This window comes from Pararobbsia alpina (genome assembly GCF_902859895.1).
Classification (GTDB): Bacteria; Pseudomonadota; Gammaproteobacteria; order Burkholderiales; family Burkholderiaceae; genus Pararobbsia; species Pararobbsia alpina.
Genome location: NZ_CADIKM010000001.1, coordinates 55,944 through 113,614, shown reverse-complemented (window position 1 = coordinate 113,614; position 57,671 = coordinate 55,944). Strand labels below are relative to the sequence as shown.

Sequence of the window (57,671 nt, the reverse complement as noted above, 5' to 3'; positions counted from 1 at the left end):
GGCCGCGGGTTTCTGAGGCGGGCTTGAATCGAAGGGAGAATTTACGTGCAGCTGATGACCGCCCGCCGTGCTTGTCTGATCTGGGCCTCGCTCGCCGCGCTCGCGGCGATCGTGCTCGTGGCGTCCATCGGTATTGGCAGTGTGGGGATCGGACCGCATGCGCTCGACGATGCGCTCGCGCGGCAGATCGTCTTCTCGCTGCGCTTGCCACGCGCGCTTGCCGGCTTTGCCTGCGGCGCCTTGCTCTCGCTGGCCGGTGCGCTATTGCAGGTGCTGCTGCGCAATCCGCTCGCCGATCCCTATGTGCTGGGCGTCTCCGGCGGTGCCGCGGTGTTCGCACTGCCCGCGATGTTGATGATGTGGCCGTGGTGGGGTGTCGATGCGGCCGCATTCGGTGGCGCGCTCGTCTCGATCGCGCTGGTTCTCGCGCTTACGCGAGGCGATCTTTGGCGCGCCGAGCCTCGCGATGTGTCACCGCGGCTGTTGCTGACCGGCGCCGTGCTCGCGGCGGGCTGGGGCGCGCTGATCACGCTGATGCTGAGCCTTGCACCCGATGGCCGTCTGCGCGGCATGGTGTTCTGGCTGTCGGGCGACCTCGACGGCGTGGAGCGTGCGTGGCCCGCGTGGCTTGCGTTGCTGGTCGCGATGGCGTCGACCGTGCCGCTCGCTCCGAAGCTCAACGCCCTGCTGCGCGGCGCCGCGTTTGCACATGCGGTCGGTGTCGACGTGCCGCCGTTGCGTCGGAGAATCTATCTGATCGCCTCGCTCGCCACGGCGGTTGCCGTGACGTCGGCAGGCACGATCGGCTTCGTCGGCCTGATCGTTCCGCATACCTTGCGACTTGCGTTCGGCAATGACCAGCGGATGTTGCTGCCAGCCGCCGCGCTCGCGGGCGGTACGCTCGTGATGATCGCCGACCTTGCCGCACGGACCGTCGTGGCCCCGACGCAATTGCCGGTGGGTGTCATCACCGCGCTGATTGGCGCGCCGGCCTTCCTTTACATTCTGCTTGGACGCAAGCGATGAACGATCGTCTCGAACTGGCCGATGTGCGCCTGACGGCCGGCACGCGTGTGCTGGTCGACAACTTCAGCCATCGCTTCGGCGGTGGCGAACTCTGGTGCATTGCCGGTCCCAACGGAGCAGGCAAGACGACACTGATCGAGGTGATCGCAGGTTTGCAAAAGCCCGCGGCGGGGCAGGTCGGGATCGACGCGCGCACACTGGGCGAATGGCCGGTCGAAGCGCTCGCACGGCGCCGTGCGCTGATGCCACAGGTTTCCCACGATGCATTCGGGGCGACCGTGCTCGAGACGGTGCTGGTCGCGCGCCATCCCTATCTGTCCGGCTGGGGGTGGGAAAACGAGGCCGATACGGCAGCCGCGTACGCGGCGCTCGACGCGCTCGACATGGCAACGTTCGCGATGCGCGATGTGACCTCGCTGTCCGGTGGCGAGCGGCAGCGTGTCGCGCTCGCCGCTGCGCTTTGCCAACAGGCGCCGCTGCTGTTGCTGGACGAACCCCTCGCGCATCTCGACTTGCGTCACCAGGTCGAATGCCTGGAAGTCTTGCGGGCCTGGGTCGCGGCGCGGCCCGAGGAACGGACGGTGCTGCTCTCGTGTCACGATCTGAATCTCGCGCGGCGCTTCGCGACCCATGCCTTGCTGCTTGACGGCGCGGGCAGGGTGATCGCCGGCAAGGTTGCCGATGTCCTGTCTGCCGAACACGCGAGCCGGGCGTTCGGTTTCGCGTTGGTGTTGCTGCGCGACGGGGAACACGAGGTGCTCGTGCCGCGTTTGTCGGCCGGCCCTGGTCCGGGGAACTTATCGACTTGATGCGCCCGATTTACTAACCGCAACCGCAACCGCAACCGCAACCGCAACCGCAACCGCAACCGCAACCGCTACCGCAACCGCAACCGCAACCGCAACCGCAACCGTCAATTCCTATTTCAGCCAAATCCATGTCGACTCCTCACCCGTCTCTCGCGCCGTACACCGTTCCCTCCCTCTCGTCGCTGGGGGGCGCTGAAGACGAGGCGCTGATCGCGCGCTTACGGCATGCCATCGATACCAAGACCAAGCCATTGGGCAGCCTGGGGATGCTCGAGGACATCGCCTTGCGCGTCGGCCTGATCCAGCAATCATTGCGGCCCGTGGTACGGCGGCCCGTCATCATTGTCTTCGCGGGCGATCACGGCATTGCCGCGCAGGGCGTGAGCCCTTTCCCGCAGGCCGTGACGACACAGATGGTCATGAATTTCCTCGCGGGGGGCGCGGCCATCAATGCGCTGTCGCGCGCCGGCGACATCGAACTCGAAATCGTCGACGCGGGGATCGCGACGCCGCTGGCGCAGGCGTCCGGCCTGGTTGACTGTTCCGTCGGCCCCGGCACCCGCGATTTTTCGCTCGAACCGGCGATGGATGCCGTCCAGCTTGCGCAAGCGATGGCCGCGGGCGCGCAGCGCGTCGCCTACCACGCGGCGCTGGGCACCAATACCATCGGTTTCGGGGAGATGGGCATCGCGAACACGTCCGCGGCGGCGTGCCTGATGAGCCGCCTGTGCAACTTGCCGATCGATTCGTGCGTTGGCCGGGGCACGGGTCTCGACGATGCGGGCCTTGCGCACAAGCAGGCGGTGCTCGGCGCGGCGCTCGCGCGTCATCCGGTGTCGGGCGATCCCCTGACGACGCTCGCGACATTCGGCGGCTTCGAAATTGCGATGATGACGGGGGCTTATCTCGCCGCCGCGCAGGCACGCATGACGATCGTGGTCGATGGCTTTATCGCGACTGCGGCACTGCTCGCCGCCCATGCGCTGGTTCCTCAGGTACTCGACTATTGCGTGTTCGCCCACGCGTCGGGCGAGACAGGGCACCGGCTCATGCTTGATCGGCTCGGCGCACGGCCCCTGCTCGGCTTGGGTCTCAGGCTCGGCGAAGGCACCGGCACCGCTCTTGCGATTCCGCTGGTGCGCGCGGCAGCGGCTTTTTTGAGCGAAATGGCGAGCTTCGAATCGGCGGGTGTCAGCGAACGCACGGAAGCCGACAATCATGCCGGCTAAAGCCGACCCCCGTTCGCTCGCGCACCGCGTGCTGGACGAGGTGCGCTATCTGCTGACTGCGCTCGGCTATTTCACGCGTGTGCCCGTGCCCCGCTGGGTCGGCTTCGAACCCCACTACCTGCCGGCGGCCGCGCGATGGTTTGCCCTGGTCGGCGTGCTGGTCGGAACAGTCGCGGCGCTCGTGTTCGCGATTGCGATCCGCGTGTTCCCGCAGCCGGTCGCGGTGCTGCTTTCGATGGCCGCAACCCTGCTGTTGACCGGTGCGTTTCACGAAGACGGCCTCGCCGACAGTTGCGATGCATTCGGCGGCGCCTACGCGCGCGAAGACGTGCTGCGGATCATGCACGACTCGCGCATTGGGGTCTTCGGTGCGATCGGCCTGGTGGTCGCGCTGCTGCTGAAGTGGCAAACCCTCGCCGCGCTGTCACCGATGCGGGTCGTGTGGGTATCGATCGCTGCGCATGCGGCGAGCCGTGCGGTTGCGATCAGCTTCCTTGCGACTCACGAGTATGTGCGCTCAGAAGGCAAGGCGAAGGCCGTGGCGCGCAGGCTCGGCCGTCCCGCCCTGGTGTGGGTCGCACTGACCGGCTTGCCCTGGTTGTTCTTGCCCGACTGGCGGCTCGGACTGGCGACGCTCGGTGTACTGGCTGTGCTGAGGTTCGGCCTGGGCCGCTGGTTCAAGCGGCGCATCGGCGGATATACGGGCGATTGCCTTGGCTTCGCCCAACAGGTTTTCGAGGTCGCGATTTATCTATGCGCGCTCGCGTCGCAGGCTGTCTGAAATGGAGTTGATCCTGGTTCGTCATCCGGCCGTCGCGATTGAGCCAGGCATCTGCTATGGGCAGAGCGATGTGCCGCTTGCCGCGCCTGCCGAGGCGTTTGCAGCCGATCTCGCGCGGCGTCTCGAACATTTGACGGCCGTCAGACCGCATCGGATCGATACCAGTCCGCTCAGCCGCTGCGCATCGGTCGCCACGCTGCTCGCGGGCCGCTATCGCCTGTCCGTGCGCGAGGACGCCGATTTGATGGAGCTCGACTACGGAGCCTGGGAACTGGCGCACTGGGATGCGGTCGAGCGCGCTCAGCTCGATGCATGGGCGGCCAATCTCGAACACGGCAGGCCACATGGCGGAGAAAGTGCGGCCATGCTGGCGGCCCGGGTCGATCGATGGCTGGAGCGTGCGAAAGCGGTGTGTCCACTGTCCTCTTCGGTACTCGCCGTGACCCATGCGGGCGTGATTCGCATGCTTGCGTCATGTCTGATTGGTGAACCCATTGCCGTCAGTCTTCGTCGGCCGCTTGCCTACGGGGCGATATGCCGTTTTGTTCGCGTGCCTGGGCACGGCGCCGAACTCGTCGGTTGGAAACTCGAGGACTGGGACGCTTAGTGATTTTTGTGTCCGACCCGTGCGCTTCCGACGCTCGCTCAACGGCCCAGGTGCTCGCGAGCCGTTTGAAGCGCTTCGCACAGCTGTGCCGCGCCGTCGGCAAGGCGGGGCGCCGGGCGGTCGAGCCAGTCGGCATTGACCGCGAACAGATTGCGATGCGACACCGCGGTCAATTCAGTCCACGATTTCCAGCGATCGAGACTCTTGGGCAAGGCGGCGGGGTCCGCATCGCCATAACGCCCGGTCACGATCGCATCGGGGTTTGCGGCGACCACGGCTTCCGTCGAGACGGTCGGCGCGACCGGCGTGAGCGAGGCGAAGACATTGCGGCCGCCGCATAGTCGCATCACGTCGCTGACCATATGGTCGCCATTGAGCGTCATCAGCGGTGTTTCCCAAACCTGGTAAAACACGCTGACAACGGGCCGCCGCGCATACTGTCCACGCAAGCGCGCGATCTTCGCGCTGAAGTCCTGCGCGGCCTTGTCGGCGGTGGGCACGGTTCCCATCAGCTCGCCGAGCTTGTGCAGGTTCGCGGCGATATCGGGCAACTGCTTCGGCTCGCTGAAGAACATGGGAATGCCGAGCGCGCGCAGCGCGCCGATCTGGCGCTGGGCGTTGCCGTGCCGCCAGACGATGAGCAGGTCGGGCTTGAACGCGGCGATTTTCTCGAGGTCGAGCGCCTGATTGTCGCCGACACGCGGCAACTGGCGCGCGGCCGGCGGATAGTCGCTGTAGTTCACCGCGCCGACGATCAAGTCGGCTCCGCCGGCCGCGTAGACGAGTTCGGTCGTATGCGGTGCCAGGCTCACGATCCGGTGCGCTGGCGCGTCGAGTGTGACCGTCGCGCCGCTGTCGTCGACGACGCTGATCGCAGCGGCCGAAGCCGCGCGAACAAGCGCGAGCGAGGCCGCGAGTGTCATGAGCAGGGAGAGCAGCGATTTTCGCGGCGAGACCCGCAATGCGATCCACCGCGAGACCGATCGCGGAGCCGGCGCCAGCATTTGCATCAGGGTGCGTTTCAAGGCTTCACACTCATCGGGATTCCCGCGACCATCATCACGACTTCGTCGCAGCGCGCGGCGATGCGCTGGTTCAGGCGGCCCAGTTCATCGACGAACTGGCGCGTCTGCGCACCCATGGGAACGACGCCGAGCCCGATCTCGTTGCTGACCACGATCACCCGCGAGCCGCTCGATGCGAGCGCCTCATCGAATGCGTCGATGCGTGCGGCCCAGTCGGCGCAGGGTCCGTCTTTGCCATCCGAGTAGAACAGGGCGGTCAACCAGAGCGTCAGGCAGTCGACGAGGATGCAGCCGCCAACGGCCGGTATGGGAACTTTGGCCTCGTGTTTGGCCTCGGCCTTGGCATAGGCCTGGGCTTCGGCTTGAGCCTCACATTGAGCCTGAGCCAGAGCTTCAGCTTCAGCTTGAATCTCGAGCTGCGCCCGGTTCAACGCGCCGGCAAGGTCGATACCGGTCTCAATGGTGCGCCAGTGGGCGGGGCGGCGCGCACGGTGCACGGCGATGCGTTTCGCAAATTCGGCATCGACAGGCGTGCCGTCAAGCTGGGGTGAAGCTGCCGTCGCGAGATAACTGACGGGCAGGCCGCTCGCCGCCGCAAGCCGCTCGGCATAGGCGCTCTTGCCCGAGCGTGCCCCGCCGAGCACGAAGGTCGTGCGAGCGGGTGCCCATTCGGAATCACGCTGTGACATAAGGGTCATGGCCAGTTGGGAAGGACTCGTAGGGGACAATGCACCGTCCGCTGACGGTTTGGTCGATAATAACTGCACGGAGCCGGGCTGCGATCACCGATGGCGTAAGTCGGAGGGTGCGAGCCGCTCGTCAATCAGGCAGTGCATCAGGTGTGCAATCGAGGCTGATACGAAGCCGATCGCGCAAGGTGGGCACCCCGGTACCGATATTCACCCATTCGCAGTAGAGACTACAACCTCGCTTCGGGAGACCCTATGGCGGTGATCGTTGTCGCGAATCCGAAAGGCGGCGTGGGCAAGAGCACGTTATCGACCAATCTGGCCGGACTTTATGCCTCGCGCGGCGAGTGGGTCGCACTGGCCGACCTCGACCGCCAGCAATCGGCGCATGACTGGCTGGATATCCGACCCGCTGGCCTGCCTCCGATCGAATCCTGGAAGATCGATCTCGAACAGCCGCAAAAGCCGCCCAAGGGCCTCGAGCAGATCGTCATCGATACCCCGGCCGGGATTCACGGCAACCGGCTCGACATCGCGCTGAACCTTGCCGAGCGCGTGATCGTGCCGCTCCAGCCTTCGATCTTCGACATCCTCGCGACGCGCGACTTTCTCGCGCGGCTTGCCAAGGAAAAGGTCGTCCGCAAGGGCGGCATCAAGATCGGCATCGTCGGCATGCGCGTCGATGCGCGAACCAAGTCGGCCGACCAGCTTCATCGCTTTGTCGAGGGCCTCGGATTGCCCGTGCTCGGCTATGTGCGCGACACGCAGAACTACGTCCAGCTCGCGGCCCAGGGACTCACGCTCTGGGACGTCACGGCCAGTCGCGTCGCCAAGGACCTCGAGCAATGGGAACCCATCATCGCCTGGCTCGACGGCGCCTAGATCGTCTCGAATGCCTGCGTCGGGACGTGATCGCGTGTGCCCTTGATGCGGTTCGATGCATCGACGAACACGAGATCGGGCTTGACCCTGCCCGCGCGGACTTCGGCATCCTCGACCAGCGCGAAGGCCGCGATGATCACGAGGTCGCCCAGCTGGGCGCGGCGGGCGGCTGAGCCGTTCAGCGAAATGATGCCGGAGCCGCGTTCGCCGCGAATCGCATACGTCGTGAAGCGTTCGCCGTTATTGATGTTCCAGATGTCGATCTGTTCGTTCTCGGCGATATTGGCCGCCTCGAGCAGGTCTTCGTCGATCGCGCATGAACCCTCGTAGTGGAGTTCGCAATGCGTCACCGTCGCGCGGTGGATCTTCGATTTCAGCATGATGCGTTGCATGGAGGGTTCCGTCAGATTCAGATTTCGAGGTTGTCGATCAGCCGCGTCTGGCCGAGCTTGGCTGCCGCGAGCACGACCAGCGGCGCATCCGCTTCGCCTTCGCCCGGCGCCTTGAGATTGGCCTGCTTGCGGATCGACACGTAGTCGGGCTTCCAGCCGCGCTGAGCCAGATGGGTGAGCGCCTCGCGTTCGAGTTCGACGAGATCGCGCCGGCCACCCCGGACCTGATTCCGCACATCGTCGAGCAAGGCCTTGAGCGCGGGCGCCTCGGCGCGTTCCTCGGGCGACAGATAGCGATTGCGCGACGACAGAGCGAGCCCGTCTTCAGCGCGCACGGTTTCGGCCGCGATGACTTCCGTCGGCAACGCGAACTGCTGGGCCATGCGCCGGACGATCATCAGCTGCTGGTAGTCCTTCTTGCCGAACACGGCCACACGGGGCTGCACGCATGAGAACAGCTTGGTGACGACGGTGCACACACCCTGGAAGAAGCCCGGCCGGAATTCCCCTTCGAGGATATCGCCCAGATCCGCCGGCGGATGGACCCGGTATTCCTGCGGTTCCGGATAGAGATCGCGCTCGGTCGGCGCGAAGAGGACATAGACGTTCTCGGCCTGGAGCTTCTCGATATCCGCTTCCATCGTGCGCGGATACTTGTCGAAATCCTCGTTCGGCCCGAACTGGAGCCGGTTCACGAAGATGCTTGCGACGACCGGGTCGCCATGCTGGCGCGCGAGCCGCATCAAGGACAGATGTCCGTCGTGCAGATTGCCCATGGTCGGCACGAAGGCCACGCGGTTCTGGCCGCGCAGCTGGTCACGCAGTTCGTGAATCGAGCTGATCACTTTCATCGGGTCAGATGTCCTTCGGAGGTTCGGTAGTAGAGGGGGCTGGCCACGGCACACGCGGTATCGGCGCGCGCGCCGATGGCGCTCGGGACGGTGTCCGACGCCTCGGCCCGCCGCCGTGGCAGAGGCTCGAAGAAGCGCTCACGTAGGCGAGTAGGCCAGCCGCACGTAAATCGGTGCAAAGGGTTCCGCCTGCGTTATCTCGATCAGTGACTCGCGCGAGAGTTCGAGCATCGCGATGAAGTTGACGACGAGCACCCGCACACCGCGCGTCACATCGAACAGATCGGCGAATTCGATAAAACGTGCATTCTGGAGCTTGCGCAGAATCACGCTCATATGCTCGCGGACCGAGAGCTCCTCACGGCTGATCTTGTGGTGGGCGACGAGCTTCGCGCGCTTGAGCACGTCGGCCCATGCGAGGCGCAGTTCGTCGAGTTCGACATCCGCGAAGCGTGGCGCGAGGGCTTGTTCGATATAGACCTCGGCGCGCAGGAAATCGCGGCCGAGCTGCGGCAACTGGTCGAGCTTCTGGGCGGCAAGCTTGATCTGCTCATACTCGATCAGCCGGCGCACGAGTTCGGCACGCGGGTCTTCGACCTCGTCGCCGGTGTCGGCCTTTTTGACCGGCAGCAGCATGCGCGACTTGATCTCGATCAGCATGGCGGCCATCAGCAGATATTCCGACGCGAGTTCAAGATTGCTCCCGCGGATCTGTTCAACATAACCGAGGTACTGCGTGGTCACCTCAGCCATCGGGATGTCGAGGACGTTGAAGTTCTGCTTGCGGATCAGGTAGAGCAGCAGGTCGAGCGGACCTTCGAAAGTCTCGAGAAAGACCTCGAGCGCCTCAGGCGGGATATAGAGATCCTGCGGAAGCTTGAACAACGGTTCGCCATAGAGACGCGCAAAAGCCACCCCGTCAACGACATCCGGGGTGGAGTCGGCCGCCGGCTTTTCCAGCGCGTCGGCACTCAGGCGCGTCTCTGCTTGGCTCACGCGTGCGCGTTCAGAAGTTCTGGTAGTAGGAATAAGGCGTCTGCGCAACGCGCGATGCCCTTTGTTCGGCGCGCTCCTCGAGGTCGATCGGTTGCTTGTCCCACAGCAGCGCACGGCCCTTGCGCTGTTCTTCTTCGAGCGAGGGCTTGTCCGCTTTGAGCTTGTTGAGGAATTGGGTAATGTCCGACTGGTACATGGCTGGGCGGAGCACGGTTATCGTCTAAGCGCGGGAATGCGCGCTACCGATTTTACCGCATTGCCCATCCGCACCGCAGTCTCTTTCCGTGGTGAAATAACGGCGGCCGGCACTTGTCGGCTTCAACCACTAGATGGAGAAGCCTGTTTGCCGGATCGCGTCCCCGAAATCCGCTTCCGTTCGCGCAGTCCGCAGCAGGGCGACCGGCTGTCCGGACTGCCGGCGGTCCGGCTGCGGGCGATCCCGATAATCGGGTTGATCGGTTTGCTGGGACTGGCGTTCGCGCCGATGTCCGCCTACGCGAAATATGAAGTCAGGATCGAGGCGCCACGCGAATTGCGCAAGCTGCTCGAGGCCCACCTCGATCTCGCCCGTTTTGCCGATCGCGACGATTTGAGCGACGACGAATTCCGTTTCCTGGTCTCGGCCGTGCCACGCCAGGTCACGGATCTGCTGGAAACCCAAGGTTATTTCACGCCGGCGGTAACGACCGATGAGCGCGTCGTCGACGGCAAGCCGCATATCGATATCACGGTGACCCCCGGGCCAATAACCGAAGTGAGCGCGCTGAGCCTCAGTTTCAAGGGCGCAGTCCTGACCGAAGCGCCGGCCCGCGAGACGGCCACGCGCGAGGCATGGACCCTGCGCGAAGGCGACCCCTTCAGCCAGCAGGCCTGGGATGCCGCGAAGGATGCCGCGCTCAAAACCCTGCAAGCCGAACGATATCTCGGCGCCAGGATCACGCGTTCCGAGGCGCGCATCAACCCCGTCACGCACAAGGCCGCACTGCTCGTCGACTTCGACAGCGGTCCGACTTTCACGCTCGGCGAGCTGCAAATCGACGGTACGCGCCGCTATCCGGCCTGGATCATTTCGAATATCAATCCGCTCAATGTCGGAGAAATCTATTCGACCGCCCGGATTGATGAACTTCAAAAACAGATTCAAGCGACGCCTTACTTCGCGAGTGTCGCGCTTAATGTGGGAAATGATCCCGCAAATCCTGAGCTAACGCCGATTCGGCTGAAGGTCAGTGAGTATCCCTATCAGTCCATGCGCACGAGCGTGGGTTTCAGCTCCGATACGGGGCCGTATATTGCGGGTAGCTATTCGTTTTTCAATCTGGCCAACCGCGCCTGGGTGTTCAATGTGACGGGCCGTCTCGAACGAGACCAGGAGGTCGGCGCGATCCAGATCTCGATGCCGCCAGGCCGTAAAGGCTGGGTCAATAGTGTGCTCGCTTCCTATACGCGCACCGACATCGAAGACACCGTCATCAACAGCCTGCGTGCCGGTGTCCAGCGAGTGCGCGTCTCGCAACTCTACGACTACACGTATTCGCTGCTTTTCTACAACGACCGGCTTTCGCAGAATGTCGGGCCGCCGACCACCAGTCACGCCCTCGTGCCCAACTGGACCTGGACGCGCCGCGACGTCGACGATCTCGTGTTCCCGCGTTCAGGCAATCTCGTTACCGTGTCAGCGGGCTTTGCGGTCAAGCATGTATTGAGTGAACAAACCTTCGCGCGCCTGTATGCGACCGGACGCCAGTATTTCCCGATTGGCCAGGCGGATCTGCTGCTGCTGCGTCTGGAGATGGGCGGCGTGTTCACTTCGGGCAGTACCAATGAGGTACCGGCCTCGTTGCTGTTCCGGGCGGGCGGTGCGAATTCGGTGCGAGGCTATAGTTACAACAGCATTGGCAACACCGTTTCGGGTTCGGTCCTTCCGACCAAATACATGGTCACGGCATCGAGCGAATACCAGCACTGGTTTACGCGCGAGTGGGGCAGCGCGGTGTTTTACGATATGGGAACCGCGACCGATACTTGGCCGGAACGCAGGCTCTATTCCGGCGTGGGTGTGGGTGCGCGATGGCGCAGCCCGGTCGGGCCGGTCAACCTCGATGTGGCCTACGGCATCCAGAATCGCTCATGGCGCCCGTATCTGACGCTGGGTATCGCGTTCTAAAGTGAACTGATGAACCACGAGCCCCTTTCGGAAGACGAGCAGGCAAACGACGCCGGTCGCGGCGGTGGCCGTGGCGTTGGCGTTGGTAGCGGTGGTGGTGGTGACGACGGCGGTGGTGGTGGTGGCGACGGTGGTGGTGGCGTTGGCGACGGTGGCGGTAGCGGTAGCGGTGGCGGTAGCGGTAGCGGTAGCGGTAGCGGTGGCGGTGGCGGGGGCCCCAGCGGCAGCGGTAGTGATGGCGGCAATGGCGGCGGCGACAAGACAGCCGAAGCCGCAGAAGCGTTGCGCCGCGCCCGACGCCGCCGCCGGAGCCGCTGGCTGCGCGCGGCCGTCTGGCCGCTCGTCGCGCTTGCCGCATTGATTGCGATCGCGCTCGGCGGCCTGTTCGCGGCGCTCCAGACCGAGAGCGGCACGCGCTACGTCTGGCAGGCAGCGGTCGAACTGCTCGGGGGGCGGCTCTCGGGAACGCTCGACGGCGGCGAACTCGCGACCGGCGTGCGTTTCACGAACCTGCGCTGGCACGACGCCGGCACCGATATCCGGATCGACCATGTCGAAGGGCAATGGCGGCTCCAGAGCACGCCGTTGAAATTCACCATCGATTTCATTCACGCACAAACCGTCGACGTGCGCCTCGCCGCGTCCACGACGCCGAGCAGCAAGCTCACCTTGCCCAAGGATCTGCGTTTGCCCTTGCAACTCGTCATCGGCGATGTGCGCGTCGCGCAGATCCTGATTCACGATGGCGCGTCGACGACCGAATTCTCGCGGCTCGCACTGCATGGCAGTACGGACGGTCGTCATCACGAGCTGGGACTCGACCGGCTCACCACGCCTTTCGGCGATGTGAACGCGGCGCTCGCGCTCGATGGCGTGCGGCCGTTCGCCCTGAAGGGCGATGCGGGTTTCTCGGGGCAGGTGGCCGACCAGGCGGTGCGACTCGGCGCCCGCCTGGGTGGCTCGCTTGAACAATTGAATGCCGATGTCGACGCGACCGGCATGAAACTCACGGGCCATGCGCAGGTTGTAGCGATGCCGTTCGGCGAGGTCCCGCTCAAGACGCTCGCGCTTCGGTTCGAGCATGTCGATCCGCGCAGCTTCAGCGCCGGCGCCCCCCAGGCCGACTTGCTCGTGCAGGCCGAGGTCCATCCCGTGCCGGCCCCGTCGGGCAGCAGTGCGCTCGTGGTCGCGGGGACCGCCTCGATCGTCAACGCGATACCGGGCCGGCTCGACGAAGGCAAGGTGCCACTGATCGACGCACGGGCAAACGTTAACCTCAATGAACGCGAGCAGGCGATCGACGGTTTGCAGATCCGGGTGGTCAAGGATGCGACCGTGACGGGCAGCGGCCGCCTCAAGGACGGCCTCGGCCAGTTCGACCTTAAGGTCGCAAACTTCGATCTGCGCACGCTGACGCCGGCTGTCCGCACGACGCATGTGAGCGGCCCCGTGCGCATCGTGCTGCAAGACGGCAGCCAGCACATCGACGCCCAGCTCGCCGACCCGGCGCTGGCCCTGCGAGCGCAGGCCGCAGTCAATCTGACACCGGCGCAGACGCGGATCGAGTCCTTGAAACTCCAGCTGGGTAAAGGCCGTGTCGACGCATCGGGGGTGCTCAAGCACGACCTTGCGTCTGCGTTTACGGTGAAGGGGACCCTCACGGATTTCAACCCTTTCCCGTTGCTGGCCGCCGAATCGGCCAGCAAAGCGCCCACCAAGGCGCCGCATGCCCCCGCACCGGTCTCCTCGACCAAGCATGCGAGCACAAGCACCCCCCCCAACGCGAGCACGCGGCCGCCTGCGTCCGGTACCCAAAGCAAAGACGCAGCCGTCGGCGGCGATGTGCATGACGTCCGGATCACCGGCACGTTGAGCGCGGACGGCGCACTTGCGCCGCAGCGCTCGGTCAAGGCCCGCTTTACGCTGCACGACGCCGTTTATGCAGACTTGCCGATGACGGGCGAAGGCACGATCCAGCTGGCCGGTTCGCGCCTGCTGCCGAGTTCGGTCCAACTGTCGGTCGCTGGCAATCAGGTCGATGCAAAGGGCAGCTTCGGCACGCCGCGCGACCGCCTGCAGGTGCACGTCGACGCCCCCGTGCTCGAGGGGCTGGGCTTCGGCGTGGCCGGTGTGCTCAAGCTCGACGGCGATCTCACGGGCACGCTCGCCCATCCGAACGCGGTCGCGAGCTACGAAGCCGATCATGTCGTGTTCGGCGAGAACCGCGTTGGCCACGCCCAGGGGCGTGCCGAACTGCGTGACGGCGCGCAGGGAGCGATGACCTTCAGCCTCGATGCAAAGGAGGTCGCGGTCCCGGGTGTCGATCTCGCCGCGGTATCCGCACACCTGAGTGGCACGCGTGCCGCTCACCAGTTCGATGCAAGCGCGGTGGGCAAGGTCGAGGGCCGACCGCTCGACGTGACGCTTGCGGGGCGCGGCGCGCTAAGCGAGACTCGAGCCGGCATGGCCTGGAGCGGCACGGTCTCGAAACTCGAAAACCGGGGTGCCTTGGCGATCGCCTTGCGCTCGCCCGTGCAGATCGCCGTGGCGGACCAGAAGGTATCGCTCGGGGCCGCCCAGTTGTCCGTTGACACGGCGGTGCTCGCGTTGCGGGGCTTCGAGTTCGACCACGGCCGGATCAGTTCGAGCGGTTCGCTGACCGATGTCGGGCTCGCCCGCTCGCTCGCGCTCGAAGCTCGGCTCACGGGTGCACCGCCGCCGACACTCAAGACCGATCTCGTGTTCGACGGCGCCTGGGATTTCACCTTGTCCAATACCGCTTCGGGATATGTGCAGATCAAGCGGCGCAGCGGCGACCTCCAGATCGACGCGGGTCGTGGACTCGTCCCGCTCGGGCTCAAGCGGCTCGAGGCGCGCGTCGATTTCGAGAACGGCAATCGCGCGCGTCTGAGCGCCGGCGCGGATGCAAGCCGCCTCGGCTCCGCGAATGCGGATCTCTCGACGGGACTCGTCGCGCGCGACGGCATGCTCACGATCTCCACCGAAGCCCCCGTCAGCGGCAAGATATCGGCCGACGTGCCGGCGCTCAAGACGACTGGCGAACTGCTCGGCCCGGCCTATATCGTTGCCGGCCGTGCCGCGCTGCAGCTCACCGTCGGTGGTCTGCTGGGCAGGCCGAAGCTCACCGGCACGCTGACCGGCGACGATCTCGCAGCCACGATGGTCGACCAGGGCATCACGCTGAAGAACGGCGTCGTCCGGATCGCACTCGACGAGAACCGCGTCGAACTGCGCCAGGTTGAGTTCCATGGTGCCGACGGCCTGCTCAAGGCCACGGGGCAGATTCAGCTCGATCGCGACGACCCCGAGATTTCAGCACAGATCGTCGCCGACAAGCTCCAGCTTTTTGCCTCGCCGGAGCGTCAACTGTCGCTGTCGGGCAGTGCCGAGCTCAAGCATTCGGGGCCGGCCGGGGGGCTTGCGATCAACGGCAAGTTCACCGTGGATCATGCTTTGTTCGATATGCCCGAAAGTGCGGCGCCGAGCCTCGGCGACGATGTGAAGATCGTACGCACCGACGGCGAACTCGTGCAGGCCGAAACCGAGACCGTCCCCGGCGGCCATGAATCGATCGGGCCGTTCGCTCCGCGCGCGAACATCGCGATCGACCTCGGCCGCGATTTCCGTTTCAAGGGCAGTGGTGCAAACCTTTCGCTGCGCGGCACGCTGAACCTGATCAGCGCGCCGAACCAGCCTTTGCACGGCGAAGGCAATATCCGCGTCGAACCAGGCTCGACCTATGAGGCGTTCGGACGCAAGCTCGATATCGAGAACGGCTACTTCACCTTCAACGGACCGGTCGACAATCCGGGGATCAATATTCGTGCGATGCGGCGCAATCAGGAATACGAGGCCGGCGTGCAGGTGACCGGCACATTGCGCTCACCGATCGCGAAACTCGTCTCGGTACCCGATCTTCCGGATTCCGAGAAGCTGTCATGGCTGCTGTTCGGCCATGGCACCGATACGGGCAATAATCTCGGCCAGCAGAACACGATGTCGTCCGCGCTTGGCTTGCTGGGCGGAGTGGGCGGCAAGCGTATCGCGCAAACATTTGGCCTCGACGAATTCTCGATCGGCCAGAGCGAAAATGGCCTGACCGATCCGCAGGTCGTGCAGATCGCCAAGGCCATCAACGAGCGTTTTACGTTCGGCTATGAGCAAGGGCTCCAGACCGCGCAGAATCTGTTCAAGGTCACCTGGACCCTGTCGCGCAACTGGTCGCTCGCGGTCCACAGCGGGACCCTGAACGGCGTGGACGTGACGTTCAACCGGCGCTTTGACTGAGCGGTGGCCGGGGATTGACCCCGGCGCCCGCAAATGTCCGGCGCGTTTCTCAGCGGATTCTCATGCCGGGCTTCGCGCCGTTGTGCGGCTCCAGCAGATAGAGGCCTGGCTGCACCTTCTCATCGCCTGCGGCGGACAGCACCATTCCCTCGGAAATGCCGAACTTCATCTTGCGCGGCGCGAGGTTGGCGACCACCACGGTCAGTTTGCCGACCAGCTGTTCGGGCTGGTAGGCCGACTTGATCCCCGAGAAGACGTTGCGGGTCTTCTCTTCGCCGACGTCGAGCGTGAGCTGGAGCAGCTTGTCCGAGCCTTCGACGGCCTTGCAATCGACGATCAGGGCAATGCGCAGGTCGATTTTCGAAAAATCGTCAATCGAGATCGTTACATCGCCCTCGTCGCCCGAGCCGGCCGCGCCGGCGGTCTTGGCGGCTTTGCCCGCTTTGGCCGCCTTGTCGGCTCCGGCGCTCTTGGCCGCACCGGTCGCATTTTCGCCACCCGCTTCACTCGTCCCCGGCGTCGCCTGGAGCGACTCTCGGTTGGCGGCGACCAGCGCCTCGACTTGCTTCAGATCAACCCGCGTCATCAGGTGCTGGTATGCATTGACCGGTTGCCGCGACGACAGCGCCGTCGTCGCGTCCGACCATTTGAGCGGTGCGATCGCGAGGAAGCGCTCGACCGAAGCGGCGAGCGAGGGCAGCACAGGCTTGAGCATCAGCGTCAGCAGCCGGAATGCTTCGAGCGACACGCTGCAGGCTTCATGCAGGGCCGCGCCACGTGCCGGGTCCTTCGCGAGTTCCCACGGCTTGACCGTATCGACATAGCTGTTGACTACGTCAGCGAGTTCCATCGTCTGGCGCAACGCCTTGCTGTAGTCGCGCTGTTCGTAGAGACCGGCCACCACCGGCGCGGCTTGGCGCAACTGGACGAGCAACGGATGCGCCATGGCCGCGTCGTCGATCCGGCCCTCGAAGCGCTTGACGAGAAAGCCCGCCGCCCGGCTCGCGATATTGACGTACTTGCCAACCAGGTCGCTGTTCACGCGCGCAATGAAGTCGCCGAAGTTCAGATCGATGTCCTCCATCGAGCCATTGAGCTTCGCGGCGAAGTAGTAGCGCAGCCACTCGGGATTCAGTCCGGTGTCGATAAAGCTTTGCGCGGTAATGAACGTCCCGCGCGACTTCGACATCTTCTGGCCGTCGACGGTCAGGAAGCCGTGGGCGAACACATTGGTCGGCGTGCGATGGCCGGAGAACTCGAGCATCGCCGGCCAGAACAGTGTATGGAAATACAGAATGTCCTTGCCGATGAAGTGGTATTGCTCGGTGTCCGAACCCGGTCGGACCCACTCTTCGAAGTCGAGCCCGCGCGTGTCGCAGAGGTTCTTGAAACTCGCGTAGTAGCCGACCGGCGCATCGAGCCAGACGTAGAAATATTTGCCGGGCGCGCCGGGAATCTCGAAGCCGAAATAGGGCGCGTCGCGCGAGATGTCCCAGTCGGAGAGCTGTGCATCGCCCGCATCGCCGAGCCATTCGCGCATCTTGTTGGTCGCCTCGGGTTGGGCGAGCTTCGCCACCCAGTCGCGCAGGAAAGCCTCGCAGCGCGGGTCGGACAGCTTGAAGAAATGGTGAGTCGACGTGCGCCGCACGGGCGTCGCGCCCGAGACGACCGAATACGGGTTGATGAGGTCGGTCGGCGCATAGGTCGAGCCGCACACCTCGCATGAGTCGCCGTATTGGTCCTTGGCACCGCATTTCGGGCACTCGCCCTTGACGAACCGGTCGGGGAGGAACATTTCGCGCACAGGATCGTAAGCCTGCTCGACGTCACGTTCGACGATCAGGCCGGCTTGCTTGAGCGCGAGATAGAACTGTTCGGAGAGCACGCGGTTCTCGTCCGAATCGGTTGAATAGTAGTTGTCGAACGAGATCCCGAACGAGTCGAAATCACGCTTGTGTTCCTGCCAGACGCGCTCGATCAGCTGGCGCGGGGTAATGCCTTCCTTCTCCGCACGTAGCATGATCGGCGTGCCGTGGGTGTCGTCGGCGCCGACGTAGTGGACTTCATGCCCGTGCATGCGCAGCGCCCGCACCCAGACATCGGTCTGGATATATTCGACCAGATGGCCGATATGGATTTGCCCATTCGCGTAGGGTAGGGCGGACGTGACGAGGATGCGGCGCGGGGCTGTGGAGGGCATAGGGCGTGGCAGGTCTGCGATGGTTGAACTTGCGGTGACGCGGGATAGAGGCGCCATGGAACTGGCACCAAGAAAGCGATTTTAGCAGTGCGGGGAAGCAGTCTGCTCTATGTGGCGGCGTTGTCAGCCAATGCAAGCGAGGGCGCACAAGGGCGTCGTGCGGTGCATGCCACGGCACGTGCGCCCAGGAATGCCAAAACGCAGGCAAAAAAACCGGGGCGGTGAGCCCCGGAGCAACAACGACAAGAGGAGAATGGTGCCGCGCCTAGGTCACCAAGCGCGTACCGTATGTAGAGACAGCAATGCACCGGCCGAGTTCGCAGAATTTCGAAATGTTTTCAGCGAACCCGTCCTGAGACGCACAATGATCGCTGGCGCGTTTCGCGGATCTCCGCACAGCCCTCGCGCAACCTCCCCGCGAGCCCTTGCACGGGGTTTCGCTCAACGCTGCACTGGCCGGAGGTAAATTTCGACACGGCGGTTCTGAGCGCGTCCCGCTTCGGTCGCATTGTCCGCGATCGGCTGGCTCTGGCCCCGGCCGATCGCGTTGAGCCGCGTCTGATTGACGCTGCGCCCGATCAGGAAATTGACCACGCTTTGCGCGCGATTTTGAGACAAGGTCTGGTTGTATTGTGGCGAGCCGGTGCTGTCGGTGTGGCCGTCGATCTCGGCATTGAGTTCGGGGTGCTCATTGAGCGTCTGCGCCACCTGGTCGAGCACGGGTGCGAATGTCGGTTTGATCAGATAGCTGTTCGTGTCGAACGAGATCGAGTTCGGAATATTGACCTTCAGCGAGCCGTCCTGCTGCTCGGTGATCTGCGTGCCGGTGCCCTGTGTGGCGCCGCCGAGCTTGCTCTTGATGCCTTGCCAGTTGTAGCCCGTGATCGCGCCGCCCGCGGCGCCCACGCCGGCGCCGATTGCGGCTCCCTTGCCGCCGCCGAGCAGTGCGCCGATTCCGGCGCCGGCCGCGGCGCCGATCCCCGTGCCGACCGCCGTGTTGGTGCCCTGCTCGGTGGCGCAGCCTGCGAGCAGCGCGCCGGCAATCGCGAGGACGGATAATTGGGTCATCAGTTTTGTTTGCATCGTATTGCTCCAGATTGCCTGTTCAAATACAAGATGCTGCGGGAACGGCGCCATGCCCGCCGCGGCAGGCACGAGACAGCGCCGCGAAACGCTACAATGGGGGACAGGTGCAGGCGCCGCTCGCTTGTTCTCGTCCGTTCCCGCATGCTTGGTGTGCCGCTCGCTCGACGCGGGTCCTGAGTGGAGTCCGAGAAGCGTGCCGTGCGGCGAACTGCGAAGCAACCGCCGCAACAACTTTTTGCAATTTCGAGAGCCGGCGACGCCCGGGAGTTCTATATTCATGACGATTGACAGACAAAGCATCGACACCGCGCTCGCGGGCGTGATCGACCCGAATACGGGCCGCGATCTCGTTGCGAGCAAGACCCTCAAAAACGTCACGATCAATGGCGCGCACGTGCACGTCGATATCGTGCTCGGTTATCCGTCGAAGAGCCAGCACGATGCGCTGCGCGCCTCGGTCGAACATGCGTTGACCGCGCTGCCGGGTGTGGCCGGCGCGACGGTTCGCGTCTCGCAGGACATCGTGGCCCATGCGGTACAACGCGGTGTCAAGCTGCTGCCCAACGTCAAGAACATCGTCGCGATCGCCTCGGGCAAGGGCGGTGTGGGCAAGAGCACGACCGCCGCGAATATCGCGCTGGCGCTCGCGGCCGAGGGCGCGAACGTGGGCGTGCTCGACGCGGATATCTACGGTCCGTCGCAGCCGACCATGCTCGGCGTCGACGGCCGGCCCGAATCGACCGACGGCCAGACCATGGAGCCACTCGTCGCACACGGCGTGCAGGTCAACTCGATCGGCTTTCTGATCGAGAAAGACAACCCGATGGTCTGGCGCGGTCCGATGGTCACCTCGGCGCTCGACCAGTTGCTGCGGCAGACGAACTGGCGAGATCTCGACTATCTGATCGTCGACATGCCGCCCGGTACCGGCGATATCCAGCTCACGCTCGCGCAGAAGGTTCCGGTGACCGGCGCGGTGATCGTCACGACTCCGCAGGACATTGCCTTGCTCGACGCGCGCAAGGGTCTCAAGATGTTCGAGAAAGTCGATATCCCCATCCTGGGTATCGTCGAGAACATGAGCGTGCACATCTGTTCGAACTGCGGTCATGTCGAACATATCTTCGGCTCGGGCGGCGGCGTGGCGATGTGCGCCGACTATGGCGTGACGCTGCTCGGCAGCCTGCCGCTGTCGATGGGCATCCGCGAGCAGGCCGATTCGGGCCGCCCGACCGTCATCGCGGACCCGGACGGACCGGTCGCGGAGATCTATCGCGATATTGCGCGCAAGATTGCGATCACCATCGCGGAAAAGTCGCGTGACATGAGTTCGAAGTTCCCCTCGATCGTCGTGCAAAACACCTAGACAAGAACTGCATGAAGCCCCGCTCCCTTCCGCTGATCATCCTCATTGGCTGTTGCCCGCTGTTTGCCAGCTTCGCGGGTTGTTCAATGTTCGCCGACCATCCGCGGCGCGCGGAAGCGGTGTTGCACCCCGCGCCCGGGACGAACACGCGCGGGATCGTGACCTTCGTGGACAATCCGGATGGGGTCCAGGTGACCTACAACCTGCAGGGCCTGCCGCCCGACTCGGATCACGGCCTGCATATCCATGAGCGTGGCGACTGCATCGCGGCGGGGCCGGCGGGGCTCGGGCCGATTTTCAATCCCCTGCCGGCGCCGGTCGGCGCGGGGCGCAATCTCGTGCATGCCGAAGGCGACCTGCCGGACATCCATGCCGATTCGAACGGCGTGGCGGCGGGCTTCTTCGTGATCCCGGATCTCTCCCTCGACGGGGTGCGCTCGGTGATCGGCCGTATCCTCGTCGTGCATCGGGATCCCGACGATCCCTACACGATGGTGCCGAATTTTTCCGACGGGCCGCGCCTCGCGTGCGGTGTGATCGAACGCTAGCGCCGGGCCGATGCAGTCCGTCTGGGGTACTGGCCGCGCGATCAAGTAAAATGGCGCGACTTTTCCCCGACGGCCGCCTGTTCGGGCACGCCGGTCTTGCCTCTCCTTTTCTTCCCGCGATTGCTACATGACCATCAAATCCGACAAGTGGATTCGGCGTATGGCCGAAACGCACGACATGATCTCGCCGTTCGAGCCGGGTCAGGTCCGTACGTCGGTCGACGGCCGCAAGCTTGTCAGCTACGGCACGTCGAGCTACGGCTACGACATCCGCTGTGCCGACGACTTCAAGATCTTCACCAATATCAACTCGACGATCGTCGATCCGAAGAACTTCGACGAGAAGTCGTTTGTCGATTTCAAGGGCGATGTCTGCATCATCCCGCCCAATTCGTTCGCGCTCGCGCGTACGGTCGAGTATTTCAAGATCCCGCGCAATGTGCTGACCGTCTGCCTCGGCAAGTCGACTTATGCGCGCTGCGGCATCATCGTCAACGTGACGCCGTTCGAGCCCGAGTGGGAAGGCTATGTGACGCTCGAGTTCTCGAACACGACGCCGCTGCCCGCCAAGATCTACGCGAACGAGGGCGTCGCGCAGGTGCTGTTCTTCGAAAGCGATGAAGTGTGCGAGGTCTCGTACGCCGACCGCGGCGGCAAATACCAGGGCCAGCAAGGCGTGACCTTGCCCAAGGCGTGAACACATAGCGTTCATGCGGGTCTGGTACGGTGCTTGCGCTCGTGCGGTACGGCTTCGCGGGCATCGGGCGCGCCTCGCGCGCACCGCACGCGGTTAGGGGTCAGGTTCGGCCCGGATTCGCGACGAAGTTGAATTGAAGTAGGAATCAGGCCCGCTCGCCGGGCCATCGTTTTTTGGAGCAGCGCTCATGAAGTTTCGCTTTCCGGTCGTCATCATTGACGAAGACTTCCGCTCGGAGAATATTTCGGGCTCCGGCATCCGTGCGCTAGCCGAGGCGATCGAAGGCGAGGGCATGGAAGTGCTCGGCCTCACGAGCTACGGCGACCTGACCTCGTTCGCCCAGCAGGCGAGCCGGGCGTCGTGCTTCATCCTGTCGATCGACGATGACGAGTTCATCACGGCTGACAATGGCAACGATGACGGTGAACTGGCGCTCGCGATCGTCGCCCTGCGCGCATTCGTCACCGAGGTCCGGCGCCGCAATGCCGATATTCCGATCTTCCTGTATGGCGAGACACGCACCTCGCGTCATATCCCGAACGACATCCTGCGCGAACTGCACGGCTTCATTCACATGTTCGAGGACACGCCGGAATTCGTCGCGCGGCACATCATCCGCGAGGCGCGCAACTATCTCGAATCGCTGCCGCCGCCGTTTTTTCGCGCGCTGACCCACTATGCGGCCGACGGCTCGTATTCATGGCACTGCCCGGGCCACTCGGGCGGCGTCGCGTTCCTGAAGAACCCGCTCGGCCAGATGTTCCATCAGTTCTTCGGCGAGAACATGCTGCGCGCCGACGTCTGCAATGCAGTCGACGAACTCGGCCAGTTGCTCGACCATACGGGGCCCGTCGCCGCGTCTGAACGCAATGCCGCGCGCATCTTCAGCGCCGATCACCTGTTTTTCGTGACCAACGGCACCTCGACGTCGAACAAGATCGTCTGGCATGCGACGGTCGCGCCGGGCGATATCGTGCTGGTCGACCGCAACTGCCACAAGTCGATCCTGCACGCGATCACGATGACCGGCTCGATCCCGGTGTTCCTGTCGCCGACGCGCAATCACTTCGGCATCATCGGACCGATCCCGCGCAGCGAATTCGAGCCGCAGAACATCCGCCGCAAGATTGAGGCGAACCCCTTCGCGCGCGAAGCGCTGGCGAAGAACCCGAAGATCAAGCCACGCATCCTGACGATCACGCAGAGCACGTATGACGGCGTTGTCTACAACGTCGAGATGATCAAGGACCTGCTCGGGGACCTGCTCGATACGCTGCACTTCGATGAAGCCTGGCTCCCGCATGCCGAATTCCACTCGTTCTATCAGGACATGCATGCGATCGGCGCGGGCCGTGCGCGGACCGGCGCGACTGTGTATGCGACGCACTCGACGCACAAGATGCTCGCGGGGATATCGCAGGCTTCGCAGATCCTCGTGCAGGACTCGGAGGGGGGCAACTTCGACAAGCATCGTTTCAACGAAGCGTATTTGATGCATACCTCGACGAGCCCGCAATACGCGATCATCGCTTCTTGCGACGTCGCGGCCGCGATGATGGAAGCGCCGGCGGGCACGGCCCTGGTCGAGGAGTCGATCGCCGAGGCGCTCGATTTCCGCCGCGCGATGCGCAAGGTCGATGCCGAGTACGGCGAAGACTGGTGGTTCAAGGTCTGGGGTCCCGAGCATCTCGCCGACGAAGGGATTGGCGACCGCGAGGACTGGATCCTCAAGCCGGGCGATCGCTGGCACGGTTTCGGCGATCTGGCCGAGGGCTTCAACATGCTCGACCCGATCAAGGCGACGATCATCACGCCGGGGCTCGAGATCGACGGCGAGTTCGGTGAAACCGGCATCCCCGCCGCGATCGTGACGAAATACCTTGCCGAGCACGGCATCATCGTCGAGAAGACCGGTCTCTATTCGTTCTTCATCATGTTCACGATCGGCATCACGAAGGGCCGCTGGAACAGCATGGTGACCGAGCTCCAGCAGTTCAAGGACGACTACGACACCAACCAGCCGCTCTGGCGCGTGCTGCCCGAGTTCGTCGCCCAGCACCCGGCCTACGAGCGCATCGGGCTGCGCGACCTCTGCGCGCAGATCCACAGCATCTACAAGGCCAACGACGTGGCGCGCGTGACGACCGAGATGTACCTGTCGGACATGGTGCCCGCCATGAAGCCAACCGAGGCGTACGCGAAGCTCGTGCACCGCGAGATTGACCGGGTGCCGATCGACGAGCTCGAGGGTCGGGTCACGAGCATCCTGCTGACGCCTTATCCGCCGGGCATTCCGCTGTTGATTCCGGGCGAGCGGTTCAACCCGATCATCGTGCGCTATTTGCAGTTCGCGCGCGAATTCAACGCACGGTTCCCGGGTTTCCATACGGATATCCACGGGCTCGTCGCGGAGATGGTCGACGGGAAGGTCGAGTACTTCGTGGATTGTGTGCGCGACTAAGGTTGGAACCGGCCCGGCTTCAGCCGGGCCGAGCCGTTTTCGAGCCCTGCGCGAGCCGGGTCTTTAGTCGGACCTCAGCCGAGCGCCTTGCGCGCTTCGGCGATGGCCGCCCGGACCCGTACCGGCGCGGTGCCGCCGATATGGTCGCGGCTTGCAACCGAACCTTCCAGCGTCAGATAGCCGAACACATCGTCGCCGAGCAGCGCGGCCGCCGAAGGCAAATCCGCGCGCAATTGCTCGAGCGACAGATCGGCGAGATCGATGCCGCGCGTCTCGCAGATCCGCACGGCGTGGGCGACGGCTTCATGGGCGTCGCGGAACGCGAGCCCGCGCTTGACCAGATAGTCGGCCAGGTCGGTCGCGGTCGCGAAACCCTGGAGCGCCGCGGCACGCATCGCATCGGCCTTGACGGTGATGCCCGCGACCATTTCCGCGAAGATCCGCAGGGTGTCGGCCACCGTGTCGACCGTATCGAACAACGGTTCCTTGTCTTCCTGGTTGTCCTTGTTGTACGCGAGCGGCTGGCCTTTCATGAGCGTCAGCAAGGCGACGAGATGGCCGTTTACACGGCCGGTCTTGCCGCGCGCGAGTTCGGCGACATCGGGGTTCTTCTTCTGCGGCATGATCGACGAACCGGTGCAGAAGCGATCCGCGAGATCGATAAAACCGACGCGCGGGCTCATCCATAGCACGAGCTCTTCGGAGAGCCGCGAGACGTGGGTCATCACGAGTGCGGCAGCCGCCGTGAATTCGATCGCGAAGTCGCGGTCGGAGACGGCATCGAGCGAGTTGGCGCAGACACCGTCGAAGCCGAGCGTCGTCGCGACCCGCAGGCGGTCGATCGGATAGCTCGTGCCCGCGAGGGCAGCCGCACCGAGCGGCAGGCGGTTCACACGCTTGCGCACGTCGAGCATGCGTTCGGCGTCGCGGCTGAACATTTCGAAGTAGGCGAGCAGGTGATGGCCGAACGTGACCGGCTGGGCGACTTGCAAATGCGTGAAGCCGGGCAGGATCGTCTCCGCGTGCTGGTCGGCCAGGTCGAGCAGAGCGCCGCGCAGCGTGCCGAGCAGCACGCCGATTCGATCGATCTCGCCGCGCAGCCAGAGGCGGATGTCGGTCGCGACCTGGTCGTTGCGCGAACGGCCTGTATGCAGGCGCTTGCCCGCATCGCCGATCAGCGCGGTCAGGCGCGCTTCGATGTTCAGGTGGACGTCTTCGAGATCGAGCTGCCATTCGAATTCGCCGCGCTCGATTTCCTCGCGAATCTGCTTCATGCCCTTCTGGATCATCGCGAGATCGTCAGTACCGATGATCTTTTGTGCGGCGAGCATGTCGGCGTGGGCGAGCGAGCCCTCGATATCGACGAAGGCGAGCCGTTTGTCAAAGAACACCGACGAGGTATAGCGTTTGACGAGCTCGGACATCGGCTCGGAGAAGCGGGCAGACCACGCTTCGCCTTTCTTGTGAAGTTGGGACGTCATCGTGAATGAAGTTAGGGCGCGGGGCGCGGGCTTGCGCGACAGGCCGGCGGCGCAAGCCGCCCGCCTGTCGTCGGGGTAGACGAATTATACCCATGCGGGCTCCGGCAACCGGCGCGCCGCGCGCCGGCAGGCCCTCATCAGCTCGCCTGCACCAGCTTGCCGGTATAGATCACCGGACCGGTCGGGCCGTTCGGGGTCTGTGAGCCGCCCGCTGGTTCGACGGAGACCACGAGCACGCCATAGTTCTGCGGCCGGTGCGCGACCTTGAAGGCCGCCGGGCCTTTCTTTGGCAAGACGCCGAGCGAGACCGGCGCGCCGCCCGAGGGGATACCCCAGAGCTCAAGGTCGTGGCCATCGGGTGCAGCCCTATCGCTGAGCCGGCGCAGCGTCACCGTGCTGTGCGCGTCGTCCCAGGTCACGAGCAGGGTCGAATTCGACTGGTCGTCGTGGAGCACGGAAACATAAGCGACACGCTGCTCGCCGGGTGCAGCCGCCAGCAGGGACGGCCTCACGGTATGCAGGGCGAAGGCGATCGAGATGATCGAGACCGCGAGCGCCACGCTCGAGAACGTGCGCCAGAAGCCGAGCGTGTCCCACCAGTGTTCGCCGGGGCGGGCCGGCGAGACCGGACGCGGCGACGTGCGCTCCAGGCGGCCGCGTGTTTCCGAGGCGAGGCCGAGACGGCCTTCGATCGCGAGCCAGACCGAGTCCGGCGGTTCGATTGCCGGGCCGAGTTCGGCCATCGTGTCGAGCCGTCGCTGCCAGCTGTTGATCGCCTGCCGCACGGCGTCGTTGCCGATCGCGAGAGCATCGAGGCGGCGTCTGGCGCGGCCTCGCAGGGTGCCGAGCGCATACTCGGCGGCGAGCCGGTCGAGCAGCTCGGGACGCTGGTGCAGATTCATGGCGCCCCCAGGCAGGACTTGAGTTTTTCGAGGCCGCCGCGGGTCCACGACTTCGCGGTGCCGAGCGGGACCCGCAGCGACGTGCAGATCTCGCTGTGACTCTGGTCGCGCAGGTAGGCGAGCACGATTGCCTGGCGCTGCTCGGGTTCGAGCCGCCCGAGGCAATGCGCGAGCTGCCGTGCTTCCTGGCTGTTTTCCAGCGCGCTGGGCGGGGCGAGTTCATTGGACGGCAGGATCTCGCCGGGTGTCTCGTCCCACTCGCCTTCGCCGTTCGCGCGAACCCGCCGCAAGTGATCGAGCGCCCGGTTGCGCACGATCGCGGCGAGCCACGTCATCGGGGCCGACAAGCTTGCCTGGTAGTCGCCGGCGTGTCGCCAGATTTTGACGTAGCTGTCTTGCAAGACGTCTTCCGCCCATTCCCGTTTGACCAGGATACGCAGCGCAAGGCCGAACAGTGTCGAGGAAGTCAGCTCATAGAGCGAGCGCAGTGCTGTCGGGTCGGAACCCTGAATGCGTTCGAGCAGGTCGGCAAGCGTGTCCGGCGTGGGTTCCAGGCGGGTCGCAGGCATAGATTGAGGTCGAGGATTAGTTGGCTCGGCTAATAGTAACCAAGAACTCGCCGGGAACGGCGGATGGTGGGTCATGCGCGTCCCCCGCACGGGTTTCGATCGTCATGCGAAGGGCTGCTCGAGGCCAGCCGCCCGTCTTGCCTTCATCCCTCCGGTACGGTGCGTGGAATCAGCGCGACCAGTTTGAGGTCCTCGCGCAGGGCCGGCGTCAGCGTGATCTGGTCGAAGCGGAGATGGCCGCGCACGGGATGGTCGAACTCACGCAGGCCGCCTTCGCGCTCGCCGACGTCCTGCGAACGCCAGAAAAGCGCGAACGCGTCGCTCGCCTTGAGCAAATTCTCGATCAGCGCGCGCGTCGGCTGGTCGGTCAGGTGGCGGCTCGAATCGGCGCGAAACTCGGCGACCAGCCGCCGGGCACGGGTCTCCCAGCCGACCACGAGGCGCCGCGCCGCCTCGCTTGTGAACATATAGCGCAGCAAGTTGTGATCGTCGTCCGGGGCGAGCCAGCCAACGAACAGATCGCTCGCATGCCCGTTCCAGGCAAGCGCGGTCCACTGTCGGTCGAGCACGTAGGCGGGTGCATCGAGCAGGGCGATGCTCGCGAGCAGGGCCGCGGGCGCGTCGCTCGTGCCCGGCGCGGGTTCGGCGGGATCGCGCAGGGCGGCCAGTTCGAACAGGTAGGCCCGTTCGGCGCGCGTCAGCCGCAAGGCCACGGCGATGCGCGCGAGCGCGTCGGGCGAGGCGGAGACGGGCCGGCCTTGTTCGATCCACGTGTACCAGGTCGGGCTTACGCCACACAATTGGGCGACTTCCTCGCGCCGCAGGCCCGGCGTGCGGCGCCGGTTGCCCGCCGGCAAACCGGCGGCATCGGGCGTCAGACGCTCGCGGTGCGCGCGAATGAAGTCGCCGAGCTCGCGGGCGGGGGAGCGCAGGATGTCGGCTTCTTGGGCGCCACGTGGCGCAGGGAACGAGGTCGGCGTGGGCATGGTAATTCTGATAACAGGATAAATGCTTGTCTTGTACCGGTAGCCGGCCGAGCCTATCGTACCGTTTCCTGCGCTGGCAGGCGAGCCGCGGAACGGGACACGGCCGCCGAAACCCCACCAGGCCGGATCCCACACAACAAGGAGAACACGATGGAACATCATTCATTGGTGGCCGACCAGTTCGGCGCGACGGCCGCTGCCTATCTGACGAGCGCGGTCCATGCGAGCGGGGCCGACCTGAAGACACTCGCCGCCGAAATTGCGGCGACACCGGCAGCGCGGGTGCTCGATCTCGGCTGCGGCGCCGGGCATGCGAGCTTTGCGGTTGCGCCGCATGCACGCGAGGTCGTCGCCTACGACATCGCTCAACCGATGCTCGACGTCGTGGCCGCCGCCGCGCGCGAACGCGGCCTCGCCAGCGTCACGACGCGCCACGGGCCCGCCGAGACGCTGCCGTTCGAAGCCGGGAGCTTCGACTGGGTGATCAGCCGCATGAGTGCCCATCACTGGCGCGATGTGCCGGCCGCGCTCGCGGAAGTCCGGCGCGTGGTGAAGCCCGGCGGCCGCGTGCTGTTCATCGACATCGCGGGCGCCGATCATCCGCTGCACGACACGCATATCCAGTCGGTCGAACTGTTGCGCGATGCCTCGCACATTCGCGACTACCGGGCTGACGAATGGCTCGCGTTTTTCACCCTGGCGGGGTTTGCCCAGGTGACGGTACGCGAACGTTGGCGCCTGCCGATCGAGTTCGCCGGCTGGGTCGCGCGGATGCGCACCCCTGCGTTGAATGTCGAGGCGATTCGTGCGATATGGGCCGTGGCGCCCGACGAGGTCAGGACCTATTTCAAGGTCCAGGCGGACGGCTCGTTCGAGCTCGATGCCCTGATGATCGAAGCGCACGCATGATCTGTTAGCGCTGCGATTACTGTTGAGATTCGCTTTTCCGGGAGGCCGGGACACGAGCCGTCGTTTCGTGTCCCGGCTTTTTCATTTTCTTGAAGAGTGATGCGTCTGAGTTCATTCGATCATGGATTCGCCGAGCTGGACTCCACGATTCCTACCGGTCGCCACCATTGTTCATTTTGGGATGGGGGAGTGATACCTGGCGGTATACAGGCAATTCGTATTTGGCGATAAGGGCGGTTCTGTGCAGCCTTTGCCCGCTAGAGTCGGACGTGATTTCTTGATCCACCTGACTTTTGCGAGGACTGCCGGATGAGACGTTGCCGGAACAATTTTGCATTGGGCCTGCGGGCGGCCCGTTTGGCGGCAAGTGCGATGTTGGGCTTGATCGGAGCGCCAACGGTGCATGCTCAGATCGTCCCCGACACGACGTTTAGTGGTCGGCCGACCATCAGCGAGGCAAGCAACGGCGTGCCGGTGATTGCGATCAACTCGCCTTCCAGTGCGGGCGTCAGTTTCAATGCCTATGAGGCTTTCGGAGTCGGTGAGGGCGGTGTGGTGTTCAACAATTCGACCCGGCCCGTGGGGACCGAACTCGCCTACAACATATCGCGGAATCCGAAGCTGGGTGAGCAGGCCGCTCGGATCATCGTCAGTGAAGTCAATGGCAGCCAGCCAAGCGTCCTGAGCGGCAAGATCGAGGTGGCGGGCGCGCGTGCCGATGTGGTCATTGCCAATCCGAACGGCATTGTCTGCTCGGGTTGTGGCTTTATCTCGACGGATCGTGTCGTGCTGACCACGGGGCACCGGGTGGACAGCGGGGACATCGAGATGGATGCATTCAACGTGACCCGAGGAGAGATCAACATCGAACGGCTCGTCGCGCCCGATCTCGCACAACTCGACCTGATCGGCCGCAAGGTCAAGATCAATGGCGAGCTTCGCGCGATGGACGTGAGGGTGATTAGCGGCGGGAATCGGATTCGCTATCTGTCGAAGCAGGAAAGGGCCGATGGGGCGGAGGAAGTGGAAATGATATTCATCGGGAAGGGTAAGCGTCAACCGAACGGGATCGACGTGGCCACACTCGGTGGTATCCATGCCAACAAGATCCGGCTGCTCAGTACTGAGAACGGTATCGGCGTCAGGGTGGCGGGCAAGCTCGCGAGTTCGGCCGGCGATCTCGAGATCGTGAGCGCAGACAGCTTGAACATGGAAGGGTCGTTGAGTTCGAGCGGTGCGCTAGTCATCAGGGCGGGTAGTTCGGCGAAAGTCGGCCCGCCGCCTGCTTCAGTTGCTGCCAATGGAAGTGGCGATGCAGGCGGGTCGCAGGTAGCCGGGGGTGACGGAACGGGCGGACTCCATGTGGTCGGCGAAGGTGTTGGAACAGGCGGATCGCAGGTGACCGGTGGAGGTGTCGGAGCAGGCGGATCACAGGTGGCCGGTGGAGGTGTTGGAGCAGGTGAATCGCAGGTAGCCGACGGCGGTGGTGGAACAGGCGGATCACCGGTGACCGGTGGAAGTGCTGGGGCCGGCGGGTCACAGGTGAGTGGCGGAAGTGTTGAAGCCGGCGTGCAGGCGGCCGGTGGAGGTGTTGGAACAGACGAATCACAGGTGTCGGCTGGAGGTGTTGAAGCAGGCGGGTCACCGGCGGCCGGTGGAGGTGTTGGAACAGACGAATCACAGGTGTCGGCTGGAGATGTTGAAGCAGGCGGGTCACAGGCGATCGGTGGAGATGCTGGAGGCGGCGAATCGCAGGTAGCCAGCGGAGGTGTTGGCACAGGCGGATCCCAGGTGGCCGATGGAGGTGCTGAAGCAAGTGGATCACCGATGGTTGGCGCAGGCTCCGGTGCAGAAGGCCCGCCAGTTGCCGGCGGTGGGGCCGAGGGCGCTATCCCGCCGCAGGGAAGGGGTGAAGCTGGTCACTTGGCCAAGGCGCCGGCCGAGATCGTCAGCGTGCTGCCGTCCAGCGCGATGCCGAACGAGCGAATGCAGGCGGCGATTGCGGCTTCTGAATCTGCCAGTACGCTCATCCAGCACTTTTCACAGATTCAATGGTTGCCCACGGGCTTGTCGTCATTGCTTCAGTATCTGACGCACGTCGGCGCGATCACTGCCAAAACCCGTCAGTCCTCCGCAAACGCCGGTCTGTTCACACTACCCCGGACCGCGCCCGGCACGACGATCGCGCGCGTGGACGAGAGCTTCAGGCAGCAACGAATAGCCAGCGAACAACTGCTGCCCGAGAGGCGCCGCCGTTCATACGATGCGAGCGATTTTGAACACGGGCATGACGTGATTTTGCATGGCGTGTTTTCGTCCTCGGCCGCGGGTCACGTCAATCATCTCACCTGGCCGGTCACCGCTGGCTCGCCCAGCTAGAGACCAGAACCCTTACCCGTTTTCCCCATACAGATTTCGAATACAAGGATTGCATATGAACCGAACGTGTCGACGCCGCGTGCGCGCTCGCGCCTCGTGCTCGCATGGCTTGACCGTCGCTTTCGGCATGGTGCTGGCGTGCGCGGTTGCGATGCCCGCATCCGCTATCGAATTGATCGAGCGTCCGAGACCCATGCTTAGACTGAACGCCATGGCGAACCCCGCTGCCGACGAGCAGCGCCAACGCGAACAGCGCGATGCCGAGGCGCGTGCCCGCACTCTCGATGAACCTGATGTGCGCGGCGACATTCCCGCGGATGAGGAGCTTTCCACCACGCCGCAATCGGGTCTCGAACCGGACTCCGCCTCCGGTCTGAAAACGGAGCCGGATCCGGCGGACTTCCCTGTCCTGCCGAAAGAGACCCCCTGTCTGCGCATCGCGCGCTTTGAACTCGCGGTGCCGGAGACGATGTCCGCCGCTGCGCACCGGGCCGGCGCATCGACGTTGCCGCAGGATCCCTTCGCTTTTGCCGCCGAATGGCTGGCCCACTACAACGGCCAATGTGTGGGAGAGCAGGCGATCAACACGCTGATTGCCGGCCTCACGCGCGAGATCGTCAAGCGCGGATATCTGACCACGCGAGTACGCATCCCGGAGCAGGGCCTCTCGAGTGGCGTCATGAAGATCGCCCTGACGCCGGGCACGATCCACGTGGTCCGTTTCACGGACGAGTCGACGCGCGCATCGTGGCGCAACGCCTTTGCGGGCCGTCCGGGTGATCTGCTCAAACTTTCGGATCTCGAACAGGCACTCGTCCAGTTCGAACAGGTGCCGGGGCAGACCGCGGATATCTCGATCGCGCCTGCCGAGGAGATGGGGCAAAGTGATGTGCTCGTTACGCTGACCCGCAGGCGGCCCTGGCGGCTCAGTGCGGTGATCGACAATGGCGGCAGCTATGCGACCGGCAAGGTGCTCGGCACGCTCGGCGCGAGTCTCGACAATCCGCTCGGCATCAACGACCGCTTGAGTGCCTCGTTCAGCCACGACCTGATGTTCGGCCAGCGTGCCCAGGGTTCGTATGGCTGGAGCGGGTTCTATGCCGTTCCCCTGGGGTACTGGACGACCTCGCTGAGCGGCTGGGGCAGCCACTACTACCAGCGGATCTCCGGACACAATTCGTCGTTCGTGTCGAGCGGCCAGTCGGAAAACGTGGAGTGGCAGCTTGCGCGCAACGTACTGCGTTCACGCACGATGACGCTCGGCCTCGAATTCAGACTCGGCAAGCGATTCGGCCAGGGCTTTATCGAAGACTTCGAGCTCAGGAGCCAGCGTCGCAACAATACCTACGTGCAGTTCGGGGTGAACCATCGTTACTACTTCGGTGCGGCGCGCCTCGATGCGGCGCTCTCGTACCGGCAGGGCGTCCCCTGGCTCGGCGCGCGAAACGATCCGGCCGGTTTCCGTGCGACCTATTTCTATCGGATGGGCCTGCTCGATGCGAACCTGCGCGTGCCGTTCGCACTCGGCACGCGCCCGTTCTTTTACACGTCCGCATTTCATGGCCAGACGACCGGCAACAGGCTGTTTCGCGTCGACGATATCGCACTGGGCACGCGTTGGAGCGTGCGAGGTTTCGACGGTGAGGAGATCCTGAGTGCCGAGCGCGGATTCTACTGGCGCAACGACCTTGCGGTGCCACTCGGTCGCAGCAGTCATGCACTTTATGTCGGGGTCGACTATGGCCAGCTCTATGGTCCGAACACCCACTATCTGCGCGGCACGCGCCTGGCGGGTGCCGTGCTTGGTGTGCGCGGCGTGGCCGGGTCGCAGGGCGGGGCAAGCCGCGCCGCGGCGGCGCTTCCCGCGCAGTCGGACCGGGGCATGAAAGGCGCGGCGCCGGTCACCGGCCAGGCAGGCGCGGTGTCGGCGACGGCGGCATCGCCGGGCGCCGAAACGGGGTCCGGTTTCACGTCGGCATCGCTGCCGGGCGTGCTGACCTATGACCTCTATGCGGGCGCGCCGGTCTGGAAACCGGAAGGCTTCCAGACCGCGAACCTCACGGTCGGCTTCCAGCTCGCCTACTGGTACTGAGGGTACCGATCGATCAACCGGTGTTGCGCAAGCCCGCCGCAATGCCGTTGATCGTCAGGTGGATGCCGCGTCCCACGCGCTGATCGTCGGCGCCCGAGCGGTGCCGCTTCAACAGTTCGACCTGCAGATGATTGAGTGGGTCGAGGTAGGGGAAGCGGTTCTTGATCGAGCGCGCGAGCAGCGGGTTGGTCGCGAGCCGCTGCGCGTGACCGGTGATCTCGGACAGCGCCAACGAGGTCCGATGCCATTCCGCGACGATCCGCTCGAAGACCTTCTTGCGGAGCTTCTTGTCGATGACGAGTTCGGCATACCGCGAAGCCACGGCAAGGTCGGTCTTTGCCAGCACCATGTCCATGTTCGAGAGCAAGGTCGCGAAAAACGGCCAGGTCTTGTGCATCTTCTTCAGCGTGCCGAGCCTGCGCGTGCGTTCGGCCGGTGTCGCGGCCGCGTTCAGATAGGCCTCGACCGCGCTGCCGAAACCGTACCAGCCCGTCAGCAGCAGGCGGCACTGGCCCCACGAAAAGCCCCATGGAATGGCCCTGAGGTCTTCGATCTTGCGTTGCGCGGGGTCTTGGAGCTTGCGCGAAGCCGGCCGGCTGCCGATATTGAGTTCGGCGATTTCCGAGATCGGTGTCGACTGGAAGAAATAGTCCTTGAAGCCGGGGGTCTCGTAGACCAGCGCGCGATAGGACGCCATGGCCGCATCGGAGAGCGTCTGCATCGTGGCTTCGAACAGCGGGAGCTTGTCCGGCGCATTGCGATCGGGAAGCAGCGAGGCTTCGAGGGTCGCCGCGACCACCGTTTCGAGATTGCGGCGGCCGATTTCGGGATTGCCGAACTTGCTCGCGATGATCTCACCCTGCTCGGTCAGCCGGATCTGTCCGTTCACGGTGCCCGGCGGCTGCGAGAGGATAGCCTGGTAGGTCGGACCGCCGCCGCGGCCAACCGTGCCGCCGCGGCCATGGAACAGGCGCAGCTTGGTGCCGTGCTGCTTGAACAGCGCGACGAGCGCGAGTTCGGCGCGATAAAGCTCCCAGTTCGACGTGAGGAAGCCGCCGTCCTTGTTGCTGTCCGAGTAGCCGAGCATGACTTCCTGTTCGCCGCCCTGGTCTTCGACGACTTCGGCAATGCCCGGTAGCGCGAAGAAATCGCGCATGATGTTCGATGCATCGCGCAGGTCGGCGATGGTCTCGAACAGCGGAATCACCATCATGCCAACCGAGGCGGGGGCCTTGTCGTCGCCGAGCCGGCCTTCGAGCAGGCCGCATTCCTTCTGCAGCAGCATCACTTCGAGCAGGTCGCTGACCGTTTCCGTATGCGAGATAATGTAGTTGCGCACCGCGCGTGCGCCAAAGCGTTCGCGAATCACGCGTGCGGCTTCGAACACCGCGAGTTCGCCGGTCGTGCGCGCGGAGTAGTCGAGCCACGCCGAGCGCAGCGGGCGCGACTGCGCGAGCTCGGCCTGCAGGATCCGAATCTTTTCGGCTTCGGTCAGCGCCGTATAGTCGGCGATCACACCCGCCTGTTCGAACAGTTCGGCTATCACCGCTTCGTGGATGTCCGAGCTCTGGCGAAGGTCGATGCTTGCGAGATGAAAACCGAAGATTTCGGCGGCGCGCGCGAGCGGGATCAGGCGAGGCTTCGCGAGGGAAGCGCCGTGGTTCGCCGCGAGCGAATCGATCAGGATCTGGAGGTCGTGCGCAAAATCGGCGGCCCGTGCATAGGGCAGTGCTTCAGGCGTCTCGCGCGCGGCCACGACATCCGGTCCGAGCAAGGCGCGCGCGGTTGCGGCTACGCGCGCATAGACGCCGACAAGCGCGCGGCGATAGGGTTCGTCGGTCCGGTGAGGTGAGTGGTCGGGCGACGCGTTGCAAAGCGCCTTGAGCTCGTCGCTCGAGCCGACGAGCAGATCCGAGATGGAGAGTTCGGCGCCGAGCGCGTGGACTTCGGCCAGGTAGTGCTGGAAGATCGTCGCGGCCTGGCGCGTGATCGCGAGCTCGAGTGTCGCGGCCGTCACGTTCGGGTTGCCGTCGCGGTCGCCGCCGATCCAGTGACCCATTTGCAGGAACGGGGGCAGCTCAGCCTTGACCCCATGCTCGGCGAGCGCCTGCTCGATATCGTCATAGAGCGCGGGGATCTCGCTCAGGAAAGTGGTCCGGTAATACGAGAGCGCGTTCTCAATTTCGTCGCTGACCGTCAGCTTGGAGTCGCGCAGCATGCGCGTCTGCCACAGCGAGGTCACGCGGGCGCGCAGCAGCTCGGTGTTCTGTGCGCGCTCGCGCTGCGTGAGCGTCTGGTCGCGCTCGGCGAGCAGGCGTGCAATATCGTGCTGGGCATCGAGAATGCTCTTGCGCTGGACTTCGGTCGGATGGGCGGTCAGCACCGGCACGATCAGCGCCTCGTCGAAGAAGCGCTGGAGCGTTGCGCCGCTGTCGCTGTCGACCTCCTTCAGGCGCTCGAGCGCATGGCCGAACGTCGAGGGCTGCGGGGCCGAGCCGGCGAGCGCATGGAAGCGCCGGCGCCGGTTGTGGTGGCGGTCTTCGGCGATATTGGCGAGATGCGAGAAGTAGCTGAACGCGCGCACGACCGAGTTGGTCTGCTCGCGCGTCAAGCGGGTGAGCATCTTGTCGAGCTTCCGGGCGGCTTCGCGGTCGTCCTCGCGGCGGAACTTCACGGCGGTCTGGCGCACGGATTCGACGACGTCGAACACGGCATCGCCTTCCTGTTCGCGGACGACGTCACCGAGCAGGCGACCGAGAAAGCGAATGTCCTCGAACAGCGGCTGGTCCTTGTCGTCGCGCGCGCGCGGGGCGCCGCCCTGGCCGTCGATTTTGGCGGATACCGCGGTGGGCACGGCGGCGGCCGGAACCGGTATTGGGCGGGCGGCTGCCTTACGGGCGGTGGTAGTGCTGGTCTTGGCAGCGCGGGGGCGGTCCTTACCGGGGGGCGTCACGATGTTTCCTCCATGTGCATGGGCAATGTCGCTGTATGGGTGCGTGCTACCATGTTTTCTTATCTAACCCTGGGTCCAGAACCCCTGACAAAATGATCTACACGCCGTCGCGCGGCTTGGCCGTACCGCTCGCCATGTCAATTGACCCGCCCATTCGCCTGTGCGGCCGGGCTTCATTTTGTCAGGGGCTCCGATGACTGCGGGAGTATCGTCTTTCCAGCCGCCGAAGAAGCTGGTGATCGCGTCGCGCGAAAGCCGCTTGGCAATGTGGCAAGCTGAACATGTTCAGGTTGCACTGCAAAAATTATATCCGTCCTGCGACGTCACAATCCTTGGAATGACGACGCGCGGCGACCAAATTCTCGATCGCACGCTTTCGAAGGTCGGCGGCAAGGGCCTGTTCGTCAAGGAACTCGAGGCCGCGCTCGCCGACGGCCGCGCCGATCTCGCGGTGCATTCGCTCAAGGATGTTCCGATGGATCTGCCGCCTGGCTTCGCGCTCGCGGCCATTCTGAGCCGCGAGGATCCGCGCGATGCTTTCGTCTCAAATCAGTATGACGGGCTCGATGCGCTGCCTCCCGGTAGCGTGGTCGGCACCTCCAGTTTGCGGCGCGAGGCACTGTTGCGTGCGCGCTACCCTTCGCTCGTCGTCCGCCCGCTGCGTGGCAATCTCGACACGCGGCTGCGCAAGCTCGATGCGGGTGAATACGCGGCCATCATCCTCGCTGCCTCGGGCCTCAAGCGTCTGGGTCTGGCCGATCGCATCCGCAGCGTGCTCGAGCCCGAAGTGAGCCTGCCGGCTGCCGGGCAAGGCGCGCTCGGCATCGAGACTGCGGATGATCGCGACGATGTCGCCGCCTGGCTCGCGCCCCTGCACGACGCGCGCACCGCCTATGCGGTGAGTGCCGAACGCGCGGTATCGCGTGCGCTGGCCGGCGGCTGCGAAGTGCCGCTGGCAGCTTATGCGGACTGGCACGGTGAGCGCTTGCTGTTGCGCGGTTTTGTCGCGATGCCGGACGGTTCCCGGATCTTGCGTGCCGAAGCGTGCTCGACGCCGGCCAGCGAGGCGGCGGCCGAGGTGCTGGGCCGCCAGGTCGCCGATGCGCTGGCGGAGCAGGGCGCGCACGATATCGTGCAGACGGTGCGCGGTGCCGGCGCCCGGGTCAGCCCGGCCACGGACGTATGAGCACAGGCAACGCGACGCCGGGCGACGTCGACGGCACGCGGCTGACCGTGGTGCTGACGCGTCCGGCCGGGCAGTCGGCGGGGCTCGAAGCGTCGTTGCGTGCCGCGGATTTCGACGTCATCGATTTCCCGCTGATCGGCATTGCGCCGGCCATCGATCCGGCGGAGCTCGATGCCGCGCTGGCCGGGCTCACGGAGTATGCGCTGGTGGTCTTCGTGTCACCGAACGCAATCGACCGGGCCCTTGCTCGCCTGAAAAGTACGTGGCCCGTCGAGGTTCCCGTTGCGGTAGTCGGCCCGGGCAGTGTCCTCGCGCTTGCCCGTCATGACATCGTGGCGCCGGAATATCGTGTGATCGCGCCGGCCGGGGCACTTGAACAGGCGCGCGCGATGGGGGCGGGCGCGGACGATGACGCTGTCATGCCATCATCGACTTCGACTTCGACTTCGACTTCGACTTCGACTTCGACTTCGATGTCGCCGGCGGTGGCACCGATACCGACCGGGACTGCGACGCCGGTGGGACCCATTCAGCGCACGGCTGCGCAATATGCGTCGTCGGATAATCTTTTTGCTGACGCGCCGGTAAGGGATTCGCCGACCGCCGCCGCCGCTCCAGCGTCGAAGCCATCCACCGCCGCCACGTCGACATCGACCGATGCACCCGTCGATTCCGAGCGGATCCGTTTCGATTCCGAGGCGCTGCTTGCCGCGCTCGAGCGCGAGTTCGGCCTTGCGTCGTTTCGCGATCGTCGTGTGCTGCTCGTGCGCGGCGATGGCGGCCGTGAGTTGCTTGCCGACGCCCTGCGCGGACAGGGGGCGCAAGTCGATACTGTCACGGCCTATCAGCGCAGCGTGCCGATTCCCGATCCGCACGCGCTGACCTCGATTCGCCGCCTGCTTGCGGGCCGGGCGCATGTCTGGGTCTTGACCAGTTCCGAAGGCGTGCGCAATCTCGAAACGCTCGCTTCGATTCATTTGAACGATTCCGAGCGCGCCGCGCTGCATCGCGCACCCGTGATCGTCTCGCATCCGCGCATTGCGGAGTCGGCGCGCGCAAGCGGGTTTGATAGAGTTGCGACCTGCGGCGCGGGCGACGCGGCGTTGGTTGAAGCAGTATGCGAGCAGGCCGCCCGAACCGCAGACGCGGAATCTGCCGCATCGGCAACGGCACCTGCCATGTCGTCCGCCAAATTGTCCGCGGCTTCCGCGGTGTCGCCTGGTTCGCCTGCATCATCCACTTCAGCCACTTCAGCCACGGATGGACCGGCCGCCAGCGGTCCGACCGCACGGTCCGGGGATTCACCGGCCGCCTCATCGACTCCTCGCGGAGCTTCATCGAGCATGACTGATTCGAAAGACCTGCCCCCGCATCCCTCCGTTGCGCCGACACGCTTCAGTACGAGCGGCGCCGACCGCTCGACACCGGCCGCAGCTCCGGTGACTCGCCAGCGCGGCCGCCTCGTGCTGGGCTGGCTCGCGCTCGTGATCGCGCTGGGCGCCGTGGCCGGCGGCTTCGTGCTGAACCACAAGCTCGATCGCCTCGAAAGCGTGGCGGCCGACTACCAGCAAAGCGGCGAGCGCGTCGCGACGGCGACGCAATTGCAGAGCCAGCAGGCGCTCGATGGCGTGCAGCAGTCCGATCGCCGGATCTCGCAGCTCGAGGGCAAGCTCGCCGACGCGCAGGGGCAGCAGCAGGCGCTCCAGACGATGTACCAGGATCTCGCGCGCAATCGCGTGCAGTGGACGCTCGCCGAGATCGGACAGATGCTGGCGAGCGCAAGCCAGCAGCTCCAGCTCACGGGCAATGTGCAACTGGCGCTGTTCGCCTTGCAAAATGCGGATAAGCGCCTCGCGCAGGCGGAAGGCCCGCAGGTGCTGGTCGTGCGCAGGGCGATCGAGCAGGACATCGAGAAGTTCAAGGCGACGCCCAGCGTCGACCTGCCGGGCCTCGCGATCAAGCTCGATGACGCGATCGCGCGTGTCGACGCGCTGCCTCTCGCTGGCGAAGCTCGGCTCGATCATCCGGTGAGCAATGCGGCGGCCGGAGGCTGGGCGACGGGCGCCGCCAGCGCCGCCGGCGCATCGCCGAGCACGAGCACGAGCACCAACGCGATGCAGGCCGGCGGCACGACGCAGACCGCCGCCGCGGCCCCTGCGGCGAGTGGTGCGCTCGCCAACGCGGTCGACCGGTTCGGAGCCTGGTGGCGCGACTTCGGCGCGCGGCTCGGCCATCAGCTCGCGGACGTGGTGCAGGTGCGGCGCATCGACAATGCCGATGCGATGCTGGTTGCGCCGGACCAGGGCCAGTACCTGCGTGCAAACGTGAAGCTGCGCCTGCTGTCAGCCCGCCTGTCCCTGCTCTCGCGTGATCAGCGGACGATGGCGGCCGATCTCGACGCGGCCGACGACGCGCTCGCCCGCTACTTCGATCCCGCCGCGAAGTCGACGCAGACGGTGCGCGACCTCGTGAGCCAGGTGCGCCATGCATCGACGTCGGTCGATCTGCCGAACCTGAATGCCAGTCTCGAAGCCGTCCACCAATACAAGAGCGGAGACTGACGCGATGGCAATGCGTGGACTGTTTTGGCTGGTGCTGCTGTTTGCGGCCGCGGTGGCGATCGCGATTCTCGGCCACTTCGATGTGGGCCATGTGCTGATCGTCTACGATCCCTACCGGATCGACGTGTCGTTGAACTTCGCGGTGCTCGCGATCATCGTCACGTTCGTGGTTCTGCATGTGCTGATTCGTGCGATCCGCAATCTCTGGAAGATGCCGGAGCGCGTGGCCGCCTACCGCGCGCGTGCACGGGCTTCGAAGGCACATGCGGCTTTGCGCGACGCGCTCGCCAACCTGTATTCGGGCCGCTTCTCGCGTGCCGAGAAAGCCGCGCACGATGCGCGCCTGCTCACCGAAAACGGCGCGCCGGCCGCCGTGATCGGCGCGCTTGCTGCCCATCAGATGCATGAGTATGCACGCCGTGATGAATGGCTCGAGAAGATCGGCGACAAGGACTGGCAGGATGCGCGCCTGATGACGAGCGCCGAAATGCGCGCGGATGCGCGCGATGCCGAAGGTGCACTCAATGCACTGGCGCAGCTCGAGTCTCAGGGGGTGCGTCGCCTTCAGGCGCAGCAGATTGCACTACGTGCACACCAGCAGTTGAAGCACTGGCCCGAGGTGCTCAAGCTCGTCAAGCAACTCGAGAAGCGCGAGGCGATTCACCCGGCGGTCGCGCTGCGGTTGCGCCAACTGGCGGCCGAGAACCTGCTGCGCGACCGGCGCCACGATCCCGTCGCACTGCTCGAATGCTGGGACGGCCTCCCGCTGACCGAGCGCCAGACTCCACGCATCGCCGATCTCGCGGCCGAACTGCTGTTGCGACTCGAGCGTCCCAAGGAGGCCCGCAAGATCGTCGAGGATGCGCTTGCCCAGCAATGGGATGCTCGCCTGTTGCGCCGCTATGCCGATTGCGCGGGTGCCGAGGCGCTGCCGTTGATCCAGCGCGCCGAGGCGTGGCAGACCGATCATCCCGACGACGCCGACCTCAAGTTCACACTCGGTCGCCTGTGCCTGCATCAGCAGCTTTGGGGCAAGGCCCAGGCTTTTCTCGAACAGTCGCTGGCGCTCGCGGGCGACAACGACATTCTGAAGGTCCGCTGCCATCGGGCGCTCGCGCGCCTTCATGAAGAGCTCGGCCACACCGGCGAGGCAAGCGCGCACTATCGGGAGAGCGCGCTGGCCATCAAGCTGACATAAGGCCATTGCCGGTTGCCGATATAATTGCGGCCGGCAAGATTTCAATCCGGCGCGCCTTGCGTGCTGACCGACAGACCCTGAAACAGAGAACACCATGAGCTTCGATCGCGTCCCCGCTGGTAAAGACCTGCCGTCCGACTTCAACGTCATCATCGAAATTTCTGCGCAAAGCGACCCGGTCAAGTACGAGGCGGACAAGGAAATGGGCCTGCTCGTGGTCGACCGTTTTGTCGGCACCGGCATGCGTTATCCGGTCAACTACGGCTTTATCCCGCACACGCTGTCGGGCGACGGCGACCCGGTCGACGTGCTCGTGATCACCCCGTTCCCGCTGCTCGCGGGCTCGGTCGTCCGCGCACGCGCACTGGGTATGCTGCAGATGACCGACGAGTCGGGCGTCGATGCCAAGTTGATCGCCGTGCCGCATGACAAGGTCTGCCCGATGACGGCGAACATCAAGTCGCTCGAGGATGTGCCGGCTTATTTGAAGGACCAGATCAAGCACTTCTTCGAGAACTACAAGGCGCTCGAAAAGGGCAAGTGGGTCAAGGTCGAAGGCTGGCTCGGCATCGACGACGCCCACAAGGAAATCTCGGAAGGCTTCGCGAACGCGAACAAGTAATCAGGCAGCAGCGGGCCATGCTGTGCCCGCCTGTCACGCTCACCCGTCATGGCCGCTGCTTATGACGGGTCGTCATGCCCGCTTGAACGGATCGCGCTCGCGCAGTTCGTCGACGTAGTGGCTCATATTCTCGGTCTCCTGTTTGAGGAAGTGCTCGACGGCGTCCGAGAATGCCGGATGCGCGAGCCAGTGCGCGGAGTGCGTGACCGTCGGCAGGAAACCGCGCGCCATCTTGTGCTCGCCCTGCGCACCGCCTTCGAACGCATGGATGCCTTCCTCGATGCAGAACTCGAGCGGCTGGTAGTAGGCCGTTTCGAAGTGCAGGCAGGGCACATGCTCGATCGCCCCCCAGTAGCGCCCATACAAGGTGCCCCCTTCCGACTCGCGCTGGTAGACAACCAGCGAACTGGCGATCGGCCGGCCGTCGCGTTCGGCAATCACCATCAGCAGGTTCTCGGGCATGGTTCGCCCGATCGTGCGGAAGAAGTTGAGATTCAGGTAGGGGCTCGAGTGGTGCTCACGATAGGTCTGCTGGTAGCAGCGATTGAAGAAGCGCCACTCGTTGTCGCTGATGTCGGGGCCCTTCACGCGACGCATCGTGACGCCTGCCTCGAGGACCTTGCGGCGTTCGGCGCGGATGTTCTTGCGCTTCTTCTGCTCGAGCGTGTCGAGAAAATCGTCGAAGTGCCGGTAGCCATTGTTTTCCCAGTGGAACTGCACGCCGCGGCGCGCCATCATCCCGACCGCGCTGAGAATTTCGGCTTCCTCGTCGTCCGGATAGAGCACATGCAGCGACGATACGCCGGACTCTTCGGCGAGCCCGCGCAGGGTCGCCGCGAGGGCGACCCGGCTGTCCTCGTCGAGGGCCAGCAGGCGCGCACCGGCGACCGGTGTGAACGGCACCGCGCAGAGCAGCTTCGGGTAGTAGTCGAGACCGTTGCGCCGGTAGGCATCGGCCCAGGCCCAGTCGAACACATACTCGCCGTACGAATGGCCTTTCAGATAGAGCGGGCATGCGGCGACGAGTTCTTCGTCGTCATCGATCCAAAGCCCGTTCGCCGCTTCCGCATCGTCTGCCTCTTCCTGCGTCTTGTCCGCGTCATGGCTATCGCGACCGGCATGCGGTTCGCGGCTGACGTGTTGCGATGGAAAGTCGTACGTCTCGACCGTGTCATCGACCGCGAGCGCGAGCTCGCCCGGGCCCGCACGCAGCGACACTGCGCCGCGGCTGCGCCAGAGCGTCACGAAACGCGGCGCCCAGCCCGTTTGCGCCGTGGCGCATCCGGCTTCGGTCAAGGCGCTCAGGAATTCATGCCGTAGAAAAGGAGTCGGCCGCTGCTGTTTCGCAAGCAGGCCATTCCATGCCCCGGCGTCGATGTCAGCCGGTGAGTCGACGATGCGCGTGCGATAATCCATCAGTCCAGAATCATTCCGTAAGCCTCGCAGACGCTCGGTCACGAAGTGATCCGTCAGCGTCTCTAGCGATGCATGAGGTACTTATCTTAGCCGTATATGCCGACCGGCGTCGTCTGCCCGCCACCATGCAAGGACTCTGTCGTTCGCTCGATTCATGTTGGTCCCCGGACCGGCGGCCGCGCGCGCACTCGACGGTCGTTCGCGTTGAATAGCGGGGTCGCGGCGCGGCCGGTGCCACACGCTGGCCCGGGAAGTCCTGGGTGTTCAAGGAATTGTTCGAGATGAAAAGCCCCTTCTTCAACTTGTATTCCCATGACTTCGCGCGTGTCGCGGTCGGCGTGCCGCGCTGCCGTGTCGCGGACCCCGCGTTCAATGCTGAACAGACCATCGAACTCGCGAAGCAGGCCGCCGAACATGGCGCGATGCTGGTGGCCTTCCCCGAGCTGGGTCTATCGGCCTATACCTGCGACGACCTGTTCCATCAAAGCGCCTTGCTCGATGCGTGCGAAGACGCGCTTGCCTCGGTCGTGGCCGCCTCCACGAGCATCGCCATCACGATGATCGTGGGGCTTCCACTGCGCGTCGGACATACCTTGTTCAACTGCGCGGTCGTCGTGTCGGGCGGCCGCATCCATGGCGTCGTTCCGAAAAGCTATCTGCCGAACTACGCCGAGTTTTATGAGGCGCGCCAGTTCAGTCCGGCCGATTGCGCCTCGACGACCGAGGTGCGGCTGCTCGGCGAGACGGTTCCTTTCGGTTCGTCGCTGCTGTTCGAAGCGGTGGACATGCCGCTGTTCCGTTTTCATGTCGAGATCTGCGAAGACGTATGGGTGCCGGTGCCGCCGTCCTCGTTCGCGGCGCTCGCGGGCGCGACGGTGCTCGTCAACCTGTCCGCATCGAATGTCGTGATCGGCAAGTCGGGCTATCGCCATCAACTGGTCGGGCAGCAATCGGCCCGTTGCCTGTCGGCCTATCTGTATACGTCGGCTGGCCGCGGCGAGTCGTCGACCGATATGGCATGGGACGGTCAGGCGCTGATCTATGAAAACGGCGAACTGCTCGCCGAATCCGAACGTTTTCTCGATACCTCGCATCTCCTGTTCGCCGACGTCGATCTTGAGCGCCTGTCTCACGAACGCATGCACCAGACGACATTCGCCCAGTCGATCCGGCGCCATCAGGATGAAGTCTCGAAGTTCAGGGTGGTCCGCTTCGACGCCCATGTGCCGGCTGATGCCGTACTGCCGCTCGAACGCAAGGTCGAGCGTTTCCCCTATGTGCCGGCCGATCCGCGCCGGCGCGACGAGCGATGCAACGAGGTTTACAACATCCAGGTGCAGGCCTTGGTCCAGCGCCTGTCGGCGAGCCGGATTTCGAAGGTCGTGATCGGTGTCTCGGGCGGCCTGGATTCGACCCATGCCTTGCTGGTCTGCGCGAAGGCGATGGATCGCCTGAACTTGCCGCGCGCGAATATCCTGGCCTACACGATGCCGGGCTTCGCCACGAGCAATCGCACCCTGAACCAGGCCCGGCAGCTCATGGAGGTCGTCGGCTGCTCGGCTTCCGAGATCGATATCCGGCCGAGCTGCGAACAGATGCTCAAGGACCTCGGTCACCCGTATGCGGCGGGCGAGGAAGCATTCGACATCACGTTCGAGAACGTCCAGGCGGGTGAGCGGACGAATCACCTGTTCAGGCTCGCGAATTTCAATCAGGCGATCGTGATCGGCACCGGCGACCTGAGCGAACTCGCGCTCGGCTGGTGTACTTATGGCGTGGGCGACCATATGTCGCACTACAACGTGAACGCGAGCGTTCCCAAAACGCTGATCACGCATCTGGTGCGATGGGTCGCGGAAACGGGCCAGATCGGCGGGGGCGGTTCCGATGTGCTCGAAAACATCCTGAACACCGATATCAGTCCCGAGCTCATTCCTGGCAAGTCGAACGGCGAACCCGAGCAGAAGACCGAGAGCGTCATCGGGCCGTACGAGTTGCAGGACTTCAACCTGTACTACACCCTGCGCTTTGGCTTCGCCCCCTCGAAGGTTGCCTTCCTGGCTTCGGCGGCGTGGCGCGACAAGACGATCGGCGCATGGCCCGAGGGCATCCACGTGGCGCGGCGTGAATATGGCTTGCTCGCGATCAAGCGCAATCTTGCGATTTTCCTCGACCGGTTTTTCCGCCAGAGCCAGTTCAAGCGCTCGTGCATTCCGAATGCGCCCAAGGTCGGCTCGGGCGGTTCGTTGTCGCCGCGCGGCGACTGGCGCGCGCCGAGCGATTCGGAATCGACGGTCTGGCTCAACGACCTGGCCAATATCCCCGAGGAGTGACGCCCGCGGGCGATGGGCAGGTAGAATGCAAGCAGGCACACCGGAGTGCGCGCTCGTCGTGGCGAATCGGCCCAATGGGCCGCCCCCGGCGGGTCCACTAGTGGATCGAATGAATCAGCAAAGGGATCACCATGAAACGAATAACCGCGATCATCAAGCCGTTCAAGCTGGATGAAGTACGAGAGGCCCTTGCCGAAGCCGGTCTGACCGGATTGACGGTGACCGAGGTCAAGGGTTTCGGCCGCCAGAAAGGGCATACCGAGCTCTATCGTGGTGCGGAATACGTGGTCGATTTCCTGCCGAAGGTCAAGATCGAGGTCGTCGTCACCGATGCGCAGTGCGAAGAGGTGATCGATGCGATCGTCGGTGCCGCGCGCACGGGCAAGATTGGCGACGGCAAGATCTTCGTGTCGCCGATCGATCGCGTGATCCGGATCCGGACTGGCGAAGAGAACGAAGCCGCGATCTGATGGGAGAGGGCACGGCGGCCCTGGTGACCGCCTTGCCCCGCTCGGCCCGGACGGATGTCCGTTCGGGTGGGCGCAACCGGTTAGCGGTTCTTGCCCGGGTCGCGGGGCGGGCTCTGCAGTTTTTCGCCTTCTTTCGCGAACTGTGTCGACGGCTGCAACAGTACGACGACCGCGCCCGCTCCACCGTCATGGGGCCGGGCCTGGCAGAAAGCAATCACTTCTTCCTTCTGGGCGAGCCAGCGCCGCACTTTTCCCTTGAGCACCGGCTCGCGTCCGACCGAGCCCAATCCCTTGCCGTGAATCACCCGCACGCAGCGCAAGCCGTGCTTGACCGCCTCGCGCAGGAAGGCGCCGAGCGCTTCGCGCGCCTCGTCGCTGCGCAGGCCGTGCAGGTCGAGTTGCGCCTGCACGATCCACGTGCCGCTGCGCAGCTTCTTCACGACATCGCCGCGCACGCCCGGCCGGCAGAACGATAGCGATTCGTCGGTATCGAGCAGCGTTTCAGGGTCGAATTCGTCGGAGATCGCCTCGACGAGCACCGCCTTCTCGTCCTGCTGCGTTTGCAGCGGGAGAGGCTGCGGCACGTCCCGCGCGATCTTCGCGCGCGGCGGCACGACGAGCGGCGCGACTTCACCGACGGTCCGCCGGAAAATATCGGCCTCCGCCGCCGCTTCGCGCGCGCGCCGCTCGGCCTCGATCCGCTCGCGTTCGCTCTTCTCGGCTTGCGCCTTGAGTTCCGAGCGAAGCTTGGCGAGGCCGGCGAGGTCAGTGACCTTCGAGGCTTTCAAGGTAGCGCTGGGCGTCGAGTGCGGCCATGCAGCCGGTGCCGGCGCTCGTGATGGCCTGGCGATAGACGTGGTCCTGCACGTCGCCCGCCGCGAACACGCCCGGCACGCTGGTCGCCGTCGCATTGCCGCCGAGTCCGGCCCGCGTGACGATATAGCCGTTCTTCATTTCGAGCTGGCCGTCGAACAGGTCGGTGTTCGGCTTGTGGCCGATCGCGACGAACACGCCCGCGAGTGCGATCTCGGTGGCTTCGCCCGTGTCGCGATGCTTGATCTTCAGCGAGGTCACGCCGCTCTGGTCGCCTTGCACTTCATCGACCACGTGGTTCCACTTGATCTCGATCGCGCCTTCCTTTTCCTTGGCCATCAGGCGATCGATCAGGATCGGCTCGGCGCGGAACTTGTCGCGGCGATGCACGACCGTGACCTTCTTCGCGATATTCGACAGGTAGAGTGCTTCCTCGACCGCGGTATTGCCGCCGCCGATCACCGCCACTTCCTGCTGCTTGTAGAAAAAGCCGTCGCACGTCGCGCAGGCCGACACGCCCTTGCCCATGAACAGTTCTTCGGACGGCAGCCCGAGATACTGGGCCGACGCGCCGGTTGCGATGATCAGCGAATCGCAGGTGTATTCGCCCGCGTCGCCGATCAGGCGGATCGGCCGTTCGTCGAGCTTGGCCGTGTGAATATGGTCGAACACGATTTCGGTGTTGAACCGTTCGGCGTGTTCGAGAAAGCGCTGCATGAGTTCGGGGCCCTGCACGCCGCCTGCGTCGGCGGGCCAGTTTTCGACGTCGGTCGTGGTCATCAACTGACCGCCCTGCGCGAGACCCGTCACGAGGACCGGGTCGAGGTTGGCGCGCGCGGCGTAGACGGCGGCGGTATAGCCGGCGGGGCCGGAACCGAGAATCAACACTTTGGCGTGTTTAGCTTGCGACATGATCTATCCCCAACGAGCTTCGGCAGACTGTTTTTCGACCCGCAATTATAGCGGGCGACGCTGCAAGGCCGGATCATCCCTTTCTATCGTATTGATAGTCGGCGGCGGCGGCCCGCCCAGCGCTTGCCCGGCCGGTCGGCAAGACTGCCCACCCAGGGCGCGTGGCGGCAGCAGTGGGCGCCCGGCAAGCCGTTCGCCCTGGGTTCGTCCGCAGTTTGCCCTGCTTCTGCCCCGTATATGCGGGCATTTGCCCGTAGCTCAACCGGATTCGAATGTATGCTCGATTTTTAAGGTTTTTCGATACAGTTTTTTTCGGATACCGCGTCCAGATGGCTGATTTATCGGCATCCCAGCGGTTTACAATAGGCCGCATCGAAAGACGGGCGCTCCGCGCCGCAAATGCATCGCAATGGCGAAAACGACATATTCCCCTGGCGCGCAGGCGCTGCCGCACCGGATGTCGCGGCTTTTCTCGGAAATTCGCTGGCTTGTGCAGGCCGCCTTGCTGCTATTCCTGGTGATGGCGCTCGTCAGTTACAGCCCGCGCGACCCGAGTTGGACCCACGCGATCCAGTTCGACCATATCTCGAACTGGGCCGGCCGCGTCGGCGCGTGGACGGCCGACATGCTGTTCCTGCTGTTCGGTCTGTCCGCCTACTGGTGGGTGGTGCTGCTCGCGCGCGGCGTGGCGGGCGGTTACAAGCGCATTGCGCAGCCACGCGACGGTCATGACGACCGTGACGACGAGGACGATGCCCGGGACACGCCGCACTTCGGCGAGGGCTGGGTCGTGCAGATCGGCGCTTTCATGCTCGTCCTGCTGTCGTCGATGGGCATCGAGTCGCTGCGCATGTGGTCGCTCAAGCTCGCGATGCCGCGCTCGGCCGGGGGCGTGTTCGGAGATGCGGTCGCGAGTGTGGTGTCGCGTTCGCTCGGTTTTACCGGCGGCACGCTCGCGATGCTGTTCGCGCTTGCAATCGGCCTGTCGGTCTATTTCAAGTTTTCATGGCTCGGCGTCGCCGAGCGGGTCGGCGAGGCGATCGTCAATGCGGTCACGTTCGCACGGCTCCGGCAGGAAGCAAAACGCGACCGCAAGGCCGGCGAGGTCGCGGCGGTCAAGCGCGAGAACAAGGTCGAGCGCGGCCGGGTGAGGATCGAGGAGCACGAACCCGTGCAGATCGTCCCGCAGGTCACGACGGTGCCGACCTCCGAACGGGTCGAAAAGGAAAAACAACAGCCGCTGTTCGCCGAGATGCCCGACAGCGCGCTGCCGCCGCTCGCCTTGCTCGATGCGCCGGCCGCCGTTCAGGAAACCGTATCGTCCGACACGCTCGAATTCACTTCGCGGCTGATCGAGAAAAAACTCAAGGACTTCGGCGTCGAAGTCAGCGTGGTCGCCGCCTACCCGGGCCCCGTCGTGACCCGCTACGAGATCGAGCCCGCGACCGGCGTGAAGGGCAGTCAGATCGTGACGCTCGCCAAGGACCTCGCGCGCTCGCTGTCGCTCGTCTCGATCCGTGTGGTCGAAACGATTCCGGGCAAGAACTTCATGGCGCTCGAATTGCCGAATCAGCGCCGCCAGACGGTGCGCCTGTCGGAAATCCTCGGTTCGGAAGTCTATGCGGACGCGTCTTCGCCGCTGACGATGGGACTCGGCAAGGACATCGGCGGCAAGCCCGTCGTCGCCGATCTTGCCAAGATGCCGCATCTGCTGGTGGCCGGTACGACCGGCTCGGGCAAGTCGGTCGGGATCAATGCGATGATCCTGTCGCTGCTCTACAAGGCGACACCCGATCAGGTGCGCATGATGCTGATCGACCCGAAGATGCTCGAAATGAGCGTCTACGAAGGCATTCCCCATCTGCTGTGCCCGGTCGTCACCGATATGCGGCAGGCCGGCAATGCGCTCAACTGGACCGTGGCCGAGATGGAGCGCCGCTACAAGCTCATGAGCAAGCTTGGCGTGCGTAACCTCGGCGGTTACAACAACAAGATCGACGAAGCCGCGCGGCGCGAAGAGAAGATCCCGAACCCCTTCTCGCTGACCCCCGATGCGCCCGAACCGCTCGATCGCCTGCCGACCATCGTGGTCGTGATCGATGAGCTCGCCGACCTCATGATGGTCGTCGGCAAGAAGGTCGAGGAGCTGATCGCGCGGATCGCGCAGAAGGCGCGGGCGGCCGGCATCCACCTGATCCTCGCGACGCAGCGACCCTCGGTCGACGTGATCACCGGACTCATCAAGGCCAATGTGCCGACCCGCATGGCCTTTCAGGTGTCGTCGAAGATCGATTCGCGAACCATCCTCGACCAGCAGGGCGCGGAGTCGCTGCTCGGCATGGGCGACATGCTCTATCTGCCGCCAGGCAGCGGTTTGCCGGTGCGTGTGCACGGGGCGTTCGTCTCCGACGAAGAAGTGCATCGCGTCGTCGACAAGCTCAAGGAGCAGGGCGACGCGAACTATATCGAGGGCATCCTCGAAGGCGGCATCGCCGGCGAGGACGATGCGGAGGCGGGCGCGGCGGGAACCGGCGGTGCGAGCGGCGAGTCCGATCCTTTGTATGACCAGGCCTGCGAGGTCGTGATCAAGCATCGGCGCGCGTCGATCTCGCTGGTCCAGCGTCACCTGCGCATCGGCTATAACCGCGCGGCGCGTCTGCTCGAGCAGATGGAGCAGTCGGGTATGGTCTCTGCGATGTCGTCGAACGGCAATCGCGAGATTCTCGTGCCGGCTCGTGGCGATGCCGAATAAATACGCTCCTTCGACTCCAAGCGAGACTATGAAATCAGTTTTCCGTGGTGCTGTTCTGCTGGCGTCCTTGCTGGCCTCGTTGATGACAGTGTCGCCTGCATTCGCCGGCGGCATCGACGACCTCAAGGCCTTTGTCGCGCAGGTTCATTCGGCGAAGGGCGACTTCGTCCAGCGACAGGTCAATGCGCCGAAAGCCCCTGCAAGCGGCGTGCAAGGGTTCAGGCCGAGCGGCACGCAAAGCGGCAACTTCGTGTTCGCGCGTCCGGGCAAGTTCATCTGGGCCTATACGAAACCCTATGACCAGTTGCTGCAGGCCGACGGCGAGAACTTCTACGTGTACGACAAGGACCTCAACCAGGTCACCCATCGCAAGCTCGGCAATGTGCTCGGCGCAAGCCCCGCGGCGATCCTGTTCGGCAGCAACGATATCGAGAAGAGCTTCGATCTGCGCGACGTCGGCGTGAAGGATGGCATCGACTGGCTCGAAATGACACCCAAGAGCAAGGATACGCAATTCCAGCAAGTCGGGATCGGCTTCAAGGATGGCATGCTGGCCGCGATGGAACTGCACGATGTGTTTGGCAATGTGACGCTGCTGACTTTCACCAATGTCGTCAAGAACCCGTCGCTGCCCGCCGGTACTTTCAAGTTCACCCCGCCGAAGGGCGCGGATGTGATCGATGGCTGAGCGGGCGCGCCAGGAAGACCGATGAACGACCTGTTCAAAGTCGAGCCGCGCCGGCCCCTTCCGGAAGCGTTGCGGCCCGCGACGCTCGATGAGGTGATCGGGCAGAGCCATCTGCTCGGCCCGGGCAAACCGCTGCGGCTTGCGTTCGAATCCGGCAAGCCGCATTCGATGCTGTTGTGGGGGCCGCCCGGGGTCGGCAAGACGACACTCGCGCGCCTGACGGCCGACGCGTTCAATAGTGAGTTCATCGCGCTGTCGGCGGTGTTTGCCGGCGTGAAGGACATTCGCGCGGCGATGGAGCAGGCCGAACAATATCTCGCGCAAAGCGGCAAGCACACGTTGTTGTTCGTCGACGAAATCCATCGGTTCAACAAGGCGCAGCAGGATGCCTTGTTGCCTTTCGTCGAGTCCGGGCTGGTCACGTTCATCGGTGCGACGACCGAGAACCCGTCGTTCGAAGTGAACTCGGCATTGTTGTCGCGTGCGCAGGTGTATGTGCTCAAGGCGCTCAGCGACGAGGAGATGCGCCAGCTGCTCGCGCGTGCGCAGGCGAGCGTGCTCGCGCATCTCGAGTTCGACGAAGCCGCGATCGCGACCCTGATCGGCTATGCCGATGGCGACGCGCGCCGCTTCCTGAACCTGCTCGAGCAGACCGATACCGCGGCCGGCGCATCGGGCAAGACGCGGGTCGACGGCCCGCTTGTCGAAAACGCGCTGACGCTCAGTGTGAGGCGCTTCGACAAGGGCGGTGACAATTTCTACGACCAGATCTCCGCGCTTCACAAGTCGGTGCGCGGCTCGCATCCCGATGCGGCGTTGTATTGGCTGTGCCGGATGCTCGACGGCGGGGCCGACCCGCGCTATCTGTCGCGACGCATCGTGCGTATGGCCTGGGAAGATATCGGCCTCGCTGATCCGCGCGCGATGCAGATAGCCAACGATGCGGCGGCGACGTATGAACGCCTCGGTTCGCCCGAGGGCGAGCTTGCACTTGGCCAGGCCGTGATCTATCTCGCGATCGCGGCGAAGAGCAATGCCGGCTATACGGCCTATAATCAGGCCGCCGCGTTTGTCCGGCAGGACAAGTCGCGCGAGGTCCCCGTGCACTTGCGCAATGCGCCGACCAAGCTGATGAAGGAACTCGGCTATGGTCACGAGTATCGCTACGCACACGACGAACCCCATGCGTACGCGGCCGGCGAGACCTATCTTCCCGACGGTATCGACGAGCCGGGCTGGTATCGGCCTGTCCCGCGCGGCACCGAAGCCAAGATCGCCGAAAAGCTCGCGTGGCTGCGCGGCCTTGACGACGAGGCACGCAGCAAGGACGAGTAGGGCCATGTGCGCCGGGCGCCGCGGCCGCCGCCTGGTGGGATGGGTCATCCTCCGCGGCCATCCCGTCTGGATCCCGTCTGATTTCCGTTCGAGTCCGACCTGAATTTCTGGTCGGGCCACCATGAAAACGCGGGGTCGCCCTCGCCACTAAGCTAAAATCGGCGAATTCAAAAAAAGCCTGCCGCGATCTCTACATGCTCGACCTACAACTTCTCCGCAAGGACCTCGACGGCGTCGTGCGCCGCCTCGCCGACCGTGGTTTCGCCTTCGATGCCGCCGCTTTCAGCGCGCTCGAGGCCGAACGCCGCGAGATCCAGATACGCACCGAGGACCTGCAGTCGCGTCGCAATACCTTGTCCAAGCAGATCGGTATTTTCAAGTCGAAGGGCGAAGATGCGTCGGCCGTGATGGCTGAAGTCGGCGGCATTGGCGACACGCTCAAGCAGTCGGCCGCGCGTCTCGACGAGATCCAGACCCAGTTGCGCGACTTCCTGCTCGGCATCCCGAACCTTCCGCACGAATCCGTGCCGGTCGGCGACGACGAGACCGGCAACGTCGAGGTACGCCGCTGGGGCAGCCCGCGCAGCTTCGACTTCGAGGTCAAGGACCACGTCGACGTCGGCGAGCCGCTCGGCCTCGACTTCACGACCGGCGCGAAGCTGTCGGGTGCGCGCTTCACGATGCTGCGCGGTGGTATCGCACGGCTGCACCGCGCACTCGCGCAGTTCATGATCGACACCCACGCCGGCGAGCATGGTTATACCGAGTGCTATACGCCGTATATCGTCAACCCCGAGATCCTGGTCGGCACCGGGCAATTGCCGAAGTTTGCCGACGACATGTTCCGGGTCGAGAAGGGCGGTGGCGAGAACCTCGTCACGCAGTATCTGATTTCGACCTCGGAGATCACGCTGACGAACACCGTGCGCGAAAGCATCCTCGATGCCGCGGCATTGCCGGTCCGCTTGACGGCGCATTCGCCATGCTTCCGTTCTGAAGCCGGTGCATATGGCCGTGACACGCGCGGGCTGATTCGCCAGCATCAGTTCGACAAGGTTGAAATGGTCCAGGTGACCACGCCTGATACTTCATACGAGGCGCTCGAGCAGATGGTCGGCCATGCCGAGGCCATTCTGCAAAAGCTCGAACTGCCATACCGCGTCATCACCTTGTGTACGGGCGACATGGGTTTCGGGGCGGCCAAGACCTATGACCTCGAAGTCTGGATTCCCGCGCAGGCCACGTTTCGCGAAATCTCCTCGTGTTCGAACATGGAGGCGTTCCAGGCCCGACGGATGCAGGCTCGGTTCCGCAATGCACAGGGCAAGCCCGAGAACGTCCACACGCTCAATGGTTCGGGCCTTGCGGTCGGCCGCACGCTCGTCGCCGTGCTCGAGAACTACCAGAACGCCGACGGCTCGGTGACCGTGCCGGCCGTGCTGCGGCCGTATATGGGCGGACGGGATGTGCTGACTGCATGAGGCGGGGGGCGGGCCGCGTGGACGCGCTGAAGGGCGTTCCAGGCGCCCGCATTGGCCGGTTGAAAAATCATTGATTGGTCGATGTTGGGGGCTTGGAAAGCTCAAATAGCTCTGCTATTATCTCGTTTCTGTTGCAGCAGACCTCCATGCAACGGGCTCAAGCAGTATCAATGCGGTCGGGCTGGATCGGCACCGTAGAGTGAAGCACCCAGGAAAGGTGGCAGAGTGGTCGAATGCGCCGGACTCGAAATCCGGTGTACCCTTTGGGGTACCGTGAGTTCGAATCTCACCCTTTCCGCCAGAACAATGAATACGGGCCTTTAGGCCCGTATTTCGTTTCTACCCGCCAAAGAACCCACCATTGCTCGAAATGCTGTCGACCACAGGACAGCGATTGCAACGCGCCATGGGGCAACTGTGACGGTTACGGGTACAGAAGCCATTATCTTATTGTTGCCGTCCGCCGAAAAGCGGACCCTCGCAATCGCTCAGACGCTCGGTTTTTGCTATCGCCCCATGCCACCTGGTGCCACGGCATTGAACGCCAATGAGAGGGTGCCAACCAGGACGAGGCTTGACGCCCAGATTGCATCCAGATTGAACCAACTCCGCGACACGAACTTCAGCCCCAGGTAGCGGTAAACCAACCAGGCCAGGAGTCCGCCGACCACAATCATGGCGGTGGCATGGACGCCGGAGACAAGCAGCGCCATGCCCAGATTGGCGTTGATCAGGGCCTGCGCGGCCTGATGCCCTTGATCCATGTCGCGAGACTGGCAGAGTCCGAGGTAGATCGGGATGAGCATCACACCTGCGCCGTGCGCGATGGCAACGGCGAAGGACCAGAGCGCGAGCCGCGACGGTGGGATTCGCGCGAGTACGCGCGGATGGCGTCTCCAGGTCAGAAGGAAGACACCGAAGCCGATGACGAGCACACTCGCGCCGATCTGGATCTCGCGCTGCCAGGCGAGCAGCATCGCAAGTAGGGCGAAAGGCACCATCACCACGAACATTGCCAACACGTGCCCGGCCGCGAGATAGAGGAGCGCGGAGAGCAGCGCCCGTGCACGTCTCTCCATCAGCCCGCTCGAAACGGCCAGCGGCCATCCCATGGCCGGGTTGACGCCGTGATAGAGACCGCTCGCCACGACAGCTAACCAAAGGCCGATCTGCGGCCAGACGTTCCCCATCAAGTCCCCACCGACGGGTAACAGAACGAATCGGTCGAACAGTCGCCACCTTCGAGCCGGATCTGGTGAGCCCGGTATCCCTCGGGAAAGGCTACCCAGTAGTCGTCGGCCAGCGCAAGGCCGCCAGCAGGCTCAGCCCGGGCCATGACCTGTGCCGCAGGTACACCGTCCGGGTAGAACTGATTGTCCCAGGTCGAGTAGAGCGAGTTGGTCCAGTAGACCCGCTTCCCGTCGCGGCTGATCTCGACCATCTGCGGGCCACCCGCAAAGGTCTTGCCGTTCGGGTGCGGCGTCCTCCGTACGATCCCGCCGAGGTGGACCGATCCTGTGAGCTTCGGCTGCCGAGGTTCCGTCACGTCGTACTGGCGCATTTCGCCCGTTCCCCAACAGGCGACGTACAGGAATTTGTCGTCGATGGAGAGATCGATATCGGTGACGAGCGGCGGCACTGCACCGAATCCTTGAAGCAACGGTGGAAGCCGTTCCGCGGCCGCGGGCTCGGGCGGGATGGTCGCGGTCTTCTCGATGTGGAACTTTCCATCCTCCCGCCACCAAGTCCAAATCGACCCTTCGAGGTTCGTCGTGTCGACCACCACGCCGATGAAGCCGTACTCCCGGCTGGGATCGTGCGCAGGCCGCACTTCGAGCGCCATCTGGTGGTTCGCACCGAGGTCGATGGTCTGCACGTTGCGCCTGGCTCGCAGATCCCAGAAGTGTATGTGGTGCCCGTACTTGTTCGATAGGAGATCCTCGGGGACGATCCCGTTCTCGAATTGCGGCGGCAGCGCCCACTCGCTCGACACCATGTAGTCGCGCGGCAGGTTCCACCAGAAATCGTAGTGTTTCTCCTGCGATCCGCGGTCGATCTCCCAGCGGCCGAGCACATCGAAAGTCTCGCAGTCCATGATGAAGATGCCTGGCGGGCCGTCCGTGCCATCTTTCCCTGCGCCACCAAGCGTGCTGACGTAGATGCCTTCAGGCCCGCAATGGACCGTGTGCGGACGCGAGTAGCCTGTCTTGCGGAAGATTTCCTCGGGTTCGATGATCTTGTGGATCCGCGCCTGGGTCGGATGGGGCTTGGTGTCCACGATGTAGATGCGTGAGGAGCGCATCCCCGGAATGATCAGATAGCGTCGTTCCAGGAAGGCGTGGCCGCTCAGCGGCGACAATGAGGACGAGCAGGCATTCCATCCGAAGTGGTGGAATTCGTCCCCCTTGTTCGGCATCGGCACCGTGTGAACCACTTGGCTGTAGGTGGGTGAGCCGGGCTTCACGTCGACGACGGCGAGCGCGTCGGGCTGCGAGAAATCGGGGCTGAGGAGCAGCGTGTAGGCGAAGTCTTCCGCCGGCGCATCCATCGCGAGTTTTGGCGATGCGTGGAACGTGGGATCCAGGCGCATACCCATGATGGGACTCTCCTTGCTTATCTAGAGTCTGAGATCGCGCCACCAATGCCGTCGTAGGGCGGCATATCGGATCTCCTGTCGGTGCGTACAGTGTTGCATGTATAACCGCGCTGATTCTTAGATTTGTAGACTACGGCAGCGGAGAGAGCAACTGAAAGTTCGCCCGATTTGGCGCGTTACTTCTGCAACTTACCCTCACGTTTGCTGGGGCTGCGAGCTGGGATTGCATCGACTGGAAGCGCACGCCCGACTACCCGTCTCGCGATGAAGCCCGTGCTCGGGATCGGGCCTGAGCACCGCTCGCGCTCCAGAAACCGACTACGAGCGCCAGGGTCACGATAATCAATAGCGTCATCAGCGCGTACAGCGTGGGTGACAGTCCGACCTGCTTGTAGGACGACCAAATATACGTCTGCACTGTGTTGTTGGCACCCTGCACCAGCGAGGTCCGCGCCGTCTCGTTGAATGACAGGATCATCGAGAACGTGGACGCGCCGACGATGCCCGGGCGGATCGAAGGGAACTCGACATCCCAGAACGCGCGCCAGGGATTGCTTCCCAGCATCCATGCGGCCTCCAGCTGCACGGTGTCGAAGGTGCTCATCACCGTCAGCACGATGAGGAAGGCAAAGGGTAGTGCCCAGAGCACGTTGACGATGCAGATGCTCAGCAGCGACGGTTCCAGTCCCATGCGTTGGAACAGGAAGGCGGTGGCCAGCCCCATGCTGACTCCCGGGATGAACAGGGGCAGCAGGGTCAGCAACAGCACCACACGTGGGATGTGCAGTTCGCGCACCCCCATGGCGGCCAATACCGCCAGCGTCGGTGTTACCAGACCGACGGCCAGTGCGACGCCCAGCGAGTTCCAGATCGCCTGCAGCAGCACCGGCTGGCCCCAGATCTCGCCATAGGCAGCC

Annotated in this window: 44 protein-coding genes and 1 tRNA gene (1 of these 45 only partly in view); 26 read left to right on the top strand and 19 right to left on the bottom strand. The window is 64.4% G+C overall.

All coding sequences use genetic code 11. The features are described from left to right. Nucleotides 1-54: 54 nt before the first annotated feature. The 5 genes from HV670_RS00515 (at nt 55) to HV670_RS00495 (ending at nt 4,452) form a co-directional block, all read left to right on the top strand. On the top strand, nt 55-1,026 hold the full coding sequence (locus tag HV670_RS00515; protein WP_175102973.1) for a FecCD family ABC transporter permease: 972 nt from the start codon (nt 55-57) through the stop codon (nt 1,024-1,026). Then, nucleotides 1,023-1,835, top strand: a complete 813-nt coding sequence (locus tag HV670_RS00510) for an ABC transporter ATP-binding protein (protein WP_175102676.1) — start codon at nt 1,023-1,025, stop codon at nt 1,833-1,835. Before HV670_RS00515 ends, HV670_RS00510 begins: the two co-directional genes overlap by 4 nt. 128 nt (nt 1,836-1,963) lie before the next feature. Continuing rightward, nucleotides 1,964-3,064: a nicotinate-nucleotide--dimethylbenzimidazole phosphoribosyltransferase gene (gene cobT, locus HV670_RS00505; RefSeq protein ID WP_175102675.1), complete on the top strand. Its 1,101-nt coding sequence runs from the start codon at nt 1,964-1,966 to the stop codon at nt 3,062-3,064. After that, nucleotides 3,054-3,845 carry an adenosylcobinamide-GDP ribazoletransferase gene (locus tag HV670_RS00500; protein WP_175102674.1) on the top strand — a complete coding sequence of 264 codons (792 nt, stop codon included), beginning with the start codon at nt 3,054-3,056 and terminating at the stop codon, nt 3,843-3,845. The genes cobT and HV670_RS00500 overlap by 11 nt, the downstream gene beginning before the upstream one ends. Nucleotide 3,846: 1 nt before the next feature. Beyond that, nucleotides 3,847-4,452 carry a histidine phosphatase family protein gene (locus tag HV670_RS00495; RefSeq protein WP_175102673.1) on the top strand — a complete coding sequence of 202 codons (606 nt, stop codon included), beginning with the start codon at nt 3,847-3,849 and terminating at the stop codon, nt 4,450-4,452. 38 nt (nt 4,453-4,490) lie between these two features. Here HV670_RS00495 and HV670_RS00490 read toward each other — a convergent pair whose 3' ends face one another. Continuing rightward, nucleotides 4,491-5,375 carry a cobalamin-binding protein gene (locus HV670_RS00490; protein ID WP_175102972.1) on the bottom strand — a complete coding sequence of 295 codons (885 nt, stop codon included), beginning with the start codon at nt 5,373-5,375 and terminating at the stop codon, nt 4,491-4,493. Between the two features lie 98 nt (nt 5,376-5,473). Beyond that, nucleotides 5,474-6,175 (bottom strand): bifunctional adenosylcobinamide kinase/adenosylcobinamide-phosphate guanylyltransferase, encoded by a 702-nt coding sequence (locus HV670_RS00485; protein ID WP_425511362.1) that lies wholly within the window; start codon nt 6,173-6,175, stop codon nt 5,474-5,476. Nucleotides 6,176-6,421: 246 nt separating this feature from the next. Between HV670_RS00485 and HV670_RS00475 the strand changes: the two genes are divergently transcribed. Continuing rightward, on the top strand, nt 6,422-7,048 hold the full coding sequence (locus HV670_RS00475; RefSeq protein WP_175102672.1) for a ParA family protein: 627 nt from the start codon (nt 6,422-6,424) through the stop codon (nt 7,046-7,048). Here HV670_RS00475 and panD read toward each other — a convergent pair. The 4 genes from panD to HV670_RS00455 form a co-directional block, all read right to left on the bottom strand. Then, entirely contained in the window at nt 7,045-7,440 is a 396-nt protein-coding gene (panD, locus tag HV670_RS00470; RefSeq protein WP_175102671.1) for an aspartate 1-decarboxylase, read from the bottom strand. The two genes, HV670_RS00475 and panD, sit on opposite strands and share 4 nt — an antisense overlap. Nucleotides 7,441-7,457: 17 nt before the next feature. Further along, nucleotides 7,458-8,291, bottom strand: a complete 834-nt coding sequence (gene panC, locus HV670_RS00465; RefSeq protein WP_175102670.1) for a pantoate--beta-alanine ligase — start codon at nt 8,289-8,291, stop codon at nt 7,458-7,460. Between the two features lie 138 nt (nt 8,292-8,429). Further along, complete coding sequence (locus HV670_RS00460; protein ID WP_175102669.1) at nt 8,430-9,287, bottom strand: segregation and condensation protein A; 858 nt, start codon at nt 9,285-9,287, stop codon at nt 8,430-8,432. Nucleotides 9,288-9,297: 10 nt separating this feature from the next. Then, the gene (locus HV670_RS00455; RefSeq protein WP_175102970.1) at nt 9,298-9,483 is read right to left on the bottom strand and encodes a DUF3460 family protein; all 186 of its coding nucleotides are present in this window, start codon (nt 9,481-9,483) and stop codon (nt 9,298-9,300) included. A gap of 207 nt (nt 9,484-9,690) precedes the next feature. Between HV670_RS00455 and HV670_RS00450 the strand changes: the two genes are divergently transcribed. Further along, nucleotides 9,691-11,454, top strand: coding sequence for an autotransporter assembly complex protein TamA (locus tag HV670_RS00450; RefSeq protein WP_425511371.1), 1,764 nt, complete (start codon nt 9,691-9,693; stop codon nt 11,452-11,454). 9 nt (nt 11,455-11,463) lie between these two features. Beyond that, entirely contained in the window at nt 11,464-15,762 is a 4,299-nt protein-coding gene (locus HV670_RS00445) for a translocation/assembly module TamB domain-containing protein (protein ID WP_175102668.1), read from the top strand. A gap of 49 nt (nt 15,763-15,811) precedes the next feature. Here the strand turns inward: HV670_RS00445 and metG are convergent, their stop codons facing one another. Beyond that, the gene (gene metG, locus HV670_RS00440) at nt 15,812-17,962 is read right to left on the bottom strand and encodes a methionine--tRNA ligase (RefSeq protein WP_175102667.1); all 2,151 of its coding nucleotides are present in this window, start codon (nt 17,960-17,962) and stop codon (nt 15,812-15,814) included. Between the two features lie 441 nt (nt 17,963-18,403). Further along, on the bottom strand, nt 18,404-19,045 hold the full coding sequence (locus tag HV670_RS00435) for a YiaD family glycine zipper/OmpA-like lipoprotein (protein WP_175102666.1): 642 nt from the start codon (nt 19,043-19,045) through the stop codon (nt 18,404-18,406). Nucleotides 19,046-19,325: 280 nt separating this feature from the next. Here HV670_RS00435 and apbC point away from each other — a divergent pair, with 280 nt between their 5' ends. From apbC to HV670_RS00415, 4 genes are all read left to right on the top strand, one after another. After that, the gene (apbC, locus tag HV670_RS00430; protein WP_175102665.1) at nt 19,326-20,414 is read left to right on the top strand and encodes an iron-sulfur cluster carrier protein ApbC; all 1,089 of its coding nucleotides are present in this window, start codon (nt 19,326-19,328) and stop codon (nt 20,412-20,414) included. An 11-nt stretch (nt 20,415-20,425) separates the two neighbouring features. Continuing rightward, the gene (locus HV670_RS00425; protein ID WP_175102664.1) at nt 20,426-20,962 is read left to right on the top strand and encodes a superoxide dismutase family protein; all 537 of its coding nucleotides are present in this window, start codon (nt 20,426-20,428) and stop codon (nt 20,960-20,962) included. A 127-nt stretch (nt 20,963-21,089) separates the two neighbouring features. Then, nucleotides 21,090-21,659 (top strand): dCTP deaminase, encoded by a 570-nt coding sequence (gene dcd, locus HV670_RS00420; protein WP_175102663.1) that lies wholly within the window; start codon nt 21,090-21,092, stop codon nt 21,657-21,659. Nucleotides 21,660-21,846: 187 nt separating this feature from the next. Then, nucleotides 21,847-24,120, top strand: a complete 2,274-nt coding sequence (locus tag HV670_RS00415) for an arginine/lysine/ornithine decarboxylase (RefSeq protein ID WP_175102662.1) — start codon at nt 21,847-21,849, stop codon at nt 24,118-24,120. A 74-nt stretch (nt 24,121-24,194) separates the two neighbouring features. Here HV670_RS00415 and argH read toward each other — a convergent pair whose 3' ends face one another. From argH to HV670_RS00395, 4 genes are all read right to left on the bottom strand, one after another. Further along, nucleotides 24,195-25,601 carry an argininosuccinate lyase gene (gene argH / locus HV670_RS00410; RefSeq protein WP_175102661.1) on the bottom strand — a complete coding sequence of 469 codons (1,407 nt, stop codon included), beginning with the start codon at nt 25,599-25,601 and terminating at the stop codon, nt 24,195-24,197. 137 nt (nt 25,602-25,738) lie between these two features. Continuing rightward, a complete protein-coding gene (locus tag HV670_RS00405; RefSeq protein ID WP_175102660.1) occupies nt 25,739-26,503 on the bottom strand; it encodes an anti-sigma factor in 765 nt (254 codons plus the stop codon). Next, a complete protein-coding gene (locus tag HV670_RS00400; protein WP_175102659.1) occupies nt 26,500-27,072 on the bottom strand; it encodes an RNA polymerase sigma factor in 573 nt (190 codons plus the stop codon). Before HV670_RS00400 ends, HV670_RS00405 begins: the two co-directional genes overlap by 4 nt. Before the next feature lie 143 nt (nt 27,073-27,215). After that, on the bottom strand, nt 27,216-28,064 hold the full coding sequence (locus HV670_RS00395; RefSeq protein WP_425511370.1) for a helix-turn-helix transcriptional regulator: 849 nt from the start codon (nt 28,062-28,064) through the stop codon (nt 27,216-27,218). A 144-nt stretch (nt 28,065-28,208) separates the two neighbouring features. Here HV670_RS00395 and HV670_RS00390 point away from each other — a divergent pair, with 144 nt between their 5' ends. From HV670_RS00390 to HV670_RS00380, 3 genes are all read left to right on the top strand, one after another. Then, nucleotides 28,209-28,967, top strand: a complete 759-nt coding sequence (locus HV670_RS00390) for a class I SAM-dependent methyltransferase (RefSeq protein WP_175102657.1) — start codon at nt 28,209-28,211, stop codon at nt 28,965-28,967. A 399-nt stretch (nt 28,968-29,366) separates the two neighbouring features. After that, nucleotides 29,367-31,346 (top strand): filamentous hemagglutinin N-terminal domain-containing protein, encoded by a 1,980-nt coding sequence (locus HV670_RS00385; RefSeq protein ID WP_175102656.1) that lies wholly within the window; start codon nt 29,367-29,369, stop codon nt 31,344-31,346. A 55-nt stretch (nt 31,347-31,401) separates the two neighbouring features. Next, complete coding sequence (locus tag HV670_RS00380) at nt 31,402-33,438, top strand: ShlB/FhaC/HecB family hemolysin secretion/activation protein (protein WP_175102655.1); 2,037 nt, start codon at nt 31,402-31,404, stop codon at nt 33,436-33,438. A 13-nt stretch (nt 33,439-33,451) separates the two neighbouring features. On the opposite strand, the gene ppc is transcribed toward HV670_RS00380, so the two are convergent. Continuing rightward, entirely contained in the window at nt 33,452-36,391 is a 2,940-nt protein-coding gene (ppc, locus tag HV670_RS00375) for a phosphoenolpyruvate carboxylase (protein WP_281362345.1), read from the bottom strand. A 193-nt stretch (nt 36,392-36,584) separates the two neighbouring features. On the opposite strand from ppc, the gene hemC reads away from it, so the two are divergent. The 4 genes from hemC (at nt 36,585) to ppa (ending at nt 41,958) form a co-directional block, all read left to right on the top strand. Next, a complete protein-coding gene (gene hemC, locus HV670_RS00370) occupies nt 36,585-37,577 on the top strand; it encodes a hydroxymethylbilane synthase (RefSeq protein WP_175102654.1) in 993 nt (330 codons plus the stop codon). Further along, nucleotides 37,574-40,138, top strand: coding sequence for a fused uroporphyrinogen-III synthase HemD/membrane protein HemX (gene hemDX, locus HV670_RS00365; RefSeq protein ID WP_175102653.1), 2,565 nt, complete (start codon nt 37,574-37,576; stop codon nt 40,136-40,138). The genes hemC and hemDX overlap by 4 nt, the downstream gene beginning before the upstream one ends. A 4-nt stretch (nt 40,139-40,142) precedes the next feature. Next, nucleotides 40,143-41,336, top strand: coding sequence for a heme biosynthesis protein HemY (locus tag HV670_RS00360; protein ID WP_175102652.1), 1,194 nt, complete (start codon nt 40,143-40,145; stop codon nt 41,334-41,336). A 94-nt stretch (nt 41,337-41,430) separates the two neighbouring features. After that, nucleotides 41,431-41,958, top strand: coding sequence for an inorganic diphosphatase (gene ppa / locus HV670_RS00355; protein ID WP_175102651.1), 528 nt, complete (start codon nt 41,431-41,433; stop codon nt 41,956-41,958). Between the two features lie 72 nt (nt 41,959-42,030). On the opposite strand, the gene HV670_RS00350 is transcribed toward ppa, so the two are convergent. Continuing rightward, the gene (locus HV670_RS00350) at nt 42,031-43,374 is read right to left on the bottom strand and encodes a GNAT family N-acetyltransferase (protein WP_246256850.1); all 1,344 of its coding nucleotides are present in this window, start codon (nt 43,372-43,374) and stop codon (nt 42,031-42,033) included. 281 nt (nt 43,375-43,655) lie between these two features. On the opposite strand from HV670_RS00350, the gene HV670_RS00340 reads away from it, so the two are divergent. After that, entirely contained in the window at nt 43,656-45,707 is a 2,052-nt protein-coding gene (locus tag HV670_RS00340) for an NAD(+) synthase (RefSeq protein ID WP_175102650.1), read from the top strand. 131 nt (nt 45,708-45,838) lie between these two features. Continuing rightward, a complete protein-coding gene (locus tag HV670_RS00335; RefSeq protein WP_175102649.1) occupies nt 45,839-46,177 on the top strand; it encodes a P-II family nitrogen regulator in 339 nt (112 codons plus the stop codon). An 80-nt stretch (nt 46,178-46,257) separates the two neighbouring features. Here HV670_RS00335 and HV670_RS00330 read toward each other — a convergent pair whose 3' ends face one another. Further along, nucleotides 46,258-46,965 carry a Smr/MutS family protein gene (locus HV670_RS00330; RefSeq protein ID WP_246256848.1) on the bottom strand — a complete coding sequence of 236 codons (708 nt, stop codon included), beginning with the start codon at nt 46,963-46,965 and terminating at the stop codon, nt 46,258-46,260. Then, the gene (trxB, locus tag HV670_RS00325) at nt 46,943-47,902 is read right to left on the bottom strand and encodes a thioredoxin-disulfide reductase (protein WP_175102648.1); all 960 of its coding nucleotides are present in this window, start codon (nt 47,900-47,902) and stop codon (nt 46,943-46,945) included. Before trxB ends, HV670_RS00330 begins: the two co-directional genes overlap by 23 nt. Nucleotides 47,903-48,311: 409 nt before the next feature. Here trxB and HV670_RS00320 point away from each other — a divergent pair, with 409 nt between their 5' ends. From HV670_RS00320 to HV670_RS00300, 5 genes are all read left to right on the top strand, one after another. Further along, complete coding sequence (locus HV670_RS00320) at nt 48,312-50,654, top strand: DNA translocase FtsK (protein WP_175102647.1); 2,343 nt, start codon at nt 48,312-48,314, stop codon at nt 50,652-50,654. Nucleotides 50,655-50,682: 28 nt separating this feature from the next. After that, the gene (gene lolA / locus HV670_RS00315; RefSeq protein WP_281362344.1) at nt 50,683-51,342 is read left to right on the top strand and encodes an outer membrane lipoprotein chaperone LolA; all 660 of its coding nucleotides are present in this window, start codon (nt 50,683-50,685) and stop codon (nt 51,340-51,342) included. Nucleotides 51,343-51,363: 21 nt separating this feature from the next. Continuing rightward, entirely contained in the window at nt 51,364-52,677 is a 1,314-nt protein-coding gene (locus HV670_RS00310; protein ID WP_175102644.1) for a replication-associated recombination protein A, read from the top strand. A gap of 194 nt (nt 52,678-52,871) precedes the next feature. Continuing rightward, a complete protein-coding gene (gene serS / locus HV670_RS00305; protein ID WP_175102643.1) occupies nt 52,872-54,158 on the top strand; it encodes a serine--tRNA ligase in 1,287 nt (428 codons plus the stop codon). A gap of 211 nt (nt 54,159-54,369) precedes the next feature. Further along, a tRNA-Ser gene (locus HV670_RS00300) sits at nt 54,370-54,459 on the top strand. 205 nt (nt 54,460-54,664) lie between these two features. Here the strand turns inward: HV670_RS00300 and HV670_RS00295 are convergent. From HV670_RS00295 to HV670_RS00285, 3 genes are all read right to left on the bottom strand, one after another. After that, nucleotides 54,665-55,348 (bottom strand): hypothetical protein, encoded by a 684-nt coding sequence (locus HV670_RS00295; RefSeq protein WP_425511369.1) that lies wholly within the window; start codon nt 55,346-55,348, stop codon nt 54,665-54,667. After that, nucleotides 55,348-56,754, bottom strand: a complete 1,407-nt coding sequence (locus HV670_RS00290; protein ID WP_175102641.1) for a selenium-binding protein SBP56-related protein — start codon at nt 56,752-56,754, stop codon at nt 55,348-55,350. Before HV670_RS00290 ends, HV670_RS00295 begins: the two co-directional genes overlap by 1 nt. Before the next feature lie 250 nt (nt 56,755-57,004). Continuing rightward, nucleotides 57,005-57,671, bottom strand: partial view of an ABC transporter permease gene (locus HV670_RS00285; protein WP_217478346.1) — the 3' portion only. Its footprint extends 158 nt past the window's final position; only the last 667 of its 825 coding nucleotides appear in the window; its start codon lies off the right edge, out of view; the stop codon is at nt 57,005-57,007.

Bases quoted from the DNA above. Each gene is read 5' to 3' on its own strand.
- HV670_RS00490 (WP_175102972.1), bottom strand. From the start codon at position 5,375: ATGACACTCGCGGCCTCGCTCGCGCTTGTTCGCGCGGCTTCGGCCGCT.
- HV670_RS00340 (WP_175102650.1), top strand. From the start codon at position 43,656: ATGAAAAGCCCCTTCTTCAACTTGTATTCCCATGACTTCGCGCGTGTC.
- panD (WP_175102671.1), bottom strand. From the start codon at position 7,440: ATGCAACGCATCATGCTGAAATCGAAGATCCACCGCGCGACGGTGACG.
- HV670_RS00405 (WP_175102660.1), bottom strand. From the start codon at position 26,503: ATGAATCTGCACCAGCGTCCCGAGCTGCTCGACCGGCTCGCCGCCGAG.
- ppa (WP_175102651.1), top strand. From the start codon at position 41,431: ATGAGCTTCGATCGCGTCCCCGCTGGTAAAGACCTGCCGTCCGACTTC.
- argH (WP_175102661.1), bottom strand. From the start codon at position 25,601: ATGACGTCCCAACTTCACAAGAAAGGCGAAGCGTGGTCTGCCCGCTTC.
- hemC (WP_175102654.1), top strand. From the start codon at position 36,585: ATGACTGCGGGAGTATCGTCTTTCCAGCCGCCGAAGAAGCTGGTGATC.
- hemDX (WP_175102653.1), top strand. From the start codon at position 37,574: ATGAGCACAGGCAACGCGACGCCGGGCGACGTCGACGGCACGCGGCTG.
- HV670_RS00360 (WP_175102652.1), top strand. From the start codon at position 40,143: ATGGCAATGCGTGGACTGTTTTGGCTGGTGCTGCTGTTTGCGGCCGCG.
- HV670_RS00320 (WP_175102647.1), top strand. From the start codon at position 48,312: ATGGCGAAAACGACATATTCCCCTGGCGCGCAGGCGCTGCCGCACCGG.
- HV670_RS00425 (WP_175102664.1), top strand. From the start codon at position 20,426: ATGAAGCCCCGCTCCCTTCCGCTGATCATCCTCATTGGCTGTTGCCCG.
- HV670_RS00445 (WP_175102668.1), top strand. From the start codon at position 11,464: ATGAACCACGAGCCCCTTTCGGAAGACGAGCAGGCAAACGACGCCGGT.
- panC (WP_175102670.1), bottom strand. From the start codon at position 8,291: ATGAAAGTGATCAGCTCGATTCACGAACTGCGTGACCAGCTGCGCGGC.
- lolA (WP_281362344.1), top strand. From the start codon at position 50,683: ATGAAATCAGTTTTCCGTGGTGCTGTTCTGCTGGCGTCCTTGCTGGCC.
- HV670_RS00495 (WP_175102673.1), top strand. From the start codon at position 3,847: ATGGAGTTGATCCTGGTTCGTCATCCGGCCGTCGCGATTGAGCCAGGC.
- HV670_RS00500 (WP_175102674.1), top strand. From the start codon at position 3,054: ATGCCGGCTAAAGCCGACCCCCGTTCGCTCGCGCACCGCGTGCTGGAC.
- metG (WP_175102667.1), bottom strand. From the start codon at position 17,962: ATGCCCTCCACAGCCCCGCGCCGCATCCTCGTCACGTCCGCCCTACCC.
- HV670_RS00335 (WP_175102649.1), top strand. From the start codon at position 45,839: ATGAAACGAATAACCGCGATCATCAAGCCGTTCAAGCTGGATGAAGTA.
- serS (WP_175102643.1), top strand. From the start codon at position 52,872: ATGCTCGACCTACAACTTCTCCGCAAGGACCTCGACGGCGTCGTGCGC.
- HV670_RS00350 (WP_246256850.1), bottom strand. From the start codon at position 43,374: ATGGATTATCGCACGCGCATCGTCGACTCACCGGCTGACATCGACGCC.
- HV670_RS00515 (WP_175102973.1), top strand. From the start codon at position 55: ATGACCGCCCGCCGTGCTTGTCTGATCTGGGCCTCGCTCGCCGCGCTC.
- HV670_RS00290 (WP_175102641.1), bottom strand. From the start codon at position 56,754: ATGGGTATGCGCCTGGATCCCACGTTCCACGCATCGCCAAAACTCGCG.
- HV670_RS00400 (WP_175102659.1), bottom strand. From the start codon at position 27,072: ATGCCTGCGACCCGCCTGGAACCCACGCCGGACACGCTTGCCGACCTG.
- HV670_RS00485 (WP_425511362.1), bottom strand. From the start codon at position 6,175: ATGACCCTTATGTCACAGCGTGATTCCGAATGGGCACCCGCTCGCACG.
- HV670_RS00455 (WP_175102970.1), bottom strand. From the start codon at position 9,483: ATGTACCAGTCGGACATTACCCAATTCCTCAACAAGCTCAAAGCGGAC.
- dcd (WP_175102663.1), top strand. From the start codon at position 21,090: ATGACCATCAAATCCGACAAGTGGATTCGGCGTATGGCCGAAACGCAC.
- HV670_RS00510 (WP_175102676.1), top strand. From the start codon at position 1,023: ATGAACGATCGTCTCGAACTGGCCGATGTGCGCCTGACGGCCGGCACG.
- HV670_RS00390 (WP_175102657.1), top strand. From the start codon at position 28,209: ATGGAACATCATTCATTGGTGGCCGACCAGTTCGGCGCGACGGCCGCT.
- HV670_RS00435 (WP_175102666.1), bottom strand. From the start codon at position 19,045: ATGCAAACAAAACTGATGACCCAATTATCCGTCCTCGCGATTGCCGGC.
- HV670_RS00475 (WP_175102672.1), top strand. From the start codon at position 6,422: ATGGCGGTGATCGTTGTCGCGAATCCGAAAGGCGGCGTGGGCAAGAGC.
- cobT (WP_175102675.1), top strand. From the start codon at position 1,964: ATGTCGACTCCTCACCCGTCTCTCGCGCCGTACACCGTTCCCTCCCTC.
- HV670_RS00310 (WP_175102644.1), top strand. From the start codon at position 51,364: ATGAACGACCTGTTCAAAGTCGAGCCGCGCCGGCCCCTTCCGGAAGCG.
- apbC (WP_175102665.1), top strand. From the start codon at position 19,326: ATGACGATTGACAGACAAAGCATCGACACCGCGCTCGCGGGCGTGATC.
- HV670_RS00415 (WP_175102662.1), top strand. From the start codon at position 21,847: ATGAAGTTTCGCTTTCCGGTCGTCATCATTGACGAAGACTTCCGCTCG.
- trxB (WP_175102648.1), bottom strand. From the start codon at position 47,902: ATGTCGCAAGCTAAACACGCCAAAGTGTTGATTCTCGGTTCCGGCCCC.
- HV670_RS00380 (WP_175102655.1), top strand. From the start codon at position 31,402: ATGAACCGAACGTGTCGACGCCGCGTGCGCGCTCGCGCCTCGTGCTCG.
- HV670_RS00295 (WP_425511369.1), bottom strand. From the start codon at position 55,348: ATGGGGAACGTCTGGCCGCAGATCGGCCTTTGGTTAGCTGTCGTGGCG.